Raw genomic sequence first — 55764 nt, forward strand, 5'->3', positions numbered from 1 at the left:
TTTTGTTTAGCGGCTGCGGCTGAGAAACGCCTCATCGAGAACCTGGCGGCCTGACAGCCCGGCCATGAACAGCGGCTTGCGCAGCCGCTCGACAAATGCGGGAGACCCGCAGATCAGCGCCCGGGTGCCGCGTCCTGGTGGCTTCAGTTGGCGCAGATCCGCCTCCAGCTCGCTGTGTGAGCGCAGCTGCAGGTGCAAGTGAGGGTGCTGAGCGGCCAGGTGTTCAAGCTCGGCCTGCAGATAGCAGGGCGCTCCGGCGCGTTGCCAGTGCCTCAGCTGTATCGGTGCATTGTGGCCAGCGGCAAGCGCGTTGCGCGCAATCGCCTGCAGCGGAGCCAGACCGGTGCCGGATGCCAGCAGGAGCAGCGGCTGGTTATGCCATTCCGGGTCGTAGCCGAGATGCCCGCTCGGAGCGCCGAGATAGCAGGTGGCGCCTGTCGGCAGTGTTCGCAGGGCTTGGCAGAAAGCGCTGCCCTCGCGCTCCTGCAGATGAAACTCCAGCAGCGGCTCGCCGGGCAGGCTGGCAAGTGAAAAGGTTCGCGCCAGATCCGCACTCAGCCAGATCACCAGGTGCTGGCCAGCCTGATAGCGTATGGCCCGGGCCGGCTTCAATTGCAACCGGATGACCTGGCCCGGTAGCGTTTCAAGGCGCTCAATGGTCGCCGGCAGACTATCACTGGCAGGGTCATGCAGGTGCAGATCAAGGTCCTGCTCAACCCGGCACTGGCAGGCCAGCAGCCAGCCGTTGGCCTGCTGCTCTGGTGAAAGGCCCTGCTGGGCCGGGCTGATGACAGCCCGGTTGAGGTTCTGTATCAGGCAACTGTGGCATTGACCGGCCCGACATGACCAGTTGATCGGCAGATCGGCCTGGCGCAAAACATCGAGCAGATTGCTGCCCGCAGCAGCATTCAGACAACGGTCTCTGATTCGGATCTCAGGCATAACTGGGGTCGTGCCATTCGCTGCGGTTACGTCCGCTATTTTTCGCCAGATACAGCGCCTGATCGGCGTCGTTCAGGCAGACTTCCAGATCGTCCTCGGGTTGCAGCAGGCTGAGACCGGCGGAGAAGGTGCAGTGCACGCCCTCTGGCAGGACATCAAACGTCTTTTCGGCAAAGCGCTGACGCAGGCGCTCCACGCACTGGTGCAGTGTTTCAATGCTGGTGTTGCCGAGCAGCAAAACAAATTCCTCGCCGCCAAAGCGGGCAATCAGGTCGTCGTCTCGCAGGGTGGTGCGGGCCAGTTCGGCAAAGCCCTGCAGCACCTGATCACCCGCCGCGTGTCCGTACAGGTCGTTGATGCGCTTGAAGTGATCCAGGTCGATCAGCGCAATGCCCATCTGCTGGGTCGGACGCATCAGCGTCATACGCCGCCGTGCTTCCTGGATGAAGTGCCGGCGGTTGGCCAGCCCGGTAAGCGGGTCCGTTGTGGCCAGATTCTGCAGTTGCCCCATCATGCCGCGCAGGGTTTCCTGGTGGGCCTGCAGGGTGTTGTGGCGTTGCTGCAGGCGCTCGCGCAGCTCGCGAATGTAGCTGGCTGTCATGCTCAGGCCGACCAGAAAGCAGGCGAGGATGAACCACTCCACCAGATTGAGGGTGAACTGCCGGGTATCGGTCTGATAGTAGCGTTCGATGGTGATCAGCGCGCCGAAGCAGGCCAGCGCCAGCCCCGAGTGGATCAGGAAGTCCCGGCGCGACAGCTGGAATATGCCAAATACCATGATGTTGGCGTAAATCATGATCAGGCTGCCGCGCAGTGGTCCGGCAAAGGCAAGCAGATAAGTGATCAGCAGAATTGCCACTGCTATTTGCGCGTTGGTCATGCTTGGATCCTGCAGGCGCAGATTCCAGTTGCTGCGAAACAGGGCGAGAAAGACCAGCTGTGTGCTTACGCCGAGCCCGATGTGGCTGAGCATCAGCCAGACCGATCCCTGATATTGTCCCGATACCCAAGCCACGCAGATCACCACGTAGGTAATCAGGTAATTGAGTTGAGCCAGGTAAAAGCGCTGCAGTCTCAGCGTCTGGAACTTGGCGTTCTGTGCATCCTGCAGATCGACCACGTCCGGTGCCTCGTTTTGTATGATGGCATTATGACGTCAATTTATCGATTGACGGCTGTTTTGCAAGTTCTTTTCGCTATTTCCTGCCTTAACTGTGACGGCTTTCCACTCGCTGGGCTCGCTGATCCTGTCGCCCCGGTTGTCAGGGGTGGCGCAAGAGGTTGTTCCGCGCTTCCCAAGCTCAGGTATACTTGCCAGCGCATTTTTTCAGGCCTGCCGGCCTCCCTGTCGGTGCCTGCCTGATTCCGTGAGCCCGACCCGGCGCCGTCCGAGGTCCGGCGGTCAAACAGAGGAGCCTGTCCGAGCATGGCCGTTATCAAGCAAGACGATCTGATCCAGAGCGTAGCCGACGCTCTGCAGTATATTTCCTATTATCATCCCGTCGACTTCATTCAGGCGGTACACGAAGCCTACGAGCGTGAAGAGTCCAAGGCGGCCAAGGACGCCATGGCCCAGATTCTGATCAACTCGCGCATGTGTGCCACCGGCCATCGCCCGATCTGTCAGGACACCGGTATCGTTACCGTGTTCGTCAAGGTTGGCATGAACGTCAGCTGGGACGGCGCTACCATGAGCCTGGACGACATGATCAACGAGGGCGTGCGCCGCGCCTACAACAACCCGGACAACGTCCTGCGTGCCTCCATCCTGGCCGATCCGGCCGGTAAGCGCACCAACACCAAGGACAACACCCCGGCGGTCATCCACTACCAGATCGTCCCCGGCGACAAGGTTGAAGTGGATGTCGCGGCCAAGGGCGGCGGCTCCGAGAACAAGTCCAAGATGGTCATGCTCAACCCGTCCGACTCGATCGTTGACTGGGTGATCAAGACTGTCCCGACCATGGGCGCTGGCTGGTGCCCGCCGGGCATGCTCGGTATTGGTATCGGCGGTACCGCCGAGAAGGCTGCCGTGATGGCCAAGGAAGCCCTGATGGACCCGATCGACATCCATGAGCTGCGTGCCCGTGGCCCGCAGAATCGCGCCGAAGAGCTGCGTCTGGAAATCATGGACAAGGTCAATGCGCTGGGTATCGGTGCGCAGGGTCTGGGCGGTCTGACCACCGTGCTGGACATCAAGATCAAGGATTATCCGACCCATGCGGCCAGCCTGCCGGTCTGCATGATCCCCAACTGCGCCGCAACCCGTCACGCGCACTTCGTGCTCGACGGCAGTGGCCCGGCCGAGCTGAAAGCGCCGCCGATGGATGCCTACCCGGAAATCACCTGGGAAGTGGGCGACGGCGTGCGCCGCGTCAACCTCGACACCGTGACCCCGGAAGACGTGCTGAGCTGGAAGAGCGGTGAAACCGTGCTGCTGTCCGGCAAGATGCTGACCGGCCGCGACGCTGCGCACAAGCGCATGGTCGACATGCTGAACAAGGGCGAAGAGCTGCCGGTTGATCTGAAAGGCCGCTTTATCTACTACGTTGGCCCGGTTGATCCGGTGCGTGACGAGGTGGTTGGACCGGCTGGCCCGACCACCGCCACGCGCATGGACAAGTTCACCCGTCAGATCCTCGAGGCGACCGGCCTGCTGGGCATGATCGGCAAGTCCGAACGCGGCCCTATTGCCATTGAAGCGATCAGGGATCACAAGGCGGTCTACCTGATGGCGGTCGGTGGCGCGGCGTATCTGGTCGCTCAGGCGATCAAGAAAGCCGATGTGATCGCCTTCCCCGAACTGGGTATGGAAGCGATCTACGAGTTCGAGGTGCAGGATATGCCGGTTACCGTTGCGGTCGACAGCACCGGCGAATCCGCGCACATCACCGGCCCGCAGATCTGGCAGAAGAAAATTGCCGAAAGTCTGGCGGTCGAGATCAAGTAAGATCCGGTGATAGTCGAAAAGGCCTCGCTTGCGAGGCCTTTTTTGTGGGTCTTGGCGGCAGTTTTGCGCTCCGCGACAAGGGCTTTGGCAACGCAGTTACTTAATGCTCCAATGATCGAGTGTGCACCGGGGTTCGTCCCGTTTACGCGGGCGAGTAGCACAGGATTGGCAGAAAAAGGGACGGCAGCCTGTTTGAGGCTCGAAGAGCCGAGTTCTGCCGGCCCCTGCCAAGCCGAGCAACGCAGCGAACCCGAAGGGCCGCGTAGCCGGGTGCCCGGGGGGATCGCCAAGGGGGGCCGGGCAAGCGGCCCCCTTTGGCTCGCCGTAAAGGCGAAAGACTGACACAACAACAGCGCAGTATGCAGCGATGAGCCGCAAGGGAAAGCTCGGCTCGTCCCGTCAGCTCAGGCAGCCCTCTTTGTGGCTACGCTCCGGTTGTCAAACCAGCCGCTCACCGACATGCAGCAGCTTCATCGAGTTGGTACCGCCGCGGGAGTTGTAGACATCGCCTTTGGTCAGGATCACCCAGTCGCCCGGTTTTACGTGGCCGGCCTCCAGCAGGCGGGTCACCGCGGTCTGATTGATATCGCTGGGCGCCATTTCAGCCGGGTTGAAGCGGATCGCCTGCACCCCGCGCATCAGGGATACCCGGCCCAGTGTCTGGCTGTTCGGCGACAGCGCGAAGATCGGCAGGTGAGAGCGGATACGCGACATGATCAGCGGGGTGTAGCCGCTTTCGGTCAGGGTGATGATCGCCGTGACGCCGGGGAAGTGGTTACCCGCGTACATGGCGGCCAGTGCGATGGTTTCATCGCAGCGCTCGAACTCCTGGTACAGACGATGGCCGGAGCGCTTGCTGACCGGCTGTTTCTCTGCACCGCGGCATACGCGATCCATGGCTTCAACGGCTTCAACGGGGTAGCTGCCGGCGGCGGTTTCGGCTGACAGCATCACTGCGTCGGTGTAATCCAGCGCGGCGTTGGCAACATCCGACACCTCGGCACGGGTCGGCAGCGGGCTGGAAATCATCGACTCCATCATCTGGGTCGCGGTGATCACCGTTTTGTTCTGTTTGCGGGCACGGCTGATGATGTGCTTCTGGATGCCGACCAGCTCGGCATCGCCAATCTCTACGCCCAGATCGCCCCGGGCTACCATAACGGCGTCGCTGGCCTGGATCAGCCCGTCGAGCGCAACATCGTCGGCAACCGCTTCGGCGCGCTCGATCTTGGCCACCAGCCAGGCGTCCGATTCGGCGTCGCGCAGCAGTTTGCGGGCCAGATCCATGTCGGCGGCGTCGCGCGGAAAGGAGACGGCTACATATTCCATCTGCAGCTCGGCGGCGAGGTTGATGTCGGTGCGGTCCTTGTCGGTCAGGGCCGGGGCAGACAGGCCGCCACCACGGCGGTTGATGCCCTTGTTGTTCGACAGCGGACCGCCGGTGGTTACCTTGCAGCGTACCTCGTCGCGACCGACGCTTTCGACCAGCAGTACTACGCGACCATCGTCCAGCAGCAACTCGTCGCCAGCGCGGCAATCCTTGACCAGATCCGGGTAATCCAGGCCCACGATATCCTGAGTTCCACCGTCGAGAGGGTGGTTGGTCGACAGCCGAAAATGATCGCCCACCTCCAGTTTGATCGGGCCGTCGGCGAATCGCCCGATGCGGATCTTCGGACCCTGCAGGTCACCCAGCAGGGCGACGTGCTTGCCTTGCTGTTCGGCGATTTCGCGCACCAGTCTTGCACGCTCTCGGTGTTCATCAGCACTGCCATGGGAGAAGTTCAGGCGGGCGACGTTCATTCCGGCCTTGATCAGCTCGGCAATCTTTTCCGGACTGTTGCTTGCCGGTCCGAGCGTGGCGACGATTTTGGTGCGACGCAGCGTCATGCAGGGGTCCTTGTACGGGAGGGTTGGGGGAGGCCCTACAATAGACCATAATGTCGGCTGGCGGGTAGGTTTGTGACCATCGGGTCGGGAGAGGTGGAATGCACCCAGTGCTGGGCGAGGTAACCGAACGATTGCGCGAACGCAGTGCCCGTTCCAGAGCGGCTTATCTGTCGTTGATAAACGCTGCGCCGGCTCCGCGGCAGGGTCTTTCCTGTGGCAATCTGGCGCATGGCATGGCTGCCTGCAGCGCTCAGGACAAGCAGCGGCTGGCGCTGCCGGACGAGGTCAATGTCGGTATCGTCACGGCCTATAACGACATGCTCTCGGCGCACCAGCCATACGAGCGTTATCCCGCGTTGCTGCGCCAGTATCTGCGGCGTCTGGGCGCCACCGGGCAGGTCGCCGGCGGTGTGCCGGCAATGTGTGACGGGGTGACCCAGGGCGAGCCGGGCATGGAGCTGTCGTTGGCCAGTCGTGATGTGATTGCCATGTCGACCGCCATTGCCCTGTCCCACAACATGTTCAATGCCACACTGTGCCTCGGTATTTGCGACAAGATCGTGCCCGGCCTGTTGATGGGCGCACTGCGGTTTGGCCACTTGCCGACGGTGTTCGTTCCCTCCGGTCCCATGCCCAGCGGCCTGCCGAACAGCGAGAAGTCCCGGGTGCGCCAGCTCTATGCCGAGGGCAAGGTTGACAGGCAGGCCCTGCTTGCGGCCGAGAGCGCTTCCTACCACAGCCCGGGCACCTGCACCTTCTACGGCACTGCAAATACCAATCAGATGCTGCTGGAGGCGATGGGGCTGCAGTTGCCGGGGGCTTCCTTCGTCGCGCCGGACAGTGCGCTGCGTGATGCGCTGACCCGTGAAGCGGCCGCTGCCGCGGTGCGGCTGGCGCGGGATGGTCGGGTACGGCTGGCCGATGTGCTTGATGAGCGGGCCTTGATCAACGCCGTGGTGATGTTGCTGGCAACGGGGGGCTCGACCAACCTGACGCTGCATCTGGTTGCCATCGGTCAGGCAGCGGGGCTGCAGCTTGACTGGGATGACATGGCCGAGCTGTCCCGGGCAGTGCCGACGCTGGCGCATATCTATCCGAGTGGCAAGGCCGATATCAACCAGTTTCAGGCTGCCGGCGGTACCGCCTTCGTGTTTCGCCAGCTGCTGGACGCCGGCCTGCTGCATGCGGATGTGCAGACGGTCGCGGGTCCGGGCCTTGAGCGTTATGCCCTTGAGCCGGTGCTGGATGACGGCGAGCTGAGCTGGCGCGATGGCATCAGCACAAGTCTTGATGATCAGGTGCTGCGCGGTACGGGGCAGCCCTTTGCGCCCGATGGCGGCCTGAGGGTGATCGCCGGCGGGCTTGGCCGTGGCGTGGTCAAGGTATCGGCGGTGGCAGCCGAACACCGTCGGGTCACCGCCGCGTGCCGGGTGTTCGACAGTCAGACGGCGTTTGTGCGTGCCTTCGAGGCCGGTGAGCTGGTCGGCGATGTGGTTGTTGTTGTGCGGTTTCAGGGCCCGGCCGCCAACGGCATGCCGGAGCTGCACCGTCTGATGCCGTATCTGGGCGTCTTGCAGGATCGCGGGCAGCGGGTCGCGCTGGTAACCGACGGGCGACTGTCCGGTGCCTCCGGCAAGGTGCCGGCGGCAATCCACCTGTGCCCCGAAGCGTTGCATGGTGGGCCGATCGCGCGCCTGCGCGAGGGTGACGTGCTGTGCCTGGATGCCGATGCCGGTACGCTGGAGCTGATTGAGCCTGCTGCCGACTGGCAGGCTCGTCCTGCGGCAACTGCGCCGGATGGTGTCCGTGGTGGCTGGGGCCGTGAGCTGTTTGCCTTTATGCGGGCCGAAGCCAGTCCGGCGGATCAGGGTGCCAGCGTGTTTACCGCCAGTCTGCGGGAGACGGATGGGTAATGGACGTCATCGAAAGCCGGCTCAAGCAGCGCGGCGTGAGACTGAAACGCTTCGATTCGCCCGTGCCAGCGGCTGAACACCTTGCGGTGGCCGTTGCCGATCGCTTGAGCACGGCCATGGCCGAGCGCGGTCAGGCCTCGCTGGCGCTGTCCGGTGGGCGCAGTCCGGTGCGCTTTCTCGACGCGCTGGCGCGTCAGGCGATTGACTGGTCGCGTGTTCGGCTGACGCTGGTTGATGAACGCTGGGTGCCCGAGAGCGATGCACAAAGTAATGCAGCGCTGCTGCGCTCAAGGTTGGCTGCCATCTTCCCCCGGCTGCAGTGGCTGCCGCTGTATCGGGGCGTGACACCGGCCGCGGATGCGGCTCAGGTAGCCAGGCAGCTGGCTGACTGGTTGCCACTGGACCTGGTGGTTCTGGGAATGGGCGTTGACGGCCATACGGCCTCGCTGTTCCCGCATGCCGAGGGGTTGGCTGAGTGGTTGAACGGCAACTGCGACGCTGGTTGCGTGGCAAGCCGGGCTGCCGATGGTACGCCGAGGTTGACCCTCACCGGGCGTGCGTTACACTCCGCGCGATTTCGATTGCTGGCGATCAGTGGCGATGCCAAGTTGCGGACGCTGTGCACGGCTATTGAAGCCGATCAGCCAGCGCGCTGGCCAATCAGTGCCTTTGTGCAGGCACCCATGGATATTTACTACTGCCCGGAAGATGGTCAGCCCGATGACGCACCTGTCTGAAAAAACGCAAATGCTGGACTCCTTGTTCAGTCGCTCACCGCTGCTGCCGCTGCTGAATATCGAGCGGCTGGAGGATGTGCTGCCGCTGGCCGACGCCCTGGCGGAAGGGGGGATCACTACGCTGGAAATTACCCTGCGTACCGCCTTGGGTATTGACGCCATTGCGCTGCTGCGTTCGCAGCGTCCTGCCTTGACGGTCGGCGCGGGGACGGTGCTGGCCGCGGAGCAGTTTGAGGCAGTGCTGGCGGCCGGCGCGCAGTTCGTGGTGACGCCCGGCTGTACTGACGAGCTGCTGCAATGCGGGCTTGAAGCAGCAGTCCCGCTGTTGCCGGGCATTGCCACCGCCTCCGAATTGATGAGTGGCTATCGGCTCGGCTATCGCCGCTTCAAGCTTTTTCCTGCCCAGATTCTCGGCGGGGTTGGCTTGCTCAGGGCATTTGCCGGGCCGTTCAGGGATGTTCGCTTCTGTCCGACGGGGGGCGTCTCGCAGGCCAATCTGGCCGAGTATCTGGCACTGCCAAATGTGATGGCGGTCGGTGGCAGCTGGGTTGCGCCGGCCGAGCTGGTCGCACAGCAGCGCTGGGGCGAGATTACCGCTCTCGCCTGCGCTGCGGGGCAGGTCGGCAGCGCCTGAGGCGGCTGCCGAGGCTCGGTTTCAGGGCTTGCTTGGATCGACGAAGCCGTCCGGCTTGATTACCAGTACGTCGCACGACACCGAGTCCAGCAAGCGTTCTGCGGTGTGACCGATGAGGGCGCTGTCCAGTCGTGAGCGCGACACCGCACCCATGATCAGCAGATCGACCTTTTCCTTCTCCAGAAAGTCGGGCAGGGCCTCTTCCGGGTCGCCTTCAAGCAGGTGGGATTGCGCGCTCTCGGAGGCCGAACGGGCAAGCAGCTGGCTGAACGCCGTAGCGTGGTGCTGCTTCACGTCCCGCGCGTAGCCTTCATAATCGGCAATGACGCTGGCGTCGAACACCATGGTCCGCGGCAGAGGTGTATAGCAGTGCACCAGATCCAGCGTCGCGTCCATGGTCTTGCCGAGACTGGTCGCAATGGCGATGAGCTTGTGGTCCAGCGCCGCCGGCTTGTCGGCGCTGTGCAGCGGATCAACGCTGGCGCACAGGCGGTTGATCGGCTTGTCGCCGTGCTTGACCAGCCAAAGCGGGACCTCGCAGTGGCGGATCAGTTGCCAGTCGGCCGTGGTCAGCAGCAGGCGCTTGAGTACGTTGTGATGGCGCGTCGCCTTGAGCACGAGATCGGGTTTGCAGGTGCTTACTTCGCGCAGGATATGGCGATCCGAACGCTTGCCCCAAACGGCAGTCACTGCCACCTCGGTGCCTTTGGCACGCAGCGGCGCCGCCAGTTTTTCGAGATATTCATGGTGGTGCTGGAGCAGTGACGCTCGGGCCTTTTCCAGCCCCGCGGTATCAAACAGCATCCCTCCATCCAGGGCCGGGATGTAGTCGCAGAGCATCAGCGTCAGACGGGCAGCGGGAAAGCGTTCAAGCAGCGAAGCCGCGCGATCCAGCGCAGGCTGCTGCTGTTCGCGGGAAGGGTCGATCACTACCAGAAGGTGTTTGATATCCATGCGGCTGACTCCTGTTGTCGGTGTGACACGGTATTGAACCAGCCTAATGCAAATCGTGTGGTTTTACACTGATATGCATCAAACCCTGACGGACTGAAGAATCGGCGTGACGTGCCGATACAGAGCCATTGTCCGGAGGTTGATATGAACAAGTGCTGGTGGCTTTCCGCTGTTATCGTGCTGCTTGCCGGCTGTGGCATGAGCGGCTACAAGAAACATCTGGACCGGGCCTACGACGCCTATGCGGCCGGTAACTGCGATCGGGTCGTCGCCGAGTTGTCCAGGACCGAGCGTCTGATTCGTTCGCGTCCGCACCTGCAGCCGGAGGTTTCGCTCCTGCGCGGGCAGTGTCTGGAGCGCCAGGGTTTTTACCTGGATGCCATTCAGATATACCGGTTTATGCTCGACACCTATCCGGCCAGCGAATACAGCTATCGCGCCGCTGCGCGTCTGGAGACGCTGCGTCAGCTGGGGCATTACGACCCGGCGCGCCCTGTGCCGCCGCTAGCCGATTGAGCAGGCCGGCCGCCGATTCGCTTGGCGTGGTGCCGGCGGTCCGCTATCCTGCCTTGATCGGACCGCGCAGGGAATCGCGATGAGTCACCGCAAACTACGACCACTGCTGGCTGCGCTTATGCTGTACAGCTTCCATACTCAGGCACAGATCTACCGCTGGGTGGATGCTGACGGGCAGGTGCATTTTGATCAGCAGCCCAGGGCTGGTGCCGAGGTGGTAGAGATACGTCCGCAGGTGGTCGAGCGCGAAAGGCATGTGCGCGACAGTGAGGCCGCAATGGAGCGGCTTACGGATATCAGGGCTGAGGAGCGGCAACAGCAGCGCAACCTGCTGGCGCAGCAACAACGTCAGCGCCAGGCGCGTTGTGCAGACATGCGCGACCGGCTGTCCAGATTCGAGCAGCGAGTCTACTGGTACGAAGAGGGCGTAGACGGCAAGCGTGTTGAAGTGTCCAATGCCCGCGTGGCCGAGGCTAAAGCATCGCTGCGGCAACAGATTGCGGAGCAATGCTGACATGCATGTCATTCCGGATTCCAGCCAGGACCCCTCCATCGAGCAGCGCCGCATCCCGCGGCATCAGTTGAGCGCTTATCTGTGTGTCTACAACAGCCGAACCGGGCGACCCATCGGCTATATTGGCAATATCTCGCGTGACGGGATCATGCTGATCTGCGCGTTGCCGGTGATGCTCGATCAGCAATATGAACTGGAGCTGAAACTCCCTGATCTGGATGATCCGCTGAGCGCTCAGCGGCTGGTATTCCATGCACGCAGTCACTGGTGTCGTGCCGATGTAACTCCGGGATATTTCGACTGCGGTTTCAGTGTGGTTACCCATCAAGAGGCCTTCGCCGGTTTGGCGCTGGCTCTGCAGCGCTATTTCCGCTTTGATCAATTGGCGGATGCCTGATACCCGTCGTTACGGTAATCTGCCCCCTTTGACCGTGAAGAGGGGCGCATGAGCAAGAGCTTTTTCTGGTACGACTTTGAATCGACCGGGATCGATCCCCGATACGATCGGCCGGTTCAGGTTGCCGGTGTGCGTACCAATGAAGCACTGGAGGAAATCGGCGAGCCGCTGTGTATTGACGCCCGCCTGACGCCTGATGTTCTGCCGCACCCGCAGGCATGCCTGGTGACGGGTATCTCTCCGCAACGGCTGGAGCATGGCCTGAACGAAGCCGAGTTCATGCGTCAGTTGCACGAGCAGATGATCCAGCCAGGGACCTGCTCGGTAGGGTACAACAGCCTGCGATTCGACGACGAGATGACCCGGTTTTCGTTGTATCGCAACTTCTTCGATCCCTATGCGCGCGAATGGCAGGGTGGCAACAGTCGCTGGGACCTGTTGGATGGCCTTCGCGCTGCGCATGCGTTGCGCCCGCAGGGGATTGAGTGGCCGCAGGTTGACGGATTTACCAGTCTGCGACTTGAATTGCTGACCGCTGCCAATGGCATTGATCATGGACAGGCGCACGATGCGCTGGCGGATGTGCGGGCAACCATCGCCATGGCCCGTCTGTTCAGGCAGGCGCAGCCAAAGCTCTACGACTATTTGCTTGGCTTGCGTGACAAGCGGCGCGCAGCGGAGTTTATCGACTTGCAGCGGGTACGTCCGCTGGTGCACGTGTCCGGCCGGTTCGGGCGCGAACGACAGGGGCTTGCTCTGGTCCTGCCATTGGGATGGCATCCGGTCAATCGCAATGCAGTGATTGTCTACGACCTGGCAGTTGATCCGGCGGTGTTGATGGATCAGTCGCCGGAGCAGGTGCGTCAAAGCCTGTATACCCGGTCCGAGGATCTGGTCGAGGGCCAGGCACGGCCAGGTCTCAAGCTGGTCCATTTGAACAAGTGTCCGGTGCTGGCCGACACCAAGGTGCTGCAGCCAGCGGATATCGAGCGGCTTCAGCTGGATATGCCGATGCTGCTGGCGCGTGCGCAACAGTTGGCGGACTGGCGCGACACAGGGCAGGCGGTACTCGCCGAGATTTATGCCGAGCAGGGCAGGCAGGACGATGCAGAGCAGGAAGCCGAGGTTCAGTTGTACGATGGTTTTCTGTCTGACGCTGACCGCCGTCTGCTCCCGGCAATTCGTGAAGCCGATGGTTCAGTGCTCGGCAGCATGCGCTGGCCGCTGCGCGATCAGCGGCTGGTCGATATGCTGTTCCGCTATCGGGCGCGTAATTTTCCCGACAGCCTATCCGCATCCGAACAACAGCACTGGTTCGCGTATTGCCGAGCGCGGCTTAGTGGCGAGCAGGCGAGGGTTCTATCGTTGGGCGAGTTTCTCGCCGGTATCGACAGCTTGCTGCCGGGGCTCTCTGTGGAACAGCAGCAACTGTTGTTGAGCTGGCGCGACTACGGGGCCCGCTTGGCTGTGCAGCTTGATATGTAATTACCAGGCGTAAAAAAACCGATGCGAGCATCGGTTTTTTTACGCGGGAGCAACTTAGCCCAGGATAGTTACCCAGGACTCGACGGTGTCGCCGCCGTATTGTTCTTTCCAGGCCTTCAGGGTCTTGTGGTTGCCACCTTTGGTTTCAATTACTTCACCGGTATGCGGATTTTTGTATTGCTTGACCTTGCGGGTGCGCTTGCCGCCAGTGCTAGCTGCCTTGCCTTTTGCTGCACCCAGCTTGTTGTCCGGGTCGAGGATGGCAGTGATGTCTTTCAGCGATTTGTTGTACTGGCCCATCAGGCTCCGCAGTTTTTCCTCGAACTCGATTTCCTTTTTCAGCTTGTCGTCGTTGGACAGTGAATTGAGGCGTTCTTTGAGTTCGCGAATCTGTTCTTCAATATGACGGTATTCTTGCAGCATTGACATGGATAGTGTCCTTGCAGGGAGTTGATGTAATCAGGATGTTTGAATAATAGGTTAATGACAAAAAACCTACAACAAGTTATCCGGGCCAACTAATGAATTAATCACATAGTTGTGAGTTAGCTATAAACAAGGCTCCTCAGTCGGTCCCGGAATCGATGCCGGCGGAGGTTTGTCGGCAGATCGAATGATGAGTGACGCCTTAAGGACATAATCCTTCGCACTCTTCATCTGTTTGTGGCTGCATGCGCTCTGCGCAGCGGGTAAAATGCCGCGGCCCGGTCTTCATCGCTGGCGTGTTGCCGTTGCGGGCGGTTGGCTAATACACAGGAGAGAAAATGCGTACTTTCAGGCTGGTAATCGCGTGCCCCGATCGTGTCGGGATTGTTGCCAAGGTCAGTAATGTTCTGGCGACCTATAACGGCTGGATTACCGAGGCGAATCACCACTCCGATAATCTTTCTGGCTGGTTCTTCATGCGCCATGAAATTCGTGCTGATTCCCTGCCGTTTGATCTTGAAGGTCTACGCACTGCCTTTGCACCCATCGGTGAAGAGTTTCAGATGGACTGGCGGGTCAGTGATTCTGCAGTGCGCAAGAAAGTGGTTTTGATGGCAAGTCGCGAGTCCCATTGTCTGGCCGACTTGTTGCACCGCTGGCACAGTGGCGAGCTGGATTGTGATATTACCAGCGTGATTTCCAATCACGATGACTTGCGCAGTATGGTTGAGTGGCATGGTATTCCATTCCACCATGTGCCGGTCGACCCTAAAGACAAGGAGCCGGCTTTTGCCGAAGTTACTCGTCTGGTAGAAGAGCAGCAGGCCGAATGTATTGTGCTGGCACGTTACATGCAGATTTTGCCGCCGCAACTGTGCGAGCGTTATGCGCACAAGATCATCAATATTCATCACAGTTTTCTACCGTCGTTCGTTGGCGCTCGTCCGTATCACCAGGCCGCCCAGCGCGGGGTCAAGTTGATCGGAGCGACCTGCCATTACGTGACCGAAGAGCTGGATGCTGGCCCGATTATCGAGCAGGACGTGGTTCGCATCACTCACCGAAATAACGCCGAAGATATGGTTCGCCTGGGCAAGGACGTCGAGAAAATGGTGCTGTCGCGGGGGCTGCGCTATCACCTCGAGGACCGAGTGCTGGTGCATGACAACAAGACGGTTGTATTCAGCTAGTCCTCTCCCGACGCGTATTGGGGCCACAACCTTTGATTGGCATCACTGTATGCATTGTTCTGTGGCCTGCTAAGCTGGTAAAGGAGAAACCCGAGCAGGAGGCTGTATGCTGAAATCCGTAAAAGTGCGCGATTATATGACCACGGATCTGGTTACCTTCACGCCAGACATGGACTTGTTTCGTGCGATCGACAAGTTGTTGATGCATCGTATTTCCGGGGCGCCGGTGCTGGATGAGAATGGCTATCTGATCGGGTTGCTGTCGGAAGGGGATTGCCTCAAAGGCATTCTGGCCGGCAGCTATTTTGAGGAGGCGGGAGGGTCGGTTGCCTCTGTGATGACCACAGTTGTCGAGACCATTGATGCCGATGCGGATATCGTAAAGGCAGCTGAGCACTTTATTTCCCAGCGACGCAGACGTTTGCCGGTTGTCGACGAGGGGCAACTGGTCGGTCAGATTAGCCGGCGTGACATTCTCAGGGCAATGCAGACCTATAACCAGCATGGTGCGCCAAAGTGATTGAGGATGACGATGAGGGGTTCGATCCCCTGGAGGCGGGTTCGGCAGTGCTGCCGCCAACGCTGGGCGAGGGATGCCTGACCCGCTTCGACCCCGATCGGCTGAACGAGAACATGGGAACGGATTTTGACGCTGCCTGCGAGCTGGATGCCTGACCACCTTTAGCCCGTGTTTGTTTTGCCGCGTATAGGTGCAACTGGCATAATGCTGGCGCTGGTCGTGGAGTTCTGGTTCAGCTCCCGACTTTCGTGTTTGTTCAGCAGGGAGCGCGAGAGTCCTGACGCCCGGAGACTACAGTTGTCGATGCTGAAAAAGATTCCTACCCAATCCCTGCGTGTTGGCATGTATGTCGACAAGTTCTGCGGTTCCTGGCTGCAGCATCCGTTTTGGAGCAAGAAGCTTCTGATTGAGGATGTACGCACGCTCAACACTATTTTGCAAAGCTCGATTACGGAAGTGATTATCGACGTCAGCAGAGGTCTGGATGTCGAAGTGGCTTCATCGCCTGATATTCCGACGTCTGCCGATGCTCCCTCCGAAGTGGAGATCGCTGTGGCCGAGGTTGAGGCTGCAAGTGCGTCAGGTTCAGCGCCGAGCGACAGGGTAGCCAGGACCCCGATGGCCGATGAAGTGCGGCGTGCCCAGCAGATATTTCGCAACGGTAAACAGGCAATCCAGGACCTGTTCAAGGACGTACGTCTGGGCAACGCCATCACGACTGACGGGTTGCACGATCTGGTCAGCGAGATGAGTCTGTCGCTCAGCCGAAACCCCCATGCCTTGATCAGCGTTGCCCGAATCAAGTCCAAGGATGAGTACACCTATCTGCACTCCGTTGCCGTAGCTGCTCTGATGGTGGGTATGGCTCGGTTGTTGAAAATGCCGGAAGACCAGGTGATGGAAGCGGGTATGGCGGGCTTGCTGCATGACATGGGCAAGGCCGTCATGCCTGAAGCGGTGTTGAACAAACCGGGCAAATTGACCGATGAGGAATTTGCCATCATGCGTTCTCACCCGGCCGAAGGGCACAAATTGCTGCTCGACTGGGACGGGGTACCGGATGCGGTGCTGGATGTATGCCTGCATCACCATGAGAAAGTGGATGGTACCGGCTATCCCGAGCGGCTGGCTGGGGAAGATATTTCCCTGTTGGCGCGCATGGGTGCGATCTGCGATGTCTATGACGCGATTACCTCAAACCGCCCCTACAAGGCGGGCTGGGATCCGGCCGAGTCCTTGAGCCGGATGGCCAGTTGGAAAGGCCATTTTGACCCGGTGCTGTTCAAGCTGTTTGTTCGTATGTTGGGTATTTATCCGGTCGGCTCCCTTGTGCGGCTTGAGTCCGAGCGTCTGGGAGTGGTTGTAGAGCAGGGTAGCAGTTCCCTGCTCACGCCCAAGGTCAGCGTATTCTATTCGGTGCGTTTGAAGCAGGGATTACCGGTTACCCTGATTGATCTGTCCGACGCCCATGAAACGGATCGAATCATCGGACGAGAGAGCCCGGAAGACTGGCCGTTCAAGCACCTGGACCGCTTGTGGCTGCCCGACTGAGCGAATTGCGCGCACAAAAAACCGCCCATAGGGGCGGTTTTTTTTGCGGCTCAGACATCAGGCCAGTTCAGCTTCTTCCTTCTTCGCAGCCGCCGGATCCGGGGTGCGGATCAGGTGGTCGAAGGCTGCCAGGGCCGCGGTGGATCCGGCACCCATGGCAATGATGATCTGCTTGAACGGCACGGTTGTGACGTCGCCGGCAGCAAATACGCCTTCCAGGTTGGTCGAGCCGCGGCTGTCGATCTCGATCTCGCCGAAGCGGGTCAGGTTCAGATCGCCGCCCTTGAGCCATTCGGTGTTCGGTACCAGACCGATCTGGACGAAGATACCGGCAACATCTACCTGCTTGAGCTCATCGGTGGTGCGGTCCTTGTAGGTCAGACCGACTACCTTGCTGCCGTCGCCACGTACCTCGGTGGTCTGGGCGCTCTTGATGATCTCGATATTGGGCATGGAACGCGCCTTGCGCTGCAATACTTCATCGGCGCGCAGGGTGTCGGCGAACTCCAGCACGGTTACATGCTCCACGATGCCGGCCAGGTCAATCGCTGCTTCGATCCCCGAGTTACCGCCGCCGATGACGGCAACGCGCTTGCCCTTGAACAACGGACCGTCGCAGTGCGGGCAGTACGCCACGCCCTTGCCGCGGTATTCCTGCTCGCCCGGTACGTTCATCTCCCTCCAGCGCGCGCCGGTGGCAAGGATGACCGTGCGGCTGCGCAGGGTGGCTCCGCTTTCCAGGCCGATCTCTACGTAGTCACCGGTTTCCAGGCTGGCAGCTTTCTGCTCGGTGATGACATCCACCTCGTACTCCTTGACGTGCTGCTCCAGGCTGGCGACCAGCTTGGGGCCTTCGGTGTAGGGCACGGAGATAAAGTTTTCGATGCCGACGGTGTCCATCACCTGGCCGCCGAAGCGCTCGGCAACGATACCGGTACGAATGCCTTTGCGGGCCGCGTAAATGGCAGCAGAAGCGCCGGCCGGGCCGCCGCCAACGATCAGTACGTCGTACGGGGCTTTCTCGTTCAGTTCCGCAGCCTTGCGCTTGGCCGCACCGGTGTCGATCTTGTTGACGATCTCAGCCAGTGTCATGCGGCCCTGACCGAAGGGCTCGCCGTTCAGGTAAACCGACGGTACGGCCATGATCTGGCGCTGCTCGACTTCGTCCTGGAACAGGGCGCCGTCAATCATCACGTGGGTGATGTTGGGGTTCAGCACGGCCATCAGGTTCAGCGCCTGGACTACGTCCGGGCAGTTCTGGCAAGACAGCGAGATGTAGGTCTCGAAGTGAAACTCGCCTTCCAGGTTGCGGATCTGCTCCAGCAGGGCCGGGTCAGCCTTGGACGGGTGACCGCCGGACTGCAGCAGTGCCAGTACCAGAGAGGTGAACTCGTGACCCATCGGGATGCCGGCGAAGCGGATGCGCGGTGTTTCACCGGCGGCGCCTACCGCCATGCTCGGGGTGCGCTTGTCATCAGCCGAGACCAGGCCGATTTTACCGGACATCTCCGCGATTTCGACCGCGAGTTCATGTAATTCTTTGCCCTTGGGGCTTTCATCTACGGACACGCTGATTTCGATCGGGTTAACGATGTGCTGCAGGTACGTGTCCAGTTGTTTCTTCAGGTTGGCGTCCAACATATGCGTGTCCTTTGAAAATGTGGTCAAATTTCGGGCATAAAAAACCCGGCCCGCCGACTGCGAGCCTGTGGCTGCGCAGCGGGCCGGGTCATCAGGCCGATCTTAGATCTTGCCTACCAGGTCGAGAGAGGGAGCCAGAGTGGCTTCGCCTTCTTTCCACTTGGCCGGGCAAACTTCGCCCGGGTGAGCTGCAACGTACTGGGCAGCCTTGATCTTGCGAACCATGTCTTCGGCGTTGCGGCCAATGCCTTCGGCAGTGATTTCAACAGCCTGAATGATACCCTGCGGGTCGATGATGAAGGTGCCGCGGTTGGCCAGACCCTGATCTTCACGCAGGATTTCGAAGTTGCGGCTGATCTGCATGGTCGGGTCGCCGATCATGGCGTACTGGATCTTGCCGATAGTTTCGGAGCTGTCGTGCCATGCCTTGTGGGTAAAGTGGGTGTCGGTGGAAACCGCGTACACTTCAACGCCCATTTTCTGCAGCTCGGCATAGTGATCAGCAACGTCGCCCAGCTCGGTCGGGCAAACGAAGGTGAAGTCAGCCGGATAGAAGAAGAAGACGGCCCACTTGCCTTTGACGTCGGCTTCAGTCAGATCGAAGAACTCGCCATTCTTGAATGCAGAGGCTTTGAACGGTTTGATTTCGGTGTTGATAACAGACATGTAGAACTCCTTCTTGAGTCGTTTTCGTCGATGGTTGAGAAGACAGGAGCTATGGTATGCGCCTGTGTTAAATACTTAAAATAAATTTCAACTAAACCGTGAATAGCTTTTCGCTATATAGGTGCGCTATGAACAATTTCAAGCGATCAGCGTTCACGGCCTGAATTGTGCGTCGGGATGTGTGACCGTTGCAGGTGCAGTTGGTTCTTCGGGCTGTCAGCGGCAGAGGATTGCAGTAAAGTAGCCAGCGAATACGCAACCGGACCTACTTTATGCTTACTCACCTGGACGCACAAGGCCGCGCCAGCATGGTCGATGTCACCGACAAGGCCGTTACCCATCGCGAGGCGGTCGCCGAGTCGCTGGTACGCATGCGCCCGCAGACGCTGGAATTGATTCAGAGTGGTGGTCACCCTAAAGGTGACGTCATGGCCGTTGCCCGCATCGCCGGCATTCAGGCGGCCAAGCGTACGTCCGACCTCATCCCCCTGTGCCATCCACTGATGCTTACCAGCGTCAAGGTAGAACTCGGCATCGAAGCGCCTGACGCGGTGCGCATTCAGGCGCGCTGCAAGCTGGCCGGTCAGACTGGTGTCGAAATGGAGGCGCTGACAGCGGTCAGTGTCGCTGCACTGACCCTGTACGACATGTGCAAGGCAGTCGACAAGGGTATGGTGATCGAGAGCACCCGGCTGCTGAGCAAGAGCGGTGGAAAGAGCGGTGAGTTTCAGGCGGAGGCGGGTAGCGCGTGATAGAGCTGCAGTTTTTTGCCCGTTACCGGGATGTGCTCGGCAGCAGCGGGGAGCAACTGATGTGGACCCCGGAGCTGGGCACCCTTGAAGACCTTCGGCAGCTCCTGCTGGCCCGTGGTGAGGCATGGCAGGTACTTGCCGAACCCCGCCTGATGTGTGCGCGTAACCAGGAGTTGTGCACCCTTGACGAGCCACTGGCTGACGGTGATGAGATTGCCTTCTTTCCGCCAGTGACGGGTGGTTGATGTGTTGATCGAGGTGCAGCAGGCCCACTTTGATCCGGGCGAACGGCTCAATCGTCTGCATGCGGACCATCTGGGCGTGGGCGCCGTGGTCGGCTTTGTGGGTTATGTGCGCGACTATAACGAGGGTGATCCGGTGTCCGGCATGTGGCTTGAGCACTATCCGGGCATGACGGAAAAGGCGCTGACCGGTATCGTCGAGCAGGCGCAGACCCGCTGGCCGCTGCTGGACGTGCAGGTGTTGCACCGCGTTGGCCAGCTTGAACCAGGTGAGCCGATTGTGTTTGTTGGTGTTGCCAGCGCCCACCGCCAGGCAGCCTTTGAGGCTAACGCCTTTATCATGGATTACCTCAAGACCCGCGCGCCGTTCTGGAAGCGCGAAGCAACGCCGGATGGCGAGCGCTGGGTTGATGCACGCGATAGCGACGAAGTTGCGCTTTCGCGCTGGAAAACAGATTAGTCGGAGCCTTGCATGACACAGTCGATATTGCAGGACGGTCTGGGGAGAAAGATAGAATATCTCCGTATTTCGTTGACAGATCGCTGCGATTTCCGCTGTGTTTACTGTATGGCCGAAGATATGACCTTTCTTCCCCGCCAGCAGATTCTCAGTCTTGAGGAGATTGAGCGTTTGGCGCGGTTGTTTGTCGCCCGGGGCGTTCGCAAGATCCGGCTGACCGGAGGCGAGCCGCTGGTGAGGCGTGGCGTGGTTGACCTTTGTGCCCGCATCAGTGCCCTGCCGGGGCTGCGCGAACTGGTGATGACCACCAATGGCTCGCAGTTGACCAGGCTGGCCCGGCCGCTGGCCGAGGCCGGCGTTAAGCGGCTGAATATCAGCCTCGACAGCCTCAATCACGAACGCTTCAGGAGTATTACCCGCACGGGTGACCTGCAGCAGGTGCTCGATGGTATCGAGGCTGCGCGTGACGCCGGTTTTGAGCGGGTCAAGCTCAACACGGTGGTGCTCAAGGGCCGCAACCACGATGAGGTGCAGGCGCTGGCGGCCTACGCGCTGGAGCGGGGTTTGGACATCACCTTTATTGAAGAGATGCCGCTCGGTGAGGTCGGGCGTGAGCGGGGCGAAGCCTACTGCTCAAGCGACGAAGTGCGCAGCCTGCTGGCGGAACGCTACCGCTTGATCGACAGTGCTGAAAACTCCGGCGGCCCGGCGCGCTACCTGCGAGTCGATGGCTACCCGGACAGTCGCATCGGATTCATCTCACCGCATTCGCACAATTTTTGTGACACCTGTAATCGGGTACGTCTGACCACCGAAGGGCGCCTGCTGCTTTGTCTTGGACACGAGAATTCGCTGGATATGCGCGCCCTGGTCAGGCATCATCCGGAGCATGACGAGCCGGTCAGCGAGGCTCTGGAACGTGCCCTGCAACACAAGCCGGCGCGGCATGAATTTAGCGTGGGTGGTGAGGTTCAGGTGTTGCGTTTCATGAACGCGACCGGCGGCTAGGATGCGGCCACGGGTCTATTGACGCTGGTCAAAACCTGGTTTGCCTGGCCGGCGTAGGCTTTGTTCCATGCCAGAGCAAAGCCGGAGTTTCCCCATGCTGCCCACTATTCGTTGGGATGCCGATCTGATTCGACGCTACGACCATGCCGGTCCGCGTTATACCTCCTATCCCACCGCCGTGCAGTTTCACGACGGTGTCAAACCGGCAGACTTTCTGCACGCCATCGACGCCTCCCGTGAGGCCGGTCGGCAACTTTCGCTTTACGTACATGTGCCGTTTTGCGCCAACATCTGCTACTACTGCGCCTGCAACAAGGTGATTACCAAAGACCGCAGCCGGTCGCGCGAGTATCTCGCCAGCCTGCAGCGCGAGATGGAGCTGATCAGCGCTCATCTGGGCCCGGATCAGGTCGTTGAACAGCTGCATTTTGGCGGTGGGACGCCCACCTTTCTCAGCCATCAGGAACTGCGCGAGTTGATGGCCGGGTTGCGCAGTCGGTTCAGCCTGCGTGACGACGATATCGGTGACTACAGTATCGAGATCGACCCCCGTGAGGCCGACTGGGCGACCATGGGGCTGCTGCGCGAGCTGGGCTTCAATCGTGTGAGTTTTGGCGTTCAGGATCTGGACCCGGAAGTGCAGCGTGCGGTCAACCGTCTGCAGACGCTGGAGCAGACCCAGGCCGTGATGGACGCCGCGCGCACGCTTGCCTATCGCTCGATCAACATCGACCTCATCTACGGTTTGCCCAAGCAGACGCCGGAGAGCTTCGCCCGCACCGTTGAGGCGATCATCGCACTCAAGCCTGACCGGCTGTCGGTGTTCAACTACGCGCATCTGCCGGAACGCTTCATGCCCCAGCGCCGGATCAACAGTGCCGATCTGCCTAGCCCCGCGCAAAAGCTGGAAATGTTCGAGAACAGCGTGCGTCAGCTGCTGGCAGCGGGGTATCGCTACATTGGTATGGATCACTTTGCCCTGCCGGACGACAGCCTCAGCATCGCCCAGGAGAACGGCGAGCTGCAGCGCAACTTTCAGGGTTACACCACGCACGGGCATTGCGATCTGATTGGTCTGGGCGTCTCCTCAATCAGTCAGGTCGGTGATTTGTACTGTCAGAACAGCAGCGACCTCAAGGTCTATCAGGAGCGTTTGCAGGCGGATGAGCTGGCGACCCAGCGTGGTCTCGTCTGCCATTCCGACGACATCATTCGGCGGGCGGTTATCAGCCAGCTGATCTGCCATTTCCAGCTGCAGTTCAGCGATATTGAGGCGCGCTTCGGGATCGACTTTCCCGAGTACTTTGCCTCCTGCCTGCCGATGCTTGAGCAGATGGCCCGTGATGGGCTGATCATCCTCACACCCGGCGGGATTCGGGTTATGGCCGCCGGCCGGCTGCTGGTGCGCTCGATTTGCATGCTGTTCGACGCCTATCAGAGTGACACCAGCCAACAGCGCTTCTCGCGCATTATCTAGCTCAATACACGGCGCCCTGCGACGTCAGCAGGGCGAGCGTTTTCGACAGCGTCACCGGCTGTGCTGTCGAGGCGCTCTGGCTGGCGTGTATCGGCGATGAGATGGCAGTCTGCTTGCAGCAAAATGGCATTTCGTCATCTAACCTTGAAAAGACGGTCTGTATCGCCGGAAATCAAGTTTCCGTCTGGCGGGACGACATACAGTTTCAGACCCCCTTTTCGAGGCAAAACCGATGCCTACCAGACTCAGCTTCAATCAGAAGATCCTGCTGGCCGCTTCCCTGGTCGTGATTGCGGCCTTTTCGGCCTTCTCTGTCTATAACGATTACCTGCAACGCAAGACTCTGCAGGCCAATCTGCAGACGTATCTGACCGACGCCGGGACGCTGACGGCGGACAATATCAGCAACTGGTTGTCCGGTCGTATTTTGTTGCTGGAGAATCTGGCACAGAATATCCAGAGCGAGAGTCCGGACCGGCTGGTGCCGTTGCTCGAGCAGCGCACGCTGGCTGAAACCTTCGATTTCAGCTACCTCGGTGCCGCCGATGGCGCCTTTACCATGCGGCCTGATTCCGAAATGCCGGCGGACTACGACCCACGCTCGCGGCCCTGGTTCAAGGGCGCGCGTGAGGCCGGCAGGACCATCCTGACCAGCCCTTACGTCGATGCGGCTACCGGCGCACTGATCATGACTATTGCCACACCGGCAGGGGCGGGCGTGGTTGGCGGCGACCTTAACCTTCAGACCATTTCCCGGATTATTAACGCTCTGGATTTCAATGGCATGGGGTATGCGTTCATGGTCAGCAGTGATGGAACCATTCTGGTGCATCCCAATGCCGACCTGCAGATGAAGACCCTGAGCGAGATCTACCCGCGGAACACACCGCGCATCGAGCGCAGCCTCAGTGAAGCCGAGCTGGATGGTCAGCCGCGCTTACTGACGTTTTTGCCGGTCGCCGGATTACCCGGTGCCGACTGGTACGTCGGCCTGTCGATTGACCGTGACAAGGCTTTCGCCAGCCTTGCCCAGTTTCGCTATTCAGCGCTGCTTGCAGTTATCGTATCGGTGGTGATTATTGTGCTGCTGCTTGGCGTACTGATGCGCTACCTCCTGCGTCCGCTGGTTTCGCTGGGAGCGGCGCTGGAGAATATCGCCGAGGGCGAGGGTGACCTGACCCGTCGCCTGCCTGTCACCAGCCAGGACGAGTTTGGTCGGTTGGCCAACGCCTTTAACCAATTCGTGCAGCGTATCCACGAGTCAATCAGCCAGGTGGCGAGTACCAGCAGTACGCTGCACGACGTTGCGCGGCAGGTGGTTGATGCCTCCAATGCCAACATGGCCAGCTCTGACGAGCAGTCCAGCCGGACCAACAGCGTGGCGGCGGCTATCAATGAGCTGGGTGCGGCGGCGCAGGAAATAGCCCGCAATGCGGCGGATGCATCCGCGCAGGCCAGTCAGGCGCGCCAGGGAGCGGAGCAGGGATCGGCAGTAGTCAGCCAGTCGATTGCTGCAATGCAGGAACTGTCGGCCAAGATCAGTGAATCGAGCAGAACGATTCAGTCACTCAGCCACAAGACCGAGGACATAGGTCGCATTCTGGAGGTGATTCAAAGTATCTCCGAGCAGACCAACCTGCTGGCGCTGAACGCGGCCATCGAGGCGGCCCGTGCCGGTGAGGCAGGGCGCGGGTTTGCGGTGGTTGCCGATGAGGTGCGCAACCTCGCACACCGCACCCAAAGCTCTGCCCAGGAAATTCACGACATGATCGAGAATCTGCGCACCGACGCCAGTGCAGCGGTCAGCATCATGACCGACAGTCAGCAGTACAGTCAGCACAGCGTCGAGGTAGCGGGGCAAGCCGGCACCCGGCTCAGCGAGATCACCCACGGTATTGGCGATATCGACAACATGAACCAGTCGGTTGCTGCCGCAACAGAGGAACAGACCTCGGTAATTGAAAGTCTCAACGTCGACATCACCGAGATCAACACCCTCAACCAGGAGGGAGTTGATAACCTGCAGGCGACCCTGCGTGCCTGTGCCTCACTCGAGGATCAGGTCACCCGGTTGAGGCAGTTGGTGGGCAGTTTCCGTATCTAGGTTGCCAGCTCGGCAATCGCCTGCCGCAGCACGTTGTAACCGGTGCAGCGGCAGAGATTGCCGTGCAGGGCCTGTTCGAGCTCAGCGACATCCGCAGCGGGGTTATGGCGAAGAGCGGCGGTCAAGCTGCTGACAATGCCGGGGGTGCAGTAACCGCACTGCAGCGCGCCGGCATTGACCAGTGCGGCGCTGATGTGCTCGCACAGCGGGTCCTCGCGCAGCCCTTCAATGGTCTCTACCGTGCGCCCCTGCACCTGACAGGCAAGCAGCAGGCAGGCGGGTACGGAGTCTCCATCAACCACGACGCTGCAGGCACCGCAGCGACCTATGCTGCAACCTTCCTTCGGTCCGGTCAGCCCCAGATCCAGGCGCAGTATGTCGAGCAGGCGACGGGCGGCCGGTACTTCGAGCGTCTGCTCCTGGCCATTGACGGTGAAGTGCAGGGTAAAGAAGACGTCGTTCACGGATGTAGCTCCTGCATGGCTGCAAGCAGTGTGGTTGGTTCTACCGGCAGGCGCTCCGGGCGTACGCCGATGGCGTTCTCGATGGCGGCGGTGATGGCCGGGCTTATCGCCTCGATGCCCAGTTCGCCGATACCGCGTACCGGGTAGCTTTCTCCGCCGAGAATGCCTTCTATGACGTCGACCTGTTGCTCGGGAGCGTCGGCCAGTGTCGGGATGAGATAGGCGTCGAGGTTGTCCAGCAGGTACTGACCGTCCTGCATGGGCACGTCCTCAAGCAGCGTCATGCCCATGCCCATGATGGCGGCCCCTTCGATCTGGCCGCGGTAGCTGGGCGGGTGGATAACCCTGCCGCCGGCGGTGATATGGTGCAGTCGCTCGACACGAATCCGCCCCGTCAGCCGGTCGACAGCCACGTGCGCAACGGTGGCGATGAGCAGTTGCAGATAGCGTCCGCGCGGGGTGGCATCCGGGCCGGTCGGGAAGTCGAAATGTACATTCAACGTGACAGGCGTGCCTGCGCCAGCCAGTTGCGGGTAGCTGATGACGAGCTCACCTGACTTATCCCGCAGTCCGCCGGGGCCGGGTTGCAGCCCCGGTGTTGCCGGTGGTGCCAGACTGGTCAGCAATGCGCGCCATTGCGGCTGCAGGCGGCGCAGGGCCTCCACCGCGATGATGCTGCTGCGTGAGGCGCTGGTCGGGCCGGAGTCGGGGCCGCTGGAGTCGCCCAGACGGACATCCAGATCCTCCGGTGCGCAGTGCAGGTAGTCGCAGGCCAGATTCCGGATTGCTGCAATTACGCCCTGACCGTACTCGATGAAGCCGAATGCCAGTTCGATGCGGCCATCGTCAGTCAGGGTCAGGCGCGCGCCGCCGGCGTCGGGTAACCCGTTACCCAGGCCATTGCCCTGTGCACCCATTGCCATGCCGACGCCGGTCACCCAGCGGCTGTCGTCGGTACTGCTGGCGCTGGCCCACAGGGGGGATTGCAGCGCCGCATCTAGCAGCAGTCGGGGATCGCAGGGCTGCTGCTGGGTCTGGCCCTCGACGCCGGGGTCCTGCGGTGTACGCAGGTTGCGCCGGCGCAGTTCGGCCGGGTGTAAACCGGCGGCGTGGGCCAGCCTGTCCAGCTGGCTTTCTACCGCAAAGGTCGCCTGGTTGCCGCCGAAGCCGCGGAAGGCGCCGGCAACACCATTGTTGGTATGCACCAGTTGACCGCTCACGCGGATATTGGGGATACGGTACAGCGGCGCCGCGGCGTGATCGGTCAGGTTGGTGAGGACAGCAGGACCCAGTGTGGCGTAGGCGCCGGTGTCGAGTATCGCGTGCAGCTGGTGGGCGAGGATGCGACCTTGCGCGTCACAGCCGGTGCGGGCAACGAGTTCAACTGGATGACGCTTGATGCCGGCGATGGTCGATTCGCGGCGATCGAAGTGAATGCGTATCGGGCGTCCGGTGCGCAGTGCGAGCAGTCCGGCGGCCGGCTGCATGGTCAGCTCGTCCTTGCCGCCGAAACCGCCACCGGTCGCCAGGCCGATTACGCGCACCTTATCCGGCGGCAGGCCGAGAATGCTGGCCAGTTGTTCGCGGTCTCGGTGGGCGCTCTGGCAGCCCACGCGGAAGGTCAGCCCACCGTTCTCATCGGGCACCACCACGCCACCCTCGGTCTCCATGAAGACATGCATCTGCCGCGGGGTGCGGTAGCGACCTTCCACCACGAATGCACAGGCGGAGAAGGCTGCTTCGACGTCACCGTGTTCGATCAGGGAGCTGTCCAGCAGATTGCCATTGGGGTGCAGCGCCGGCGCGCCATCGGCCAGTGCCGCGCTCGGGTCAGTGACCACCGGTAGCTCGGCGTAGCGCACCTCGATGAGGCGGAGCGCGTGTGCAGCGATCTCGGGCGTATCCGCCGCGACCGCCGCCAGCGCATCGCCGAGGTAGCGCACGTGATCCGTGCAGAATACCGGCTGATCGCGAAATACGATGCCGTAGTTATTGGTGCCGGGAATATCGGCTGCGGTCACTACCGCGTGAACGCCGGGCAGCGTACGCGCGCGCTCGACGTCGATGCCAAGCAGGCGGGCGTGTGGCAATGCGCTGCGCAAAATGCGGCCATGAAGCAGGCCGGGCCAGTCAAGTTCGTCGGTGGGGTAGCGCAGTTCGCCACGCACCTTCTGGGTGGCGTCAGGGCGCGGCTGCCAGCGCTCGGCGAAGGTGTCGGCGGTAAGAGGGCGTGGCGTGAATGCGGTTGTGTTCATGCGTGGCTCCCGTGCCATTGTGCCCGGACAAGATTGGCCGCTATCTGCAGCAGCGGTTGCTCGGCCAATTCGGGAAGGTCTGCGGCCAGCAGGGGCAGCAGCGTGCGGGTCGTCAGCGGCTGGTCGGCGGTTGCCGCAAGGGCCTGTTCGCAGGCTCGCAGACGACGGGGTCGCAAGCTTGCGCCGCCGGCAGCCAAGCGCAGATCCGGTTGTGGCTGCCATTGCCAGCTGCTGGCGATATTCAGCAGTGGCGGGTTGAATGCGCTGCGGCTGGCCAGCTTTTCCATGCGCAGATGTTGCTGCGGTTGCGGCAGTGGCAGGCGAACCCGGGTTATCAGGGCATGCGTTGGTGGGGCCGTCAGCCAACCAGCCAGCAGTGTTTGTTGATCCGCGCCGTTTTCGTCCAGCCAGTCAAGTCGGGCGTCGAGTACCAGCAGGGTAGGCAGCAGGTCGCCGGCAAAGCCGATATTGCCCGCGAGGGTGGCGATATGCCGAATGCCGGGTGCGCCAACCCCGACCAGCGCCGTTTCAAGCACGGGCAGCTCTGCACACAGATCCGGATTGCGCGTCAGCTCCGATAGCCGGCTCAAGGCACCAAGGGACCAATGGTCTGCGGCCCGATGGCAGCCGTGCAGTGTGTTTATCGCATTCAGGCTGACCACATGCTCTGGCCACCTGCCGGTTTTGTTCCAGCCGAGTTGCAGCGCGCTGGCTCCGGCCATATAGGGCGCGCTGTGGTATCTGGCGAGTGCGCAGGCTTCTTTGGCGCTGGCGGGCATCAGTATCCGTGTCTGACGACGATCTGGGCAGGTACCTGAGGTCACTAGAGTACTCCAATTGACTGGAGCTGCTGGCAATGCAGAAAAGGTGCCATGCCGGCTGCAACGGCTGGCTGTTGCTGCAAATTCCTGTCTGAACGGTCAGTTTTGAGGCTTGGGTTGAAAGAGAGGCTTCTGATCCGTGGTCCGCACTGGACGATGCCGGTGCAGAGGGGGGATTCGGCTTCACCAGGCTGGTGCACTAACGAATATTAGTTCGAATTCCGGAAATGCTGACCTTGTGGTCTGGAAATAAAGGGCTGCGCCGGGGAAGCAGGTGCAGTGCGGTACAGGGGGGGCGGATGGCCGGATGACGCCTGCCAGCGTCAGCTGGCAGGGCTGTGGCGCGGCGTCAGATTACATTTGCGATTGCAGGTAGTTCTGTTCACCAACCATCTTGATCAGGCGCAGTTGCTGCTCCAGCCAGTAGGCGTGGTCCTCTTCGGTATCTGCCAACTGGACTTCAAGTATTTCCCGCGTCTGGTAGTCGCCGACGCGCTCGCACAGGGCAATGGCGTTGGCCAGGTTCTCGCGTACCTCATATTCCAGCTTGAGGTCTGACTCGAGCATCTCCTGCACGGTGCTCCCGGGGGTGATGGGCGAGGGCCGCATGTCCGGCTTGCCTTCAAGAAACAGCAGACGCTTGAGGATAGCGTCGGCGTGCTGGGTTTCTTCTTCCATCTCATGGTTGATGCGCTCGTACAGCTTGGCATAGCCCATGTCTTCGTACAGTCGCGAATGCAGGAAATACTGATCCCGTGCGCCAAGCTCGCCTCGCAACAGATCGATAAGACAGCTGACGACGTCCGGATGGCCTTTCATGGCGGGTACTCCACTGACATTAACGTTTGACTGGAGATTGTGCCCAAGCGGATCGCTCTTGTCATCCGTTTTTGCAGAAAAAGCCAATCATTACAAGGGGTTATTGGTATGTTGGTCGTAGAGAAAAGCATAAGCAGAGGCATTTGCGTACGCGAACTTTTCTCGCCTGACCGGCTTGTGACAATGGAAAGTAAAGCAGAAGGGAGCGAAATTGGAGCGGGTGAAGGGAATCGAACCCTCGTATGCAGCTTGGGAAGCTGCCGTTCTACCATTGAACTACACCCGCGCAGGCGTCTTTTTACCAGAGTCGCCTGCATCAGGGAAGGGGCTCAGAGTTGCTGGCTGGCCTGCATCAGCAGTCGGTAGCTGTGCTTTCGTGCATTCTGGTCAAAAATCGGGCTGTTCACGATCAGTTCATTGGCGCCTGTTCGCTCCAGCAAATCGGACAGCTGGCCGGTCACGCTCTGCAGGTCGCCAATGAGACTGCCAGCGAGCGTCGACATCACCTGATGGCGTTCATGCGGTTGCCAGAGTGATTCCATATCCCGGGTCGGCGGTGGCAGCTGTCCCGGTGTACCGCGGATCAGGTTGAGAAACGCCTGCTGATGGGAACTGGCCAGGTAATGGGCCTGCTCGCGGTCGTCCGCGACATAGGCGTTGATGCCGAGCATGGCGTAGGGCTCGCTGTATTCATCGCTCGGGCGGAAGCTTTCGCGGTACAGCCGCAGGGCGCTGAACAGGTAATCCGGAGAGAACTGTCCGGCAAAGGCAAAGGGCAGGCCGAGGCGGCCGGCCAGCTGGGCGCTGAAGGTGCTGGAGCCGAGCAGCCAGATCGGAATGTTCAAGCCGTTGCCCGGCACGGCACGCAGGCGCTGCCCAGGCTCAAGCGGTGCAAACAGACGGCGCAACTCTTCGAGCATTTGCGGAAAGTCTTCGCCGTCGGTGCGTCCGCGGCGCAGGGCGTTCGCGGTGGCCGGGTCGGTGCCCGGGGCGCGACCAAGGCCAAGATCGATGCGGCCGGGGTAGAGCGATTCCAGCGTGCCGAACTGCTCGGCGATCTGCAGCGGCGCGTGGTTGGGCAGCATGATGCCGCCGGAGCCGATGCGAATGCGCTGGGTGCTGCCGGCCAGATAGCCCATGACGACAGAGGTGGCGGCACTGGCAATACCGAGCATGTTGTGGTGTTCGGCCACCCAGTAGCGGTGGTAGCCGAGCGTCTCGCAGTGCCTTGCCATGGCCTGGGCGTTGTGCAGGGCATCGGCAGCTGTGGCGCCTTCGCTGATCGAGCAAAGGTCAAGGACGGACAAGCGAATCGCAGCCTGGCTCATGGGGTGTTCCGTGATTGCTAGTGGCTAGGTTGAATATCCTCGGCGCCTGCGATGGCCCTTGCAACCCTGAGGACCATTCATCCAGCAGGTTGATGGAGGTCTATTTCCGTGATCAGGCTGGCCGATGGCATGCCGATCGCAGCGCCCTGGGCGAAGTCGATACCCAGTGCCCTGACCTGTTTGAGGACGGCTGGGCTGTGAACAAACTCGGCAACGGTCTGCAGGCCGAGCTCCTGTGCGAACTGGACGATGCCGCGGCACAGGGTCAGTGCGGTGGGGTTCTCGTCGAGCTGGCGGATCAGGCTGCCGTCGATCTTGATCAGGTCGACGTTGAGTCTGAGCAGGTGTTCGAAGTTTGAATAGCCGGTGCCGAAGTCATCAATGGCAATGAGGCAGCCCAGAGCCTTGGCGCGGTCGATGAACTGACGTACGGCGGCGTAGTTTTCGATACCTTCCGATTCGAGGATTTCAAAGATGACGCGCTGTCCGATAGCGTGGCTTTCTACCGTCGAGATGATGTAGTCGGCCAGCTCCGGATCAAGCAGGTCTTCGCAGGAGAGGTTGATCGAGAAACTGTGGCGCTGATCAGCGAAACGGGCGATTGCGCTGTCGATCATGCAGCGGGTAATCGCGCGATACAGGCGCACTTTCTTCGCCAGCTCAAGAAAATGGATCGGGCTGACCGGTTCCCCCTGCTCGTCGATCATTCGCACCAGGCATTCGTACTTTTCAATACGCTGGCTGGTGACGTCCATGATCGGCTGGAAGAAGGCGACGATGCGCTGCTCCTCCAGCGCTGCACGCAGCCGGTTGGCGCCAATCAGGTTCTGTTCGTATCCTTCGCGCACGCCCCGGCTGGCGTCGTAAAACACGAAGCTCTCGTTGCCGGCGCGGGCCAGCTCGAGTGCGATGTTTGCTGCCGGCAGCAACTGCTCGCCGCTCAGGTCCTGCGCTTCGCGCTGGTTGCAGCACGCCACGCCAATACTGGCGTGGAGCGGGATATCCTGCTCTTGCCAGCGAATCTCCAGATTGCTGATGAAGCCGAGCAGCCGCGTCAGGGCAGGGGTTAGCTGTTCCTGGCTGTGATGGCCTGGTAGCCAGATGGCCAGCTCGTCGGCCGGCATCCGGTACAGCCGGCTTCCGCGCCAGTCCGCGCGTTCGTTCAGGTGCTGCTGCAGCGCCTGGGCCAGCGTTGCGATAACGTGATCGCCGCACTGGTGGCCGTAGAAATCGTTGATTTCCTTGAAGGCATCCAGATTGAGCAGCAGCAGGCTCGCGGTGTGGGTTTTCCTGAGATCAGCCAGCAGCCGTTCGCGGTTGGGCAGATGGGTAAGGGGATCGGTGTACAGGTTGCGCAGCTGGCGCAGGGTGCCGGCCACCAGATACAGAATCAGCGCGGAAATGATCAGCATGACCGTGCCCGCCAGCAGCTGAATGCGGGTACTGCTGTCACGCATCGGCGTCAGTACCGCATCGATCTCGGCTTGCGGAACACCGATGCCGAAGATCATGCCGGCACGGGTTGGCGAGTAAAACAGGCTGTAGTCCTGCTCGTCTACCTGATGCCTGAGTTGCTGCATCGGCGATGCCAGTTGTCTTGAACTGATAATCGGAAGCGGCTGGTCCTGCAGTCGCTGATGAAGCTGCAGCGCAGTCACGCTGTTGATCATCCGCTGGGCGCGATCGACGTCGGCGGCGTCAGACAGGCTGGAAAGGTTGCGGTTGTCGTGGTCCAGCAAAAAGGCAAAGGTGCCGGGCGTCACTTCGACCCGGCTGACAGTGCTGATGATGTCATCGGCCAGCCAGTCGGTCATGGCCAGACCAAGAGGGCGTCCCTGCGCATCACGTATCAGTGTGGCATGGCTGATCACCACCGCGTTGATGCTGCTTTTGTAATACGCCGCGGTCCATTGCTGTGCTGGCTCGATAGGTGGCTGCAGCCCGCGCAGACGCTGAAACCAGGTGGTGAGACGCTGCTGTTCGTCGGCACTGACCGGCTCGACCTGTATGCCCTGTCCCTGGCGGTAGGCATAGTGGGCCGGGCGTCCGGGCTCGCTGTACCAAAGGCTGCTGCCGTAGCTGTCGGGAAAGTCCTGCAGGGCGTTGCGAAGGGTATCTGCCTGCGTCGCCGGATCGGCAGGGTTGCGCAGCAGCAGTCCGCCGGCTCGGGCCAGCCCGCGGGTGCTCTGCTCCATCAGTCGGTGATGGGCATTGATGCGATCAAGGTTGGCATAAAAGGTGTCGGTAATCTGGCGTTCGCGCAGCGTACCCATCGCATTCTCGGCGAACTCCAGATTCAGGCTGGCGATCAACCAGCTGCCGAGCAGGAACAGCCCGACCAGCAGGCTGAGCAGAACCATGATTGCGCGTTTGACTGGCAGCATCCCTGTCACCCTCAACCTTAGCGGCTGTTGATACGCTGTTGCAGGGCGCTGCGCGCACTGGTCAGCTGGTCATTGCTGAGTTGGCCAGACAGCTGTTCGACGTAGCGTCGGCCGCGGGACTCTCCGTTCACCAGCGCCAGACTTAGCCAGAAGTATGCCTGCTCCAGATCTTGCGGGCCGCCATTACCCTGCATGTAATCAAGCCCCAGACGGTATTGCGCTTCGGCTGACCCAAGCTCTGCAGCCTCGGTTAGCCAGCGGCGGGCAGACGCGGTGTCTGGGTGGTTGCGAGCCAGCTGAAGTATTGAAGGTATGTGCTCAGCCAGGGCGGCCCGACGCAGTTGCTCCTCGGCCTTGTTCGGGCTGACGGCGGTTCCGGTTCCGTTCAGATACGCCAGGGCCAGCTGATAGCGGGCTTCGGGCTGGCCGCTGTCGGCTGCCTTTTTCAACCAACTGAAGGCGTCCCTGTCGGCTTCGCTGCTGTTTTGTCGCTGCAGTAGATCAGCCAGCAGCAGCTGGCCCGCAGTATTGCCCTGTTCGGCAGAGTCGCGGGCCCAGCGCAGTGCCGTGTCGCCTTGCCCGGTGCTGTCGGCAATGCTTGCCAGGTGATGCTGGGCCTTGGCATCGCCTGCTTCGGCTGCAGCGCGGCAGGCATTGCCAGCCTGGCTGTAGTTGCGGATGGCAAACAGCAGGTAGCAGGTTTCCTGCTGGTCCGTGGTTGGGCTGCTTCTGGACGGTGTACTTGCGGGCTGCGGTACCCGGGCTGCAAACGCGCCCACCTGGTTTGGGCAGGAAAACTGATAGCCGGCACGCAGTCTCCGCAAGTTGTCGCGGGTCGGTTGCTCGGCGGCGTAGCGTTGGCCGATGGCCTCGCAGCGGCTGTCTCGTTCTTCTTCGACCAGTGGAATGTAGTCTGAGTAGACCGGATCGTCGGCGTGGGCGTTCAGGTAGCGGGTGAGGGGATCGATGTACGGTTGCGCGAACAGCGCTTCGACGTCGGCATGACGCTGCCGGGCAGCCGGGTCGCTGGTCAGTCTCGAGGCCAGGTCGGCCAGGCGTTGGCTCTGGGTTCTGATTATTTCACCGGAACGGCTCAGCAGGCTGTCGGGTTCAGACAGGGTTTGGCATCCGCTGAGGGCGATGCTCAGTCCAAGTAGCAGAGCGATAGGCGCGCGCATGATACCTCTCGGGTTGCGACCAGCCGGCGAGTATCGGGCTGTAGTGGCAGTGGATGGCAGCGTTCGGTGCTCACGAATCTGCCGGGTCAGTCATCTGGCCATCCTTTGCCGTTACAGCGTCAGGCAGTTTATCAGAAGGTTTGCCGGGACGAAGCAGAACTCGAGTGCAGGCGAACAGCCATTGGTAGACCTGTACCGGGCCTGCGGGTTCCTAAAGTGGAACGCTTCTTGCGTAGTCCCGGGTACAACGCAATCTGCGTCAAATATTTGATCTGGGGACTTTTTCGCCAATGGCTGTCGATCGCGCGCAACTGATGGGAAATATGCGGACCAATCTGGCCGGCTTGCGCCACGGCAGTCTGGGTATCCCGATTCTGCTGCTGGTGATGCTCGGCATGATGATGCTGCCGATCCCGCCATTTCTGCTCGACGTACTGTTTACCTTCAATATTGCGTTGTCGCTGGTCGTATTGCTGGTGTGCGCCTACGCGCTGCGACCGCTGGATTTTGCCGTTTTCCCGACCATCTTGCTGGTCTCGACCTTATTGCGTCTGGCGCTCAACGTGGCCTCCACCCGCGTAGTGCTGCTGTATGGCCACGAGGGTGGGGATGCGGCCGGTAAGGTAATCCAGGCCTTCGGTGAGGTGGTGATTGGCGGTAACTACGTCGTTGGTCTGGTGGTGTTCGCGATCCTGATGATCATCAACTTCGTGGTTGTCACCAAGGGCGCAGGCCGAATTTCCGAGGTGAGTGCGCGCTTTACCCTGGATGCCATGCCGGGCAAGCAGATGGCAATCGATGCCGATCTCAACTCCGGTCTGATCGATCAGGATCAGGCCAAGGCGCGTCGTCAGGAAGTGGCCCAGGAGGCCGAGTTCTACGGCTCCATGGACGGTGCCAGCAAATTCGTGCGCGGTGACGCCGTCGCCGGCCTGCTGATTCTGTTCATCAACGTGATTGGTGGTCTGGCGATCGGCATGGCGCAGCACGGGCTGCCATTTGCCGAAGCCGGTCGCATCTATGTGCTGCTGACCATCGGTGATGGCCTGGTTGCCCAGATCCCGTCGCTGCTGCTTTCGACTGCCGCGGCGATCATGGTGACCCGGGTTTCCTCCTCGGAAGACATGGGGGCGCAGGTTCAGCGTCAAATGTTTGCCTCGCCCAAGGCGTTGGCGGTGGCTGCGGCGATTCTGATCGTCATGGGGCTTATCCCTGGCATGCCGCACTTCTCTTTTCTCAGTCTCGGTGCGATTGCGGCGGCGGGTGCCTATCTCATCGCCAAGCGTCAGCAGGCCAAGGAGGAAGAAAAGGTGCAGGAAGAGCGTCAGCAGGCCCAGTTGCCGGCCGTTCAGGCGCCGGAGGCCCGCGAGCTTGGCTGGGATGATGTGACCCCGGTTGACATGGTCGGGCTTGAAGTCGGGTATCGACTCATCCCGCTGGTTGATCGCAATCAGGGTGGGCAGCTGTTGGCGCGGATCAAGGGCGTTCGCAAGAAACTTTCGCAGGATCTGGGCTTTCTGATGCCTTCGGTCCATATCCGCGACAACCTTGATCTGGCGCCCAATGCCTACCGCCTGACGCTGATGGGCGTGGGTGTGGCCGAGGCCGAGATCTACCCCGACCGTGAGCTGGCGATCAACCCGGGTCAGGTTTTTGGCGAGATCAAGGGTGTGCCCGGCAAGGATCCGGCGTTTGGTCTGGACGCAGTCTGGATTGAGCCTAACCAGAAGGATCAGGCGCAGTCACTCGGCTATACCGTGGTTGACGCCAGCACCGTGGTTGCCACCCATATCAACCAGATTCTCTACAAGCACGCCCACGAGCTGATTGGTCATGAGGAAGTGCAGCAGCTCATGCAGGTGCTGGCCAAGGCGTCGCCGAAGCTGGCCGAGGAGCTGGTGCCGGGGCTGATCTCCCTGTCCAACCTGCTCAAGGTGCTGCAGGGCCTGCTGCAGGAGCAGGTGCCGGTTCGTGACATCCGGACCATCGCCGAGGCCATCGCCAACAACTCGAACAAGAGTCAAGATACCGGCGCGCTGATCGGCGCGGTGCGTGTCGCGTTGTCACGTTCAATCGTGCAAAGCATTGTGGGGCTTGACTCTCAGCTGCCTGTGATCACGCTGGAGCCAAGGTTGGAACAGATGTTGCTACAGAGTATGCAGAAGGCCGGTCAGGGCGCCGACGACGGTATGTTGCTGGAGCCTGGCATGGCCGAGAAGTTGCAGCGCTCACTGTCTGATGCCGTACAACGGCAGGAAGTGCAGGGCAAGCCGGCAGTACTGCTGGTGGCGGGGCCGATTCGAATGATGATGGCCAAGTTTGTACGCTACGCAGCCCCGGGCGCCCATGTACTGTCCTACCAGGAAATTCCGGACAGCAAGCAGGTCACCATCATTGCGACGGTTGGCCAGAACTGAACTGCAGCACTCTGAATGAATGACAGCAACCGCCAGCGGGCGGTGCCAGAAAAGCGACGAGGTCAGCCATGAAAGTCAAACGTTTCTTTGCCGCAGACATGCGCCAGGCGATGAAGCTGGTTCGCGATGAGCTGGGCGCTGATGCGTCGATCATCGCCAATCGCCGGGTGGCCGGTGGCGTTGAACTGACCGCTGCGCTGGACTACGAGGCGCCCCGTCTGACGGCACCGACACCGGGTCTGGATGCTGAATTGAAAAAGACCCAGGAGCGCATCGTTGCCGCGCGCGCCGAGCTGGAGGTGGGCGAGATGGCTTCCCACGACCAGCCGCTGGTCAACCGCCAGCTGTTTGGTGACAGCATGCGCCACGCGGCTCGCCAGGGTTCTGTGGAGGCCCGTGATCTGCTGGATCGGCTGATTCAGGAGCCGGTTGAGCCGGCGGCACCGGCTGCAGCCAGCCGGCCTGCTGCGGAGCGCTCGCCGGCGGCAGCGGCCGTTGAAGATGCCAGCCTCAGCGCCATGCGCGCCGAACTGGCCGGGCTGCGGGAAATGCTGGAGTCTCAGCTGGGTGGTCTGGCCTGGGGGCAGCTCAATCAGCATAAGCCGAAACAGGCCGGTCTCTGGCGCCGTCTGACCCAGATGGGCTTGCCGGCCGAAGTCAGTCAGGATCTGCTGCGTCAGGTTTCTGACGTGAGTGATCCGCGTCAGGCCTGGCGCATGCTGCTGGCCTATCTGGCGCATCGTGTGCCGGTGCTGCGCGAAGAGCCGCTCGATGCCAGCGGCGTGATCGCGCTGGTCGGCCCCACCGGTGCCGGCAAAACGACTACCCTGGGCAAGCTCGCTGCGCGTTACGTGCTCAAGCACGGCAGTCAGCACGTTGCTCTGGTCACCATGGACACCTATCGTATCGGCGCACACGAACAGTTGCGCACCCTGGGCCGTATTCTCAATGTGCCGGTCAAGGTGGTGGACGAGCAGCAGGATCTCAATGACGTGCTGGCCGATTTCGCCGGCAAGCGCCTGGTTCTGATTGATACTGCCGGCCTGCAGGCCAACGATCCCTACCTGCGCGGCCAGCTCGACACCCTGGCCAGTCAGGGGCGTCGGGTACGCAATCTGCTGGTGCTGCCGGCGACCAGCCAGCACCGGGTGATGAAAGCGGCCTACCATACTTACAAGGCGTGCGGTCTGTCGGGCTGCATTCTGACGAAAGTGGACGAGGCCGCAACGCTCGGTGAATCGCTGGGGCTGGCGATGGAGCAGGGTTTGCCGGTAGCCTATCTGGCAGATGGCCAGCGCATTCCCGACGATATCAGCCGCGCCGTCGGGCATCAGCTGGTGAGTCGTGCAGTTAGTATGGCAGGTAATGATGCGCCGGCAGATCAGACCATGGCCGACGTATTTGCCGGTATGATGAACAGCCAGCGGGCCAGTTAAGCAATTTCACAGGATTAAGGTAATCAGCGCAGATGGGCAGCAAACATCCGGTTCAGGTAATCGCGGTCACCGGGGGCAAGGGTGGCATCGGCAAGACCAACGTGTCGGTGAATCTCAGCCTTGCTCTGGCGGAGATGGGACGGCGCGTTGTGCTGCTCGACGCTGACCTTGGTCTCGCCAACGTTGACGTGCTGCTGGGGCTCAAGCCAAAGGCAACGCTGGCCGACGTGCTGGAGGGCAAGTGCGATCTGCGCGACGTTCTGGTCACCGGCCCCGGCGGCGTTCGTATTGTGCCGGCCGCCTCGGGGGCCGCCAACATGGTGAGCCTCAACCACCAGCAGCATGCCGGCCTGATTCAGGCGTTCAGCGAGATCGGTGACAATATCGACGTGCTGATCGTCGATACGGCGGCCGGCATTGGTGATTCGGTAGTCAGCTTCGTGCGGGCGGCGCAGGAGGTGCTCGTCGTGGTATGTGACGAGCCAACCTCGATTACCGATGCCTACGCCCTGATCAAGCTGCTCAACCGTGATTACGGGATGACCCGATTCCGCGTGCTGGCGAATATGGTCGGCACGCCGCAGGAGGGCCGCATGGTGTTTGCTAAGCTCGCCAAGGTGACGGATCGATTTCTTGACGTTGCACTTCAGTATGTCGGAGCCGTTCCGTTTGATGAGGCGGTGCGCAAGTCAGTGCAAAAGCAGCGCGCGGTGTTTGAAGCTTTTCCGCGCAGCAAGGCCTCGCTGGCAATTCGCGCCATTGCACAGAAAGTTGATGCCTGGCCGCTGCCGGCCAACCCGCGAGGACACCTGGAGTTCTTCGTCGAACGTCTGGTGCAACCGACAGGGTCTGGCCTATGACAGCACAGGCTGGCGGATTGAGCATGTATACACGAGCACAGAGTTCTCGCGGTGAGCAGGATCGACTCGTCGAGCAGTATGCGCCGCTGGTAAAGCGAATTGCCTACCACCTGCTGGGGCGGCTGCCGTCCAGTGTGCAGGTGGAGGATCTAATGCAAGCCGGTATGATCGGGCTGCTGGAAGCCTCCCGCAAATTCGACTTCGGCAAGGGCGCCAGTTTCGAAACCTATGCCGGCATCCGCATTCGCGGTGCGATGCTGGACGAGGTGCGCAAGGGCGACTGGGCGCCACGCTCGGTACACCGCAATACGCGGATGGTCAGTGATGCGATGCGCGCGGTCGAGGCGCGGCTCGGGCGTGACGCCAAGGATCACGAAGTTGCCGCCGAGCTGGAGATGAGCCTGGAAGAGTACTATACGATTCTCAGCGATACCGCCGGCAGCAAGTTGTTCAGCTTTGATGATCTGCTTGAGTCGGGTGCGCCGGCAGATGTGCAGGGCGGCGAGGAACCGGCGTCCGGGCTGCAGGATGAGCGTTTCAGAGCGGCTTTGATCGAGGCAATCGACACGTTGCCCGAGCGCGAGCGACTGCTGCTGTCGCTTTATTACGATGAGGAGCTTAACCTCAAGGAGATCGGCGCCGTGCTGGGTGTCAGTGAATCCAGGGTCAGTCAGTTGCACAGTCAATGTGCTGCTAGGTTGCGCTCGAAGCTGATGAGCTGGCGAAATGATTGATTTTGTCGTCAACATCCGGACAATGCTCGGATTGCTCGACAGGTAGTGGCTTCGGGCCGGACGTCCAGGTGGCGTTTTCGAGGGTGCATCCGATCAGCCTGCTGGCTTCCAGCTGATTGATCAGAGCTTCTTTTACGGCTTGATTGGTTATTTGCGATGGGTTTTTGGGGTGCAGGCCTGCACATTCCCTGGTTTGTACGGAGGTCGACTTGGACAAGAATATGAAAATTCTCATCGTTGATGATTTTTCGACGATGAGGCGCATCATCAAGAACCTGTTGCGCGACCTTGGGTTTACCAACACAGCCGAAGCCGATGACGGCAACACCGCGTTGCCGATGCTGCAGAGCGGCAGTTTCGATTTCCTGGTGACTGACTGGAACATGCCCGGTATGAGCGGCATTGACCTGTTACGCGCTGTGCGGGCCGACGAGCGGCTCAAGCACCTGCCGGTGCTGATGGTAACGGCCGAGGCCAAGCGAGATCAGATCATTGAAGCCGCGCAGGCGGGCGTCAATGGCTATGTGGTCAAGCCGTTTACGGCTCAGGCCTTGAAAGAAAAGATCGAAAAAATCTTTGAGCGAGTTCAGGCTAAATAATAATCAACCGGGGTACAGGTTATGGCTTTGAGTAAGGATCCCGGCCAGGCGACCGCTCAGGAATTCGAGCATTCGCTGAAGGACAATGCGCACCAGCTGGTTGGTCACCTTGAGAGCGGCAACTTCGGTGAAGCGTTGCTGGTCATTCATGCCATCAATCAGGCACGCGACCGTGGTCTTTATCACGAAGTAGGGCAGCTCACCCGCGCGTTGCACAATGCCATCGTCAATTTTCAGATCGACACGACCCACGCGCTGGGTGGTGACAACGATACTTCCAAGATATCCGATGCCTCTGACCGGCTGGACTATGTGGTTCAGCTGACCGACAAGGCGGCCAACCGGACCATGGATCTGGTCGAGGCCAGCGTCCCCAAGGTCGCTGATCTGGGGCAGCAGGCGAACGCCCTCAAGGCAGACTGGCAGCGGCTGCAGCGCCGGGAGATGGCGGCGGACGAGTTTCGCGACCTCTACCGCCGGGTAGGCGAGTTCCTTGAGCAGACCGAATCGACCAGCAAGGATCTGTCCACCAATCTGAACGATATTCTGCTCGCTCAGGACTATCAGGATCTGACCGGCCAGGTGATCAAGCGTGTGACTACGCTTGTGCATGATGTCGAAGAGAGCCTGGTCAACCTGGTCCGAATGGCGGGACAGGTCGACCGCATTACCGGCATCAATCATGGTGAATCTCCCGAGGACGGAAAAAAATCCTCCTCCAGGGGTGAAGGTCCGCAAATTCATGCCGATAAAAGGGAAGACGTTGTTTCCGGTCAGGATGAGGTTGATGACCTCCTTTCCAGCCTGGGATTCTGATGTCAGCTGTAACTGCCGCACGCTGAGCGCGCGGCCGGTCTGACTGCTCAAGGTCGCTGCCTGGCAGCAACGTTGAGTGACTGCGCAGCGCCGAGATGGAAATTCAAGGCGGCATTGCGTGGCCTTCCGATAACACGCCCGAGGGGAGTGGGTGCATGAGTTTCGATGCGGATGAAGAGATTCTCCAGGACTTTCTGGTCGAGGCCGGCGAGATTCTCGAGCAGTTGTCCGAACAGTTGGTCGAGCTGGAAAACCGGCCCGACGACATGGATCTGCTTAACGCTATCTTCCGCGGCTTTCACACCGTAAAGGGCGGGGCCGGCTTTCTCCAGCTGGACGCCCTTGTTGCCTGCTGCCATATCGCCGAGAACGTATTCGATATTCTGCGCAAGGGCGAACGTACCGTCACGCCCGAGTTGATGGACGTCGTTCTTCAGGCGCTGGACACGGTCAATGGCATGTTTGCCCAGGTGCGAGAGAGCGAGGAGCCGACTCCTGCTGCGCCTGCTCTGCTGGATGCGTTGGCCGCCCTGGCTCAGCCCGCGTCGGCGGATGAGGCAACAAGCGAGCCGCCTGCTGCAGAAGCACCTGAGCCTGAGCCGGAGCCCGAGGCTGGTCCGGCTGACGCTGCGGCACCTGCCGCTGCCGAGGGTGACATCACCGACGATGAATTCGAGCAGTTGCTTGACGCCCTGCATGGTGATGGCAGTGCGGCTGCCGCAGCCTCTGTTGCTGCTGCCCAGACAGCGTCCACCGCTGGCGCCGATGAGATCTCCGATGATGAATTTGAGGCCCTGCTGGATGAACTGCATGGCCCGGGCAAGGCGCCGGCAGCTGCGACAGGCAAGCCGGCAGCCGCTGAATCGTCCAGGCCGGCGTCTGACGGTGACGACATTACCGACGATGAATTTGAGGCGCTGCTTGACCAGTTGCACGGCAAGGGTGCTGCCCCGGGTGTCAAGGAAGCACCTGCTGCTGCACCGGAGACGTCGGCTGCCGACAGTTCCGATGACCATATCACTGACGACGAATTCGAAGCGCTGCTTGATCAGCTCCACGGCAAGGGTGCTGCCCCCGGTATTGCTGACGCCAAGGCCGACCAGTCCGAGGCTGCCAAGCCCGCTGCACAACCTGCTGCCAGCAAGCCGGTAACGCCCGCTGCGCCCAAGGCTGCAGCGAAGCCGGCGGCCAAGGCCGCAGCACCCGCACCCGCACCGGCCAAGTCGGCTGCGCCCGCCGAGGCGCCAGCGGCTGACACCACAGTGCGCGTCGATACCGCCCGGCTGGATGAAATCATGAACATGGTCGGTGAGCTGGTGCTGGTGCGTAACCGCCTGGTGCGTCTGGGTCTGGCCAGCGGTGATGAAGAGCTGGGCAAGGCCGTTGGCAACCTGGATGTGGTCACGGCCGACCTGCAGATGTCGGTCATGAAAACGCGCATGCAGCCGATCAAGAAGGTCTTCGGCCGGTTCCCCCGGGTTGTTCGCGATTTGGCGCGCAACCTCAAGAAGGAAATCAATCTTGAGCTGATTGGTGAAGAGACCGATCTGGACAAGAATCTGGTTGAGGCGCTGGCCGATCCGCTGGTGCACCTGGTGCGCAACTCGGTAGACCACGGTATCGAATTGCCGGACGAGCGTGAAGCCGCAGGCAAGCCGCGGACGGGCAAGGTGGTGCTGGCTGCGCAGCAGGAAGGTGACCATATTCTGCTGACCATCGTCGACGATGGTCGTGGCATGGACCCTGAAATCCTGCGGGCCAAGGCGGTCGAGAAAGGCATGATGGACAAGGACGCAGCGGACCGTCTCAGCGACTCCGAATGCTTCAATCTGATCCTCGCGCCGGGCTTCTCGACCAAAACGGAAATCTCCGACGTATCCGGCCGTGGTGTCGGCATGGACGTGGTCAAGACCAAGATCTCCCAGCTCAACGGCACGATCAGCATCGAGTCGACCAAGGGGCAGGGCTCGCGGATCGCAATCAAGGTACCTCTGACCCTGGCCATCATGCCGACCCTGATGGTCATGCTGGCCGACCAGGCGTTCGCGCTGCCGCTGGTCAGCGTCAACGAGATCTACAGCCTCGACCTGTCCCGCACCAACGTGGTGGACGGTCAGGAGGTGATCATCGTGCGCGAGAAAGCCTTGCCGCTGTTCTATCTCAAGCACTGGCTGATGCCGGGAGTGGAAGATACCAGCGATCATTCGGCGGCCAGTGTGGTGATCGTGTCGGTGGGTACCCAGCGTGTCGGCTTTGTGGTCGATCAGCTGGTTGGTCAGGAAGAGGTGGTCATCAAGCCGCTCGGGCGTATGCTGCAAGGTACCGCCGGAATGGCTGGGGCAACCATTACTGGCGACGGTCGTATTGCCCTGATTCTGGATATTCCGAGCCTGCTCAAGCGTTATGCGCGACGCATGTGATAGCCTGCTGCGGGGCGCGCCGCGCGTCCCTCAAAGGCTTAAGCAAGTGTTGTCTGCGGGAAGCTGCAAGCCCGCCAAAACAGTTATGAATCAGTTCATGTGCAGGACGCAGGTCAGGAGAGGGTATGGCGGTTAAGGTTCTGGTGGTCGACGATTCGGGTTTCTTTCGCCGCAGGGTGACGGAGATTCTGGCCGGCGATCCGCAAATCCAGGTAGTCGGTACTGCCAACAATGGTCGTGAGGCCATCGAGCAGACATTGGCGCTGCACCCGGATGTGATCACCATGGACTACGAGATGCCGGTCATGGACGGCATTGAAGCCGTCCGGCAGATCATGCAGCGCTGTCCGACGCCGGTGATCATGTTCTCCTCGCTTACCTACGAGGGTGCCCGCGTCAGCCTGGATGCGCTTGACGCCGGTGCGGCCGATTATCTGCCGAAAAACTTCGAGGACATTTCGCGCAACCCTGACAAGGTGCGTCAGATGCTGTGCGAGAGGGTTACCGCCCTGGCCCGAACCAACCGTCGCTCGCTCGGTCTGCACTCCACCCCGTCGCCCGCTGCTGCCCCCGCACCCGGGCTGGCCTCGCGCCCGGCTTCGGGCTTGTCGAGCAGTGCCCCTGCGCGCCCGACCGCTGCACCCGCACCGTCGGCACCGGTGAAAAACAGTCCGGCCCCGCGCAAGCGGAGCTACAAGCTGGTGGCCATTGGTACCTCGACCGGGGGGCCGGTGGCGCTGCAGAAAGTACTGACCCAACTGCCGGCGAATTTTCCTGCTCCGTTGCTGCTGGTCCAGCATATGCCGGCTGCCTTCACCAAGGCGTTCGCCGAGCGGCTGGACAAGCTGTGCCGGATTTCCGTCAAGGAGGCTGAGGACGGCGACGTGCTGCGTCCCGGCCGGGCGCTGCTGGCACCGGGGGGTAAGCAGATGATGGTGGATTCGCGTGGCGTTGTGCGCATTCTGCCCGGTGATGAGAGATTGAACTACAAACCGTGTGTGGATGTGACCTTTGGTTCGGCCGCCAAGGCTTTCCAGGATAAGGTGCTGGCGGTGGTTCTTACCGGTATGGGGGCTGATGGTCGTGAGGGCGCACGCATGCTCAAGCAGGCCGGCAGTTCGGTCTGGGCCCAGGACGAAGCCAGCTGCGTGATCTACGGTATGCCGATGGCTGTTGCCAAGGCTAATCTGGCTGATGGCATCTATAACCTGGATGAAATCGGTCGTTACCTGGCTGAGCTCAGCTGATGGATATCCTTAGCGTCATCGGCGTCATTCTGGCGTTTGTCGCTATCATCGGTGGTAACTACCTCGAAGGTGGTCACGCTACCGCGCTGCTCAACGGTCCGGCAGGCCTGATCGTCATTGGTGGCACCCTGGGTGCTGCATTTATCCAAACGCCGCTTACCGTGTTCAAGCGGGCGCTGGCGATTCTGCCCTGGATCATCTTCCCGCCGGCCAACCGCATGCGTGAGGGTATCAGCCAGGTTATCAACTGGAGCACCATCGCGCGCAAGGAAGGGCTGCTCGGGCTGGAAAGCATGGCCGAGCTGGAGCCTGACAACTTTGCCCGCAAGGGCTTGCAGCTGCTGGTTGACGGCAGCGAGCCCGAAGCGCTGCGCAGCATCATGGAAGTCGATCTGGTCAACAAGGAACACGGCGATCTGATGGCGGCCAAGGTGTACGAATGCATGGGTGGCTATGCGCCGACCATTGGTATTATCGGGGCGGTGATGGGGCTTATTCATGTGATGGGCAATCTCGCTGATCCGTCGCGGTTGGGTGCCGGCATTGCGGTTGCCTTTGTTGCCACCATCTACGGCGTGGCGCTCGCCAACCTGTTCATGCTGCCGGCTGCTGCGAAGCTCAAGGCGGTGGTTCTGCAGCAGTCCAAATACCGCGAAATGCTGCTCGAAGGCCTGATGTCGATCGCCGAGGGCGAGAATCCGCGGTCGATCGAAATGAAGCTTGAGGGCTTTCTGGATTAGAGGTTGAACGATGCGCCGATCCAGACCGGAAGAGCATGAGAATCACGAGCGCTGGCTGGTGTCCTACGCGGACTTCATCACGCTTCTGTTCGCCTTTTTCGTTGTCATGTACTCCATCTCCTCGGTCAACGAGGGCAAGTACAAGGTGTTATCCGATACGCTGGTCGGTGCCTTCAACCAGCCGCAGCGCTCGGTTGACCCGATTCAGATCGGCTCGGAACTGCCGCGCGGTATTACCCGCGAGAACAATGACGCTATCGGTGCTGGCAGTCCTGACGGCACCAGTGACGCCTTGCAGGATATCACCGCAGCGATGGAAGCGGCCTTCGGGGATCTCATCCAGTCCGGTGAGCTGGAGGTCCGTGGCAACGAGATGTGGGTCGAGATCGAGCTGAGTTCGGGGTTGCTGTTTCCCAGCGGCGATGCGCTCCCGCTGGATGCCGCCTTTGATCTGATTGACCGGATCGCGGCCATTCTCAAACCCTATGACAATCCGGTGCATGTGGAAGGCTTTACCGACAACATTCCGATTCGCTCCGGTCGCTATCCGACCAACTGGGAGCTTTCTGCCGCGCGGGCGGCCAGTGTGGTGCGCATGCTCAGCAATGGCGGAGTCAACCCTGACCGGCTGGCTGCGGTAGGCTATGGTGAATTCAGGCCTGTTGCCGATAACACGACGGCGGCTGGCCGCAGGGCCAATCGTCGGGTGGTGCTGCTGGTATCTCGTTATCTTGACACTCGGCACGAGCAAATCGCTGAACCTGACGAGCGTATTGATGTGATGCGTGAAGCGCGCACGCCGTTGCCTTCTGGCACGGCTCCTGCATCGGACGCTCTGCAATAGGTAAAACAGACGGCGGGCTGTCAGAATGTTGGCGTTTCATTATTTTTGCGGGATGCGCAGTGGTTCCGGCATCCTCGGAGGCAGGGTATGAGAGTCTGGGCTGTAGCCAACCAGAAGGGCGGGGTGGGCAAGACCACGACAGCCGTCGCGCTGGCGGGCCTGCTTGCAGATCAGGGCCAGAAGGTATTGGTCGTGGATCTCGACCCGCACGGCTCGATGACCAGTTATTTCGGCCAGGATCCCGACCAGCTGACCAGCAGCGTTTTCAATCTGTTTCAGCACAACGGGCAGGTGCCCGAGGGGCTTGCGGCGGCATTGCTTAAAGAGACCTCGCATCCGAATATCGGTCTGTTGCCCTCAAGCACCTCGCTGGCGACCCTGGAGCGTCAGTCGGCCGCGCAGGGCGGGTATGGTCTGGTGATCTCGCGAGCGCTGGCGCAACTGTGGAACGACTACCAGTTCGTCATTATCGACAGTCCGCCACTCCTCGGCGTGTCGATGATCAATGCACTGGCGGCGTGCGAACAACTGATTATTCCGGTACAGACCGAGTTCCTGGCACTCAAGGGGCTTGAACGGATGGTGCATACCCTCAACATGGTCAACCGCTCGCGCAAGCAGGCGTTGCCCTACACCATCGTGCCCACGCTGTTTGACCGCCGTACCCAGGCGTCACTCAATACCTTGCGGCTGCTGCGTCGCGACTACGCGGAGCATCTGTGGCAGGCGTACATTCCGATTGATACGAAACTGCGCGACGCCAGCCTTGCGGGCGTGGTGCCATCGCAGCTTGATCAGAATGCCCGTGGGGTGCTGGCTTACCGGGCGTTGCTGCGGTTTTTGCTGGCCCAGTCGCTCAATCGCCGTGAGCAGGTGGCGTGAGAACGGGCTGCCGGGTTCGCTAATGCTTTGCCTTGGCGCGCCGATAACCAATACAGGCCGTTACCTATGGGGTGACGGCAATGCGAGACGATCTGGTTGTTATGAGTAAACCCTTGTTGCCGGTTCAGGAGTTCGTGCCCGAGCAGACCATTCAGCATTATCTGGATGCCCTGCTGCAGGATGCGGCTGATGAGCTGGCCCGTGCCGAACAGGAAAGTCTTGCGCCGGCTCCGCAGCCTGAGGTTGCCGAGCCGACGCCGCTGCGAGTGCTGGAAAAATCGGAGCCTGATCGGCCTGTGGCCAGGCCTGCGCCGCCGGTGGTGGCGGCGCGCGAAGAGCCCGATCCGATCGCCGCCGAACCTGTACCGCCGGCCAGGTCAGCGCCGCAGTGGCGGGAACAGCCTTTCGAGGCGCTGCTGTTTGATGTTGGCGGGCTCAAACTGGCGGTGCCACTGGTGCTGCTGGGTACCATTTACCCGCTGGAAGATGAAATTACGCCGCTGTTCGGTCAGCCGGACTGGTTTCTCGGTATCCTCGCCACCCAGGCCGGCAATATCAAGGTGCTGGACACGGCGCGCTGGGTCATGCCCGAGCGCTACACGCCGGAGCTCAAGGACAGCCTGTCCTTTGTGATCTCGGTTGAAGGTTACGACTGGGGTATGGCCGTGCACGGCGTACAGCAGTCGATTCGGCTCGCGCCGGAACAGATCAAATGGCGCTCACAGCAGGGCAAGCGACCCTGGCTTGCGGGTACCGTGATTGATCACATGTGTGCGCTGCTGGATGTGTCTGCGCTGGCCGAGCTGATAGTGGGTAACGCAGGCTCTGCTGCGGCTGGTAATGCCGCGGCGCCAGCATTAGGATGAGCGGGTAGGGTGGCGTTGCCGAGTGACGCGCTCGAGCCCTGGACTTAAATGATGATCGGGAAGCAAGACAATGAAGAATAATTCGGGACAAGGTGCTGAAGATCCGATCCTGCAATGGGTGACCTTCCGGCTCGACAACGAGACCTACGGCATCAATGTTATGCAGGTGCAGGAAGTACTGCGACACACCGAGATCGCCCCTGTGCCGGGTGCGCCCTCCTATGTGCTGGGGATCATCAACCTGCGTGGCAATGTGGTGACGGTTATTGATACCCGTCAGCGCTTTGGCCTGAGCCCGGCTCCCATCACCGATAACACTCGCATCGTGATCATCGAGGCAGACAAGCAGGTTGTCGGCATCCTGGTCGACAGCGTGGCCGAGGTGGTGTACCTGCGTCAGTCCGAGATCGAGACGGCACCGAATGTGGGTACGGATGAGTCGGCCAAGTTTATTCAGGGCGTCTGCAACAAGAACAACGAGCTGCTGATTCTGGTCGATCTCGAGAAGATGATGACCGAGGACGAGTGGGCAGAATTGTCGGGATTCTGACAGATGAATGAGCCCTGGCTGCTGCTGGTGGTGGGCGGTGTGGTCGGCCTGTTGCTGGCCGCGCTGGTCGGCCTCATTGCCCTGTTCGTCCAGGTGCGTCGCCTGCCGACTCTGCAGCAGCAACTGGACGTTCGATTGCAGGCGCGGATGGACCAGCTGGCACGGGATCTTGCCACCTTCCAGCAGGGCAGTATACGCATGGGGGAAGAGCTGACTGCACTGCGCCAGCAGGTCAAGCGACTCGAAGACAAGCAGCTCAAGCTTGAGCAGCAGGACCCCCAGGCGATGCCCTATAACCAGGCCGCCAGGCTGGTCGGCATGGGCGCCAGTATTGAAGATCTGACCCAATCCTGCGGTCTGTCCAAGGCCGAGGCCGAACTGTTCGTCAAACTGCACGCTTCCCGCCAGGGTTGACCTGGACGCCAGACTACTGCTGTTCCTTGCGTTCCAGCTGCAGTGGTTTTTCCTTGCCGGCATCCGGGTCGAATCCCGCCGGCCGCTTCCCCTTTATGTACCAGGCAAAGGCAATGATTTCGGCGATCGTCCGGTACAGGGCTTCGGGTATCTGATCGCCCAGCTCCATGCGTGCCAGCATTCTTGCCAGGTCGGCGTTCTCGTAGATCGGTACTTCGTACTGCATCGCCAGGTCGATGATCTGTTGTGCCAGATCCCCTTCGCCCTTGGCGGTAATGGTCGGTGCCTGTTCTCCGCCGTCATAGACCAGCGCAATCGCTTCTCGGGATGTGCTCATCAGGTTACCTCGTCGATCCAGCCTTGCTGGACCGGCTGGCGTGGTGGCGGTGGTGTACCCCGGTGGCAGCTCAGCTCGCCGACATCCAGCCCCTTGGCCAGCAGCCGGTCGCGCAGGGCGCCGATTTCACTGTTGATCAGGCCCAGTGTTTCCTGCCGCTCTGCCCACAGCTCGCTGCTGACCTTGTCATTTCGCAGACGGGCAATTGCCTGCATGTTGCCCAGGTGATCCAGATTGAACGCCAGCCTGACTTCCCATATCGGCACCGGTTCCGGCTGACGTGGTGTTGGCGCCGACTCATCGCGCTGGATGCGGACCTGAACATGGTTGAACTGCTGGCCGTCGCGCAGCGGGATTTCAAGCTGCCAGGTTGTCTGGCTGCTGCCGTCCGAGAAGGTTTGGGTTTGGCCCATGCTCTGCAGTTGATGGTGTTGAATACGCGATAACAGTGCTGCGGTAAGGCGCAGCAGGCTGCCCAGATCGTTGGTTTCGCCCAGTGCCTGAAGGGCACGGGCGGGCAGGGGGAAGAGGCCAGGCTTGACGATTACGCCTTGCTGCGCCAGCTGCATTGCCTGTTGCCATGGTCCGGTCGGCGTCTGCTGTGGCGTCAGGGCCGAGCCCGGTAGCTGTTGCTGCAGGGTAACCAGCAGGCTGACCAGCGCACCCTTGAAGTCTGCACCGGCCAGCGGCTCTGTTGCGCGTGGTGCGCTCAGGCTGGCCAGCAGCGGCAGCAGCTTGTCGAGAGCGGGCAGGGCCGGCTTGGCACCGTCACCGGGCGACGTAACCGGAGCCTTGCCGTCCGGGTTGAGTTCGCCAGCCTGTTGTCGGCCCATGATATCGGCAAGACGTGCCAGGTTGGCTTCCAGAAAATTGCCGCTCTGAGCCACCGCATTGGCGACGCCGGTCGCAGTCATCAGTTGCGGCGCATCGACAATCTGCTTCAGTACGTTGGCGACAGCCAGTTGCAGTGCCGGCACGGCCGGCAAGTCGTCTGGCGATGCCGCCAGCGAGGCCAGTCGCGTCAGCAGGAGTTCTGATGAAGCCTGCTGCTGGAAGGCGGCGCGCAAGCCTTGCAGCAGATCGGCCTGGCGGACCTGCTCGCTGCTGCTGAGCACGCGCAATTCGCCCTGGCTGCCAACGGTTGCGTTGAGCAGGGTGCCGGGCTCGACCGGGCGCGTGCTGTTAATGCTCAGCAGTGTCTGTTGGGCGCTCTGCTGGACCAGTTGGGCCACCAGTTCGTAGCGCGCAGCCTGGCTGGTGGTGGCTGGAATCGATTGCTGGCTGATCACCCGCGCCTGGACCGGGGAGCCGGCAGGAAACTGCGCCGGATCAAGGCGGGTCAGCAGCTGGGCATTTTGTGCGCTGACCTGCTGTACGACTGCCATCAGCTGGGTTTGGGTCACCGCCTGGACCACCATGCGGGTTCCGGTCGCAAGCGGCTGGTTACTGCTGGCAGGCAGGGTGGTGGTACCGCTCATGTCCTGCTTGACGATCTTCAGCAGCAGATCGAACTGGCCGCTTGCATTCGGTTTGGCGCTGCTCTGCACGACATCCGCGTCAGCCTGATCGCCGCCCAAAACCTGCAGTGCGTCAATTGGACGCAATAGCTGCAGCGCCACCATTATGGCGCCGGCAGAACGCGCCGGCGCAGCACTGGTGCTGCCGGTTGGCGGGGTGTTGCTGGTCGGTGGCAGGCGAATGTCGGGGCTCATGCTGTCACATGTTGACGTAAATCGAGGTCCCCCGCAAAAGGGGGGCATGTATAATGGCGCCGCTGGAAAACAGGCGCTCCCGCAGGTCTTGCTGGCTACAGAGTATAGCGGCAGACGGGGCGGGATCATTAATTAGCCGCTACCACCCCAGGTAGCGTTCGGAGCAGCGGTGGCAGCTGAGCAGATCGACATTATCGACCTGGCTTGTGAGCGGGATGAGCGGGAGCTCTTTGCCCGGCTGGACTGCTGTCTTCAGGCAGGTGACGTATTGCAGGTCGCCGGCCCCAATGGTGCAGGCAAGACAAGTCTGCTGCGTATTCTGGCTGGCCTGATGCCAGCCTCGGCCGGTGATATTCATTACGGTGGCCGATCTATCCTGGGTGGCAGCGGGCGCGAGTTCTGGCGCCGCCACTTGCTGTTTCTTGGTCACGCCACGGCGGTAAAAGCGACCCTGAGCGCAGAAGAGAATCTGTCCTGGCTTTGCGCGCTCGACCAGCCCGTCGACCGTGAGGCGATCTGGGATGCTCTGGCTGCGGTTGGCCTGCGCGGCTATGAAGATGTGCCCTGTCGGCAGATGTCAGCCGGCCAGCAGCGTCGTGTGGCGCTGGCACGATTGCGGTTGCAGACCGCCAAGCCGATCTGGGTGCTGGACGAGCCCTTTACCGCGCTGGATCGGGCGGCAGTGCAGGTGTTGGAACAGCAGATTCTGGCGTTTGCTCGCGACGGCGGCATCGCGGTGCTGACAACCCACCACAGTCTGGACCACCTGAATGAGGTTCGGCGGCTGGATCTGGGGCGGGTTTGCTGATGGGTAGCGTGCTCTGGCAACTGCTGCGCCGAGAATGGCAACTGACCTGGCGGCGCCCCGGCGAGGTGCTCAATCCGCTGGTGTTCTTTGCCATGGTCATTACTCTGTTTCCGCTGGCGGTCGGCCCCGAGCCGGCGCTGCTGCAGCGCATGGCGTCGGGTGTGATCTGGGTTGCGGCATTGCTGGCAACCCTGTTGTCGCTGGATGGGCTGTTTCGCAGTGACTTTGAGGACGGCTCGCTGGAGCAATGGGTATTGTCTCCCCATCCCCTGACACTGCTGGTGCTGGTCAAGGTGCTGCACCACTGGCTGATGTGTGGTGTCATGCTGGTGCTGTTGACGCCGGTGCTGGGCATGATGCTGGCTTTGCCCTGGTCGGTGATCCCGGTACTCTGTGCCACGCTGCTGCTCGGTACGGCCGTACTGAGCCTGCTGGGAGCCATCGGTGCGGCGCTGACGGTAGGGTTGAAGGGCGGCGGCAGCATGCTGCTGGCATTGCTGATACTGCCTCTGTATATCCCGGTGCTGATTCTCGGCACCGGTGCCATGGATGCGGCATTGCAGGGTTTGCCGGTGCAGGGTTACCTGCTGTGGCTGGGCTGCCTGGCAGTGCTGGCATTGAGTCTGGCTCCGCTGGCAATCGCAGCGGGCCTGCGAATCGGGGTTAGCGAATAATTGCGGAGTTGAACGGCGAATGAGCTGGACGTTTTTCCACAAACTGGGCTCGCCCAAATGGTTCTATGAGATCAGCGGCAAACTGATGCCCTGGATCGCTGCCTTCAGTCTGCTGGCGCTGGTTGTCGGCAGTGTCTGGGGTTTGGTGTTTGCCCCGCAGGATTACCAGCAGGGCAACAGTTTCCGCATCATCTACATCCATGTGCCGGCGGCGATTCTTGCCCAATCCTGCTACATGATGCTGGCGGTAGCTGGCGTCGTTGGCCTGGTCTGGCGCATGAAACTGGCGGATGTCGCGCTGCAGTGTGCGGCGCCGATCGGGGCCTGGATGACCTTTGTTGCGCTGATCACCGGTTCGATCTGGGGCAAGCCGACCTGGGGCACCTACTGGGAGTGGGATGCGCGACTGACGTCGATGCTGATCCTGCTGTTTCTGTACTTTGGCATCATTGCCCTGCGCATGGCGATCAGCAATCGTGATACCGCAGCCAAGGCGACGTCGGTGATGGCGATTGTCGGCGTGATCAATATCCCGATCATCAAGTACTCGGTCGACTGGTGGAACACCCTGCACCAGCCTGCCACCTTCACTATTACCGAGAAGCCGGCCATGCCGCCGGAAATGTGGCTGCCGCTGCTGGTTATGGTTCTGGCGTTCTACGGGCTGTTTACGCTGAATCTGTTCATGCGCATGCGGCTGGAAATCCTGAAGCGCGAGCACAAGACCCGTTGGGTACGTGATGCGCTGGAGAACAATTCATGAGCGACCTGGCGACCTACTTTGCCATGGGTGGACATGGCCCCTACGTCTGGACTGCCTACGGAATTACGGCTGCAGTTCTGATCCTGTTGTTCCTCACCCCGATGATCGGACGTCGTCGGCTGGTGCAGGCCGAAGCACGCCGTCGTCGGCGAGAGGAATCCTGATGCATCCCGCACGCAAGAAACGCCTGATTCTGATTTTGCTGGTTCTGCTGGGAGTAGGGTCCGCCGTGGCGCTGGCCCTGACTGCCCTGCGCGAAAACATCAACCTGTTCTACACCCCGACCCAGATTGCCGACGGCGAGGCACCCCAGGGTGCGCGCATTCGTGCTGGTGGCATGGTGGTCGAGGGCAGCGTCGAGCGCTCGACCGACTCCCTCGATGTCCGCTTTGATGTATCCGACGGCGCCAAGGCTGTGACCATTGCCTACAGTGGCATCCTGCCGGATCTGTTCCGTGAAGGGCAGGGCATCGTCGCGCTGGGTCGCATCAATGCCGATGGCGTGCTGGAGGCAGACGAGGTGCTGGCCAAGCACGATGAAGAGTACATGCCGCCCGAAGTGGCCAAGGCGATGAATGACGCCATGGCCAACAAGGCTGCCCAGCAGCCGCAAGCGGAATAAGGGGGCAGCATGATTCCTGAACTTGGGCAGATCGCCCTGATCATAGCGCTGTGCCTGTCGGTTCTGCAGGCAACAGTGCCGCTGTATGGTGCCTGGCGCGGTGACGGCATGGCCATGGGGCTCGGTCAACCGGCGGCCGCGGCGCAGTGCCTGTTCGTGGCCTTTGCCTTTGGCTGTCTGGTCCACGCCTTTGTGGTTGACGACTTCAGCGTGACCTATGTTGCGCTCAACTCCAACTCGGCACTGCCCTGGTATTACAAGGTCAGTGCGGTTTGGGGGGGGCACGAGGGTTCTCTGCTGCTGTGGGCGCTGATTCTGGCGGGATGGACCTTTGCCGTGGCGATCTTCTCGCGCGATCTGCCGGAGGAGATGCTGGCCCGTGTGTTGGCAGTGATGGGCATGATCAGCGTCGGCTTCCTGTGCTTTATGCTGATCACATCCAACCCGTTTGATCGTCAGCTGCCGTTCCATCCGGTCGACGGCAACGACCTCAACCCGCTGCTGCAGGACTTCGGCCTGATCGTCCACCCGCCGATGCTCTATATGGGTTATGTCGGCTTCTCGGTGGCCTTTGCCTTTGCTATCGCGGCGCTGCTGGGCGGTCGTCTTGACGCCGCCTGGGCCCGCTGGTCGCGGCCCTGGACCATCGTCGCCTGGGCATTTCTGACCATCGGTATCGTGCTTGGCTCCTGGTGGGCCTATTACGAGCTCGGCTGGGGGGGGTGGTGGTTCTGGGACCCGGTAGAAAACGCGTCATTCATGCCCTGGCTGGTGGGTACTGCACTGATCCACTCGCTGGCGGTGACCGAAAAGCGCGGCGTGTTCAAGAGCTGGACCGTGCTGCTCGCCATCGCGGCCTTCTCGCTGAGTCTGCTGGGTACCTTCCTGGTACGCTCCGGCGTGCTGACCTCGGTGCATGCGTTTGCAACCGATCCGGAGCGCGGCGTGTTCGTGCTGGGCTTCCTGCTGGTCGTGGTTGGTGGTTCGCTGCTGCTGTATGCCCTGCGTGCGCCGGTAGTGAAGAGCCAGATCGGCTTTGCCTGGAACTCGCGTGAAGCGCTGCTGCTGGTCAACAACGTGGTGCTGGTGGTATCGGCGCTGATGGTCCTGCTCGGCACCCTGTACCCGCTGATCATGTCGGCGTTCGACACCCTGGTGTCGGTTGGCCCGCCGTACTTCAACGGCATGTTCCTGCCGTTGATGGCGATTCTGATGGCTGCCCTCGGTGTCGGCATCCTCAGCCGCTGGAAGCAGACCCCGATGGACTGGCTGGTTGGCCAGCTCAAGTGGGTGCTGGTGCTGGCCGCCGTGGCTGCAGTCGCTATCGCCCTGTGGATCGGTGCCCACCAGTTGGCGGTCGGCAGTCTGCTGCTGCTGGTCTTCTGGGTGTGTGGCGCCAGTGTGCGGGACATCCTGCACAAGAGTCGCAACAAGGGGCTGGTCGCCGGTGTTCGTGCGTTGCCGCGCAGCTACTGGGGCATGACCCTGGCGCATGTGGGTATCGCGGTCTGTGCCGTTGGCGTGGTCGGTGCCAGTCTGTTCGACAATCAGCGCGACCTGCGCATGGCGCCGGGTGACGCTCTGGATCTGGGCGGCTACACCTTCGTATTTGATGGCGTGCGCCACCGTGAGGGCCCGAACTGGGTGTCAGATCAGGGCACAGTCAGTGTCTATTCCGGCGACCGCCTGCTGACCACGCTGCACCCGGAGAAGCGCCTGTACCGGGTGAAGAATCAGGTAATGACCGAGGCGGGCATTGACGCCGGTTTTACCCGCGACCTGTTCGTTGCCATGGGCGAGCCGCT

General features: G+C 61.1%; 54 protein-coding genes and 1 tRNA gene (1 of these 55 cut by a window edge). 38 read left to right on the top strand and 17 right to left on the bottom strand.

All coding sequences use genetic code 11. The features are described from left to right. Positions 1 to 6 precede the first annotated feature (6 nt). Both O5O48_RS11005 and O5O48_RS11010 read right to left on the bottom strand, forming a co-directional pair. On the bottom strand, positions 7 to 942 hold the full coding sequence (locus tag O5O48_RS11005; protein ID WP_269687016.1) for a 2Fe-2S iron-sulfur cluster-binding protein: 936 nt from the start codon (positions 940 to 942) through the stop codon (positions 7 to 9). Further along, positions 935 to 2062 (bottom strand): GGDEF domain-containing protein, encoded by a 1128-nt coding sequence (locus tag O5O48_RS11010; RefSeq protein ID WP_269687017.1) that lies wholly within the window; start codon positions 2060 to 2062, stop codon positions 935 to 937. The genes O5O48_RS11005 and O5O48_RS11010 overlap by 8 nt, the downstream gene beginning before the upstream one ends. 306 nt (positions 2063 to 2368) lie before the next feature. Between O5O48_RS11010 and O5O48_RS11015 the strand changes: the two genes are divergently transcribed. Beyond that, the gene (locus tag O5O48_RS11015) at positions 2369 to 3892 is read left to right on the top strand and encodes a fumarate hydratase (protein WP_269687018.1); all 1524 of its coding nucleotides are present in this window, start codon (positions 2369 to 2371) and stop codon (positions 3890 to 3892) included. 438 nt (positions 3893 to 4330) lie between these two features. Here the strand turns inward: O5O48_RS11015 and pyk are convergent, their stop codons facing one another. Beyond that, positions 4331 to 5782 carry a pyruvate kinase gene (pyk, locus tag O5O48_RS11020; RefSeq protein WP_269687019.1) on the bottom strand — a complete coding sequence of 484 codons (1452 nt, stop codon included), beginning with the start codon at positions 5780 to 5782 and terminating at the stop codon, positions 4331 to 4333. A 98-nt stretch (positions 5783 to 5880) separates the two neighbouring features. Here pyk and edd point away from each other — a divergent pair, with 98 nt between their 5' ends. The 3 genes from edd to O5O48_RS11035 are packed head-to-tail and all read left to right on the top strand — an operon-like array spanning position 5881 to position 9066. Further along, on the top strand, positions 5881 to 7695 hold the full coding sequence (gene edd / locus O5O48_RS11025; protein ID WP_269687020.1) for a phosphogluconate dehydratase: 1815 nt from the start codon (positions 5881 to 5883) through the stop codon (positions 7693 to 7695). After that, complete coding sequence (gene pgl / locus O5O48_RS11030; protein WP_269687021.1) at positions 7695 to 8432, top strand: 6-phosphogluconolactonase; 738 nt, start codon at positions 7695 to 7697, stop codon at positions 8430 to 8432. The genes edd and pgl overlap by 1 nt, the downstream gene beginning before the upstream one ends. Continuing rightward, on the top strand, positions 8416 to 9066 hold the full coding sequence (locus tag O5O48_RS11035) for a bifunctional 4-hydroxy-2-oxoglutarate aldolase/2-dehydro-3-deoxy-phosphogluconate aldolase (RefSeq protein ID WP_269687022.1): 651 nt from the start codon (positions 8416 to 8418) through the stop codon (positions 9064 to 9066). The genes pgl and O5O48_RS11035 overlap by 17 nt, the downstream gene beginning before the upstream one ends. Before the next feature lie 21 nt (positions 9067 to 9087). On the opposite strand, the gene O5O48_RS11040 is transcribed toward O5O48_RS11035, so the two are convergent. Beyond that, on the bottom strand, positions 9088 to 10020 hold the full coding sequence (locus tag O5O48_RS11040) for a universal stress protein (RefSeq protein ID WP_269687023.1): 933 nt from the start codon (positions 10018 to 10020) through the stop codon (positions 9088 to 9090). A gap of 144 nt (positions 10021 to 10164) precedes the next feature. Here O5O48_RS11040 and O5O48_RS11045 point away from each other — a divergent pair, with 144 nt between their 5' ends. The 4 genes from O5O48_RS11045 to sbcB all read left to right on the top strand — a co-directional run bounded on the left by O5O48_RS11045 (position 10165) and on the right by sbcB (position 12932). Beyond that, a complete protein-coding gene (locus tag O5O48_RS11045; protein ID WP_088273632.1) occupies positions 10165 to 10536 on the top strand; it encodes a tetratricopeptide repeat protein in 372 nt (123 codons plus the stop codon). A gap of 79 nt (positions 10537 to 10615) precedes the next feature. Then, complete coding sequence (locus O5O48_RS11050) at positions 10616 to 11050, top strand: DUF4124 domain-containing protein (RefSeq protein WP_269687024.1); 435 nt, start codon at positions 10616 to 10618, stop codon at positions 11048 to 11050. 1 nt (position 11051) lies between these two features. After that, entirely contained in the window at positions 11052 to 11447 is a 396-nt protein-coding gene (locus O5O48_RS11055; RefSeq protein WP_228247301.1) for a PilZ domain-containing protein, read from the top strand. A 48-nt stretch (positions 11448 to 11495) separates the two neighbouring features. Continuing rightward, entirely contained in the window at positions 11496 to 12932 is a 1437-nt protein-coding gene (gene sbcB / locus O5O48_RS11060) for an exodeoxyribonuclease I (RefSeq protein ID WP_269687025.1), read from the top strand. Positions 12933 to 12986: 54 nt separating this feature from the next. Here the strand turns inward: sbcB and mvaT are convergent, their stop codons facing one another. Continuing rightward, entirely contained in the window at positions 12987 to 13361 is a 375-nt protein-coding gene (gene mvaT, locus O5O48_RS11065; RefSeq protein ID WP_088273636.1) for a histone-like nucleoid-structuring protein MvaT, read from the bottom strand. A 335-nt stretch (positions 13362 to 13696) separates the two neighbouring features. Here mvaT and purU point away from each other — a divergent pair, with 335 nt between their 5' ends. From purU to O5O48_RS11085, 4 genes are all read left to right on the top strand, one after another. Continuing rightward, positions 13697 to 14548, top strand: a complete 852-nt coding sequence (purU, locus tag O5O48_RS11070) for a formyltetrahydrofolate deformylase (protein WP_088273637.1) — start codon at positions 13697 to 13699, stop codon at positions 14546 to 14548. 106 nt (positions 14549 to 14654) lie between these two features. Next, on the top strand, positions 14655 to 15068 hold the full coding sequence (locus O5O48_RS11075; RefSeq protein WP_088273638.1) for a CBS domain-containing protein: 414 nt from the start codon (positions 14655 to 14657) through the stop codon (positions 15066 to 15068). After that, positions 15065 to 15223, top strand: coding sequence for a hypothetical protein (locus O5O48_RS11080; protein WP_269688740.1), 159 nt, complete (start codon positions 15065 to 15067; stop codon positions 15221 to 15223). Before O5O48_RS11075 ends, O5O48_RS11080 begins: the two co-directional genes overlap by 4 nt. A gap of 148 nt (positions 15224 to 15371) precedes the next feature. Continuing rightward, the gene (locus O5O48_RS11085; protein WP_269688692.1) at positions 15372 to 16619 is read left to right on the top strand and encodes an HD-GYP domain-containing protein; all 1248 of its coding nucleotides are present in this window, start codon (positions 15372 to 15374) and stop codon (positions 16617 to 16619) included. Between the two features lie 57 nt (positions 16620 to 16676). Here the strand turns inward: O5O48_RS11085 and ahpF are convergent, their stop codons facing one another. Continuing rightward, positions 16677 to 18260 carry an alkyl hydroperoxide reductase subunit F gene (gene ahpF / locus O5O48_RS11090; protein WP_269687026.1) on the bottom strand — a complete coding sequence of 528 codons (1584 nt, stop codon included), beginning with the start codon at positions 18258 to 18260 and terminating at the stop codon, positions 16677 to 16679. A gap of 102 nt (positions 18261 to 18362) precedes the next feature. Further along, the gene (gene ahpC, locus O5O48_RS11095; protein WP_228247305.1) at positions 18363 to 18926 is read right to left on the bottom strand and encodes an alkyl hydroperoxide reductase subunit C; all 564 of its coding nucleotides are present in this window, start codon (positions 18924 to 18926) and stop codon (positions 18363 to 18365) included. Between the two features lie 272 nt (positions 18927 to 19198). On the opposite strand from ahpC, the gene moaC reads away from it, so the two are divergent. From moaC to O5O48_RS11125, 6 genes are all read left to right on the top strand, one after another. Further along, entirely contained in the window at positions 19199 to 19678 is a 480-nt protein-coding gene (gene moaC / locus O5O48_RS11100) for a cyclic pyranopterin monophosphate synthase MoaC (protein ID WP_088273642.1), read from the top strand. Further along, on the top strand, positions 19675 to 19923 hold the full coding sequence (locus O5O48_RS11105; protein WP_228247306.1) for a MoaD/ThiS family protein: 249 nt from the start codon (positions 19675 to 19677) through the stop codon (positions 19921 to 19923). Before moaC ends, O5O48_RS11105 begins: the two co-directional genes overlap by 4 nt. Before the next feature lies 1 nt (position 19924). After that, a complete protein-coding gene (gene moaE, locus O5O48_RS11110) occupies positions 19925 to 20380 on the top strand; it encodes a molybdopterin synthase catalytic subunit MoaE (RefSeq protein WP_228247307.1) in 456 nt (151 codons plus the stop codon). 12 nt (positions 20381 to 20392) lie between these two features. Continuing rightward, positions 20393 to 21388, top strand: a complete 996-nt coding sequence (gene moaA, locus O5O48_RS11115; protein WP_269687027.1) for a GTP 3',8-cyclase MoaA — start codon at positions 20393 to 20395, stop codon at positions 21386 to 21388. A 94-nt stretch (positions 21389 to 21482) separates the two neighbouring features. Then, on the top strand, positions 21483 to 22865 hold the full coding sequence (hemN, locus tag O5O48_RS11120) for an oxygen-independent coproporphyrinogen III oxidase (protein WP_088273645.1): 1383 nt from the start codon (positions 21483 to 21485) through the stop codon (positions 22863 to 22865). Positions 22866 to 23097: 232 nt separating this feature from the next. Continuing rightward, a complete protein-coding gene (locus O5O48_RS11125; RefSeq protein WP_269687028.1) occupies positions 23098 to 24969 on the top strand; it encodes a methyl-accepting chemotaxis protein in 1872 nt (623 codons plus the stop codon). Here the strand turns inward: O5O48_RS11125 and O5O48_RS11130 are convergent. The 8 genes from O5O48_RS11130 to O5O48_RS11165 form a co-directional block, all read right to left on the bottom strand. After that, complete coding sequence (locus tag O5O48_RS11130; protein WP_269687029.1) at positions 24966 to 25433, bottom strand: (2Fe-2S)-binding protein; 468 nt, start codon at positions 25431 to 25433, stop codon at positions 24966 to 24968. The genes O5O48_RS11125 and O5O48_RS11130 overlap by 4 nt on opposite strands. Continuing rightward, positions 25430 to 27688 (bottom strand): xanthine dehydrogenase family protein molybdopterin-binding subunit, encoded by a 2259-nt coding sequence (locus O5O48_RS11135; protein ID WP_269687030.1) that lies wholly within the window; start codon positions 27686 to 27688, stop codon positions 25430 to 25432. Before O5O48_RS11135 ends, O5O48_RS11130 begins: the two co-directional genes overlap by 4 nt. Next, positions 27685 to 28467 (bottom strand): FAD binding domain-containing protein, encoded by a 783-nt coding sequence (locus tag O5O48_RS11140; protein ID WP_269687031.1) that lies wholly within the window; start codon positions 28465 to 28467, stop codon positions 27685 to 27687. Before O5O48_RS11140 ends, O5O48_RS11135 begins: the two co-directional genes overlap by 4 nt. Positions 28468 to 28863: 396 nt before the next feature. Then, positions 28864 to 29328 carry a bacterioferritin gene (bfr, locus tag O5O48_RS11145; protein WP_088273649.1) on the bottom strand — a complete coding sequence of 155 codons (465 nt, stop codon included), beginning with the start codon at positions 29326 to 29328 and terminating at the stop codon, positions 28864 to 28866. Between the two features lie 212 nt (positions 29329 to 29540). Beyond that, positions 29541 to 29614, bottom strand: a tRNA-Gly gene (locus O5O48_RS11150). Between the two features lie 43 nt (positions 29615 to 29657). Beyond that, complete coding sequence (locus tag O5O48_RS11155; protein ID WP_269687032.1) at positions 29658 to 30656, bottom strand: LLM class flavin-dependent oxidoreductase; 999 nt, start codon at positions 30654 to 30656, stop codon at positions 29658 to 29660. 77 nt (positions 30657 to 30733) lie between these two features. Further along, the gene (locus O5O48_RS11160; RefSeq protein WP_269687033.1) at positions 30734 to 33040 is read right to left on the bottom strand and encodes an EAL domain-containing protein; all 2307 of its coding nucleotides are present in this window, start codon (positions 33038 to 33040) and stop codon (positions 30734 to 30736) included. Between the two features lie 17 nt (positions 33041 to 33057). Continuing rightward, positions 33058 to 34218: a tetratricopeptide repeat protein gene (locus O5O48_RS11165; RefSeq protein ID WP_269687034.1), complete on the bottom strand. Its 1161-nt coding sequence runs from the start codon at positions 34216 to 34218 to the stop codon at positions 33058 to 33060. A 290-nt stretch (positions 34219 to 34508) separates the two neighbouring features. Between O5O48_RS11165 and flhA the strand changes: the two genes are divergently transcribed. The 14 genes from flhA to O5O48_RS11235 all read left to right on the top strand — a co-directional run bounded on the left by flhA (position 34509) and on the right by O5O48_RS11235 (position 49043). Next, positions 34509 to 36635 (top strand): flagellar biosynthesis protein FlhA, encoded by a 2127-nt coding sequence (gene flhA, locus O5O48_RS11170; RefSeq protein ID WP_088273657.1) that lies wholly within the window; start codon positions 34509 to 34511, stop codon positions 36633 to 36635. A gap of 68 nt (positions 36636 to 36703) precedes the next feature. Continuing rightward, the gene (gene flhF / locus O5O48_RS11175) at positions 36704 to 38071 is read left to right on the top strand and encodes a flagellar biosynthesis protein FlhF (RefSeq protein WP_269687035.1); all 1368 of its coding nucleotides are present in this window, start codon (positions 36704 to 36706) and stop codon (positions 38069 to 38071) included. A gap of 32 nt (positions 38072 to 38103) precedes the next feature. Next, the gene (fleN, locus tag O5O48_RS11180; protein WP_088273659.1) at positions 38104 to 38931 is read left to right on the top strand and encodes a flagellar synthesis regulator FleN; all 828 of its coding nucleotides are present in this window, start codon (positions 38104 to 38106) and stop codon (positions 38929 to 38931) included. Further along, positions 38928 to 39665, top strand: coding sequence for an RNA polymerase sigma factor FliA (locus tag O5O48_RS11185; protein ID WP_228246165.1), 738 nt, complete (start codon positions 38928 to 38930; stop codon positions 39663 to 39665). Before fleN ends, O5O48_RS11185 begins: the two co-directional genes overlap by 4 nt. 221 nt (positions 39666 to 39886) lie before the next feature. Beyond that, positions 39887 to 40264: a chemotaxis response regulator CheY gene (locus tag O5O48_RS11190; protein WP_172409633.1), complete on the top strand. Its 378-nt coding sequence runs from the start codon at positions 39887 to 39889 to the stop codon at positions 40262 to 40264. A 21-nt stretch (positions 40265 to 40285) separates the two neighbouring features. Next, entirely contained in the window at positions 40286 to 41080 is a 795-nt protein-coding gene (locus O5O48_RS11195) for a protein phosphatase CheZ (RefSeq protein ID WP_088273662.1), read from the top strand. Positions 41081 to 41235: 155 nt separating this feature from the next. After that, complete coding sequence (locus O5O48_RS11200; RefSeq protein WP_269687036.1) at positions 41236 to 43500, top strand: chemotaxis protein CheA; 2265 nt, start codon at positions 41236 to 41238, stop codon at positions 43498 to 43500. A gap of 125 nt (positions 43501 to 43625) precedes the next feature. After that, positions 43626 to 44747 (top strand): protein-glutamate methylesterase/protein-glutamine glutaminase, encoded by a 1122-nt coding sequence (locus O5O48_RS11205; RefSeq protein WP_088273664.1) that lies wholly within the window; start codon positions 43626 to 43628, stop codon positions 44745 to 44747. Beyond that, a complete protein-coding gene (locus O5O48_RS11210; protein ID WP_088273665.1) occupies positions 44747 to 45487 on the top strand; it encodes a flagellar motor protein in 741 nt (246 codons plus the stop codon). Before O5O48_RS11205 ends, O5O48_RS11210 begins: the two co-directional genes overlap by 1 nt. 10 nt (positions 45488 to 45497) lie before the next feature. Further along, the gene (gene motD, locus O5O48_RS11215; protein WP_228246163.1) at positions 45498 to 46331 is read left to right on the top strand and encodes a flagellar motor protein MotD; all 834 of its coding nucleotides are present in this window, start codon (positions 45498 to 45500) and stop codon (positions 46329 to 46331) included. A gap of 87 nt (positions 46332 to 46418) precedes the next feature. Then, on the top strand, positions 46419 to 47213 hold the full coding sequence (locus O5O48_RS11220) for a ParA family protein (RefSeq protein WP_088273667.1): 795 nt from the start codon (positions 46419 to 46421) through the stop codon (positions 47211 to 47213). A 101-nt stretch (positions 47214 to 47314) separates the two neighbouring features. Then, complete coding sequence (locus tag O5O48_RS11225) at positions 47315 to 48079, top strand: CheW domain-containing protein (protein ID WP_269687037.1); 765 nt, start codon at positions 47315 to 47317, stop codon at positions 48077 to 48079. 70 nt (positions 48080 to 48149) lie between these two features. Then, positions 48150 to 48629: a chemotaxis protein CheW gene (locus O5O48_RS11230; RefSeq protein WP_088273668.1), complete on the top strand. Its 480-nt coding sequence runs from the start codon at positions 48150 to 48152 to the stop codon at positions 48627 to 48629. A gap of 3 nt (positions 48630 to 48632) precedes the next feature. Continuing rightward, positions 48633 to 49043, top strand: coding sequence for a DUF2802 domain-containing protein (locus O5O48_RS11235; RefSeq protein ID WP_228246161.1), 411 nt, complete (start codon positions 48633 to 48635; stop codon positions 49041 to 49043). 13 nt (positions 49044 to 49056) lie between these two features. On the opposite strand, the gene O5O48_RS11240 is transcribed toward O5O48_RS11235, so the two are convergent. After that, positions 49057 to 49380: an EscU/YscU/HrcU family type III secretion system export apparatus switch protein gene (locus O5O48_RS11240; protein ID WP_434006941.1), complete on the bottom strand. Its 324-nt coding sequence runs from the start codon at positions 49378 to 49380 to the stop codon at positions 49057 to 49059. Then, positions 49380 to 51092 (bottom strand): flagellar hook-length control protein FliK, encoded by a 1713-nt coding sequence (fliK, locus tag O5O48_RS11245; protein ID WP_269687038.1) that lies wholly within the window; start codon positions 51090 to 51092, stop codon positions 49380 to 49382. The genes O5O48_RS11240 and fliK overlap by 1 nt, the downstream gene beginning before the upstream one ends. A 169-nt stretch (positions 51093 to 51261) precedes the next feature. Between fliK and ccmA the strand changes: the two genes are divergently transcribed. The 6 genes in view from ccmA to O5O48_RS11275 are tightly spaced (at most 19 nt apart) and all read left to right on the top strand, a layout consistent with a single transcriptional unit that may run on beyond the window. Next, positions 51262 to 51900, top strand: a complete 639-nt coding sequence (gene ccmA, locus O5O48_RS11250) for a cytochrome c biogenesis heme-transporting ATPase CcmA (RefSeq protein WP_228246159.1) — start codon at positions 51262 to 51264, stop codon at positions 51898 to 51900. Further along, positions 51900 to 52574: a heme exporter protein CcmB gene (ccmB, locus tag O5O48_RS11255; RefSeq protein WP_088273673.1), complete on the top strand. Its 675-nt coding sequence runs from the start codon at positions 51900 to 51902 to the stop codon at positions 52572 to 52574. Before ccmA ends, ccmB begins: the two co-directional genes overlap by 1 nt. A 19-nt stretch (positions 52575 to 52593) precedes the next feature. Beyond that, positions 52594 to 53337, top strand: a complete 744-nt coding sequence (locus O5O48_RS11260; RefSeq protein ID WP_088273674.1) for a heme ABC transporter permease — start codon at positions 52594 to 52596, stop codon at positions 53335 to 53337. Then, positions 53334 to 53501: a heme exporter protein CcmD gene (ccmD, locus tag O5O48_RS11265; protein WP_088273675.1), complete on the top strand. Its 168-nt coding sequence runs from the start codon at positions 53334 to 53336 to the stop codon at positions 53499 to 53501. The genes O5O48_RS11260 and ccmD overlap by 4 nt, the downstream gene beginning before the upstream one ends. Further along, positions 53501 to 53959 (top strand): cytochrome c maturation protein CcmE, encoded by a 459-nt coding sequence (gene ccmE, locus O5O48_RS11270; protein WP_088273676.1) that lies wholly within the window; start codon positions 53501 to 53503, stop codon positions 53957 to 53959. Before ccmD ends, ccmE begins: the two co-directional genes overlap by 1 nt. Before the next feature lie 9 nt (positions 53960 to 53968). Next, on the top strand, positions 53969 to 55764 hold the 5' portion of the coding sequence (locus O5O48_RS11275) for a heme lyase CcmF/NrfE family subunit (protein WP_228246157.1). 178 nt of this gene lie beyond the right edge of the window; 1796 of the gene's 1974 nt are visible here — the first part of the coding sequence; it begins with the start codon at positions 53969 to 53971; its stop codon lies beyond the right edge, outside the window.

Origin of the sequence: Halopseudomonas sp. MFKK-1 (assembly GCF_027474385.1) — a bacterium.
GTDB classification, from domain to species: domain Bacteria; phylum Pseudomonadota; class Gammaproteobacteria; order Pseudomonadales; family Pseudomonadaceae; genus Halopseudomonas; species Halopseudomonas aestusnigri.

What these genes read in the sequence shown, in the direction of transcription:
- O5O48_RS11085 (WP_269688692.1), top strand. Translation starts at nt 15,372, where the DNA reads ATGCTGAAAAAGATTCCTACCCAATCCCTGCGTGTTGGCATGTATGTC.
- ccmB (WP_088273673.1), top strand. Translation starts at nt 51,900, where the DNA reads ATGGGTAGCGTGCTCTGGCAACTGCTGCGCCGAGAATGGCAACTGACC.
- purU (WP_088273637.1), top strand. Translation starts at nt 13,697, where the DNA reads ATGCGTACTTTCAGGCTGGTAATCGCGTGCCCCGATCGTGTCGGGATT.
- O5O48_RS11220 (WP_088273667.1), top strand. Translation starts at nt 46,419, where the DNA reads ATGAGAGTCTGGGCTGTAGCCAACCAGAAGGGCGGGGTGGGCAAGACC.
- mvaT (WP_088273636.1), bottom strand. Translation starts at nt 13,361, where the DNA reads ATGTCAATGCTGCAAGAATACCGTCATATTGAAGAACAGATTCGCGAA.
- ccmD (WP_088273675.1), top strand. Translation starts at nt 53,334, where the DNA reads ATGAGCGACCTGGCGACCTACTTTGCCATGGGTGGACATGGCCCCTAC.
- O5O48_RS11015 (WP_269687018.1), top strand. Translation starts at nt 2,369, where the DNA reads ATGGCCGTTATCAAGCAAGACGATCTGATCCAGAGCGTAGCCGACGCT.
- O5O48_RS11140 (WP_269687031.1), bottom strand. Translation starts at nt 28,467, where the DNA reads ATGCCCGCCAGCGCCAAAGAAGCCTGCGCACTCGCCAGATACCACAGC.
- O5O48_RS11005 (WP_269687016.1), bottom strand. Translation starts at nt 942, where the DNA reads ATGCCTGAGATCCGAATCAGAGACCGTTGTCTGAATGCTGCTGCGGGC.
- O5O48_RS11200 (WP_269687036.1), top strand. Translation starts at nt 41,236, where the DNA reads ATGAGTTTCGATGCGGATGAAGAGATTCTCCAGGACTTTCTGGTCGAG.
- O5O48_RS11035 (WP_269687022.1), top strand. Translation starts at nt 8,416, where the DNA reads ATGACGCACCTGTCTGAAAAAACGCAAATGCTGGACTCCTTGTTCAGT.
- O5O48_RS11165 (WP_269687034.1), bottom strand. Translation starts at nt 34,218, where the DNA reads ATGCGCGCGCCTATCGCTCTGCTACTTGGACTGAGCATCGCCCTCAGC.
- flhF (WP_269687035.1), top strand. Translation starts at nt 36,704, where the DNA reads ATGAAAGTCAAACGTTTCTTTGCCGCAGACATGCGCCAGGCGATGAAG.
- fleN (WP_088273659.1), top strand. Translation starts at nt 38,104, where the DNA reads ATGGGCAGCAAACATCCGGTTCAGGTAATCGCGGTCACCGGGGGCAAG.
- O5O48_RS11075 (WP_088273638.1), top strand. Translation starts at nt 14,655, where the DNA reads ATGCTGAAATCCGTAAAAGTGCGCGATTATATGACCACGGATCTGGTT.
- O5O48_RS11135 (WP_269687030.1), bottom strand. Translation starts at nt 27,688, where the DNA reads ATGAACACAACCGCATTCACGCCACGCCCTCTTACCGCCGACACCTTC.
- O5O48_RS11210 (WP_088273665.1), top strand. Translation starts at nt 44,747, where the DNA reads ATGGATATCCTTAGCGTCATCGGCGTCATTCTGGCGTTTGTCGCTATC.
- O5O48_RS11195 (WP_088273662.1), top strand. Translation starts at nt 40,286, where the DNA reads ATGGCTTTGAGTAAGGATCCCGGCCAGGCGACCGCTCAGGAATTCGAG.
- pgl (WP_269687021.1), top strand. Translation starts at nt 7,695, where the DNA reads ATGGACGTCATCGAAAGCCGGCTCAAGCAGCGCGGCGTGAGACTGAAA.
- O5O48_RS11240 (WP_434006941.1), bottom strand. Translation starts at nt 49,380, where the DNA reads ATGAGCACATCCCGAGAAGCGATTGCGCTGGTCTATGACGGCGGAGAA.
- O5O48_RS11155 (WP_269687032.1), bottom strand. Translation starts at nt 30,656, where the DNA reads ATGAGCCAGGCTGCGATTCGCTTGTCCGTCCTTGACCTTTGCTCGATC.
- O5O48_RS11045 (WP_088273632.1), top strand. Translation starts at nt 10,165, where the DNA reads ATGAACAAGTGCTGGTGGCTTTCCGCTGTTATCGTGCTGCTTGCCGGC.
- motD (WP_228246163.1), top strand. Translation starts at nt 45,498, where the DNA reads ATGCGCCGATCCAGACCGGAAGAGCATGAGAATCACGAGCGCTGGCTG.
- ahpC (WP_228247305.1), bottom strand. Translation starts at nt 18,926, where the DNA reads ATGTCTGTTATCAACACCGAAATCAAACCGTTCAAAGCCTCTGCATTC.
- O5O48_RS11205 (WP_088273664.1), top strand. Translation starts at nt 43,626, where the DNA reads ATGGCGGTTAAGGTTCTGGTGGTCGACGATTCGGGTTTCTTTCGCCGC.
- bfr (WP_088273649.1), bottom strand. Translation starts at nt 29,328, where the DNA reads ATGAAAGGCCATCCGGACGTCGTCAGCTGTCTTATCGATCTGTTGCGA.
- O5O48_RS11055 (WP_228247301.1), top strand. Translation starts at nt 11,052, where the DNA reads ATGCATGTCATTCCGGATTCCAGCCAGGACCCCTCCATCGAGCAGCGC.
- pyk (WP_269687019.1), bottom strand. Translation starts at nt 5,782, where the DNA reads ATGACGCTGCGTCGCACCAAAATCGTCGCCACGCTCGGACCGGCAAGC.
- O5O48_RS11050 (WP_269687024.1), top strand. Translation starts at nt 10,616, where the DNA reads ATGAGTCACCGCAAACTACGACCACTGCTGGCTGCGCTTATGCTGTAC.
- O5O48_RS11235 (WP_228246161.1), top strand. Translation starts at nt 48,633, where the DNA reads ATGAATGAGCCCTGGCTGCTGCTGGTGGTGGGCGGTGTGGTCGGCCTG.
- ahpF (WP_269687026.1), bottom strand. Translation starts at nt 18,260, where the DNA reads ATGTTGGACGCCAACCTGAAGAAACAACTGGACACGTACCTGCAGCAC.
- O5O48_RS11225 (WP_269687037.1), top strand. Translation starts at nt 47,315, where the DNA reads ATGAGTAAACCCTTGTTGCCGGTTCAGGAGTTCGTGCCCGAGCAGACC.
- flhA (WP_088273657.1), top strand. Translation starts at nt 34,509, where the DNA reads ATGGCTGTCGATCGCGCGCAACTGATGGGAAATATGCGGACCAATCTG.
- O5O48_RS11190 (WP_172409633.1), top strand. Translation starts at nt 39,887, where the DNA reads ATGAAAATTCTCATCGTTGATGATTTTTCGACGATGAGGCGCATCATC.
- edd (WP_269687020.1), top strand. Translation starts at nt 5,881, where the DNA reads ATGCACCCAGTGCTGGGCGAGGTAACCGAACGATTGCGCGAACGCAGT.
- O5O48_RS11260 (WP_088273674.1), top strand. Translation starts at nt 52,594, where the DNA reads ATGAGCTGGACGTTTTTCCACAAACTGGGCTCGCCCAAATGGTTCTAT.
- O5O48_RS11040 (WP_269687023.1), bottom strand. Translation starts at nt 10,020, where the DNA reads ATGGATATCAAACACCTTCTGGTAGTGATCGACCCTTCCCGCGAACAG.
- fliK (WP_269687038.1), bottom strand. Translation starts at nt 51,092, where the DNA reads ATGAGCCCCGACATTCGCCTGCCACCGACCAGCAACACCCCGCCAACC.
- moaA (WP_269687027.1), top strand. Translation starts at nt 20,393, where the DNA reads ATGACACAGTCGATATTGCAGGACGGTCTGGGGAGAAAGATAGAATAT.
- O5O48_RS11230 (WP_088273668.1), top strand. Translation starts at nt 48,150, where the DNA reads ATGAAGAATAATTCGGGACAAGGTGCTGAAGATCCGATCCTGCAATGG.
- moaC (WP_088273642.1), top strand. Translation starts at nt 19,199, where the DNA reads ATGCTTACTCACCTGGACGCACAAGGCCGCGCCAGCATGGTCGATGTC.
- O5O48_RS11125 (WP_269687028.1), top strand. Translation starts at nt 23,098, where the DNA reads ATGCCTACCAGACTCAGCTTCAATCAGAAGATCCTGCTGGCCGCTTCC.
- ccmE (WP_088273676.1), top strand. Translation starts at nt 53,501, where the DNA reads ATGCATCCCGCACGCAAGAAACGCCTGATTCTGATTTTGCTGGTTCTG.
- sbcB (WP_269687025.1), top strand. Translation starts at nt 11,496, where the DNA reads ATGAGCAAGAGCTTTTTCTGGTACGACTTTGAATCGACCGGGATCGAT.
- O5O48_RS11185 (WP_228246165.1), top strand. Translation starts at nt 38,928, where the DNA reads ATGACAGCACAGGCTGGCGGATTGAGCATGTATACACGAGCACAGAGT.
- hemN (WP_088273645.1), top strand. Translation starts at nt 21,483, where the DNA reads ATGCTGCCCACTATTCGTTGGGATGCCGATCTGATTCGACGCTACGAC.
- O5O48_RS11160 (WP_269687033.1), bottom strand. Translation starts at nt 33,040, where the DNA reads ATGCTGCCAGTCAAACGCGCAATCATGGTTCTGCTCAGCCTGCTGGTC.